The sequence below is a fragment of the Holdemania filiformis genome (assembly GCF_003459085.1).
Taxonomy (GTDB): domain Bacteria; phylum Bacillota_I; class Bacilli_A; order Erysipelotrichales; family Erysipelotrichaceae; genus Holdemania; species Holdemania filiformis.
Window position 1 is genome coordinate 408 of sequence record NZ_QRUP01000030.1, and the last position, 44,978, is coordinate 45,385.

Sequence of the window (44,978 nt, forward strand, 5' to 3'; positions counted from 1 at the left end):
GTTTCATATTCAGGAGCCTCCTAATATTAATATTGCGGAAAATCAGGAAAAGCTCCCTAAAAGAATTGAAATTTGTAAAAATACTTTTTTGAGTTAATCTTTCTGAGTTCATTATAACTCAATACCGTTTTGTTTTCAATTTCCTCTTTATATCTTTTGTTCTTTTCATTTATTAAAATCTACAGCGTTTTTGAGTTATATTTTTTCCATATAATCTATTATCTAAAGCTAAAAACCAGACAAATCCATGATCTCGCAAAGGCGTTTCATGAACCTGTCTGGTTTTTTCTTTTTATCTTAAGTTCAAGCTATTCCTCGCCTTGATTCAGCGGCCGGAACAGTATAAACTCATTTCCTGTTTCATCCCTGACCTGTTTGGGACACAGCCCAAAAACAGACTGCGGCAGACCGCTGATCAGAAAATCCTCCGGCGTGCCCGTGAACACCCGCGTCCCCTGATCCAGGACACAGACCTGATCGGCCAGTTCGACGGCATCCGCCAGCTCGTGCAGAATCAGAACCACCGTTTTGCCTTCCGCCTTCATCCGGCGCAAAAGCGCATAGACAACACGGCGGTATTCCATGTCCAAACTGGCCGTTGGTTCGTCCAACAGCACTACCGGCGTATCCTGCGCCAGCAGCATCGCAAAGTAAGCCAGCTGGCGTTCCCCGCCGGAACAGTGACAGACTAAATCCTCCGCATGCGCCGCGATCTCGGCCTGTTCCATGGCCCGCTGCACTTTCTGTTCATCCGCAGCGCTCAGCTGTCCGCCCCATCCCAGATAGGGCTGACGGCCGTAACCCGTCAACGTGCGCACGGTAATCGGCGGCCGCGGCAACACCTGCGGCAGCAGTGCGATCCGGCGAGATCGTTCCTGCGGAGTCAGAGAGCGCAGCGGACAGCCATCCAGCGTCACCTGACCGCGCCAGCGGGTCTGCGTCATCGCCAAGCATCGCAAGAGCGACGTCTTACCGCTGCCGTTGCGCCCCAGCAGCGCCGTGATCTGACCGGCCTCCGCTTGAAAATCAACCTGCTTGAGAATGGTTTTAGATCCCAGCCGCAGGCTGATCTGCTGGGCCCTAAGCATAACGCCCCCGCCGCTGGAACAGGATGAACAGGAAGAACGGCGCGCCCAACAGCGCCATCAGAATTCCCGCCGGCAATTCCGCCGGGGAAAAGAGCGTTCGTCCCGCCAGATCCGACAGCACGACTAAGTTCGCGCCCAACAGCGCGGTCACCGGCACCAGAATCCGCAGGTCATGCCCCGCCAGCTTCCGCGCCAGATGCGGCACGATCAAGCCGACAAACCCCAGCAGCCCGGCATACGTAACCACCGCCGCGCACAGCGCGCTGGCCAGAATCAGACAGATCAGCCGCAGCGCTTTGACCCTTACGCCTAACGTGGCGGCCAGCTCATCACCCAGACACAACAGATTTAACTGCGGTGCTAATCCCCAGGCAAGACCCGTTCCCACCCCGATCATGATCGCGGGGAAAATTAGATCCGCCCCCTGAACACCGGAAAATCCGCCAATCGAAAACGCCGAATACGACGCCAGCGCGTCGGGAACCAGCTGTGAAAGAAAAGAGATCCCGGCGCTGAGCAGCGAGCTGACTGCGACCCCGGCCAGCAGCACCGTCGACTTGGACTGATGTCCGCCCGCGCCCACTGAAATTCCCAACACCAGAAACGTCGTGAACAACGCGCCCGCAAACGCCGCCAGCGGCAGAACCGCAAACGCCATCGGGAACAGGCAAAGCAGAACCATGACCGCAAAGCCCGCGCCGGAATTCACGCCGATGATATTCGGCGAACACAGATCGTTGCCCGTCGCGCTTTGAAGCAAAAGACCGGAGACCGCCAGCCCCGCGCCGGCCAGCACAGCCCCGGCAACCCGCGGCAGCCGCAGCTGCAGCACGATCAGCCGCACCGTCGGATCACCGCCGCCCGTAAAGACGGCGATCACCTCATTCAGCGGAAACCGGGCGCTGCCCAGCGCCAGTCCGCTCAGTCCCAGCACCGCTAAGAACAGAAAGAGAAACGGTATCAGAACCCGTTTCTTCTTGATCTTCATGAAAAGCTCTCCGGATACAACAGGCCGGCTAACACGCGGTAGGCTTCAGCCCAGCGGGCGTTGGGCTTGTAATGAAACAAGTCTTTGGACAAATAGGTGCAGCGGCCGTTTTTCACCGCTTCCAGATCACGCCAGCCGCTTTCCTCAAGCAGGCTGTCCATATAAGCCCGGGCCGCTTCCTCATTGCCCTGGGGAACGATCAGAATTACATCCGGCTGATTCAGCAGAATGCTTTCCAATGCCAGTCCCTCCGACAGTGCGCCGGCTTCATCCGCGATGTTGACCGCGCCCAGTTCCTCCAGCATACCGCCGACGAAGTGATCCTTCGCCGTTTTCGCCTTCGTCGCAGAATAGCCTGAGCCTGCCCGGATAAATAAGACCGAGACCGGTTCCTGGCCGGAGCGGGCCTGCTTCACTTCCGTCAGCAGCGTCTCGATCTCCTGCTGGACGTTAAGTCCGTAGGTCTGATAGGCTTCAGTATTCCCGGTGATCTGCGTGAATAATTTTAATAAGGAAAGATAATCCGCAAAGCTTTCCTCTTTTAAGGCCGCGCACGGAATCCCGTAGCCGCCTAACTGATCGCACAGCTCAGCCTGCGCACCCATATCCGCCGAAGCGATCACGAAGTCCGGCTGCCGGGCGATCAGCTGCTCCGCGTCGATCTTTAACCCGGCGCCATCGTCCACCAGCGGCGTCCCGGCGTTGACAAATCCGCGCTTCACGCTGTCGCCAACCGTTACCGCGACATCCCCGCCCGCCAGCTGCCACAGCTCGGCATACGAGGAAAACAACACCGCCGGGCGTTGAGGGGCCTGGGATAACGTGATTTCCCGATCCAGCGCATCGGTAAAGGTCAGCGGATAACTTGCGGCCGCCGCGTTTTCTTCCGGCCGCGGTGTCGCCGCCGGCGTGGTTTGACAGCCGGCCATCGCCGCCAGGATCATTAGTGCAGCCAGGACCTTGAACGCTTTGTTTTTCACTTTAAATTCAGACAAAAACATGTCCGGTTTTCTGCTCATCTTCAATCCTCCTGATTTCATCATTTCTCCGGCGCATCGCAGCCGGAAAAACGCAGTCCCTGCGGACTGCGGCAGTCCGCTCCCCGGATCCTTTTCAAATCCGGGAAGCCTGCCTGATCGTTGAAACGCAACGATCACGCTAACATTCGATCGTCAAGATTGAACGTCAGCCGACTCACGAAGATTATTTTAAAGCCCTCGCCCGACATTGCGGTATGGCAAATCTCAATTCGTAAGCGAAACGAGCGTTGCCGCCCGTCTCCTGATATTTTATTTTTTACACACTGGAGCTCGTTTCTTTCAGGAACGAGAGAAACAATTCCTGAAAGGCTGGACAGCGGCCCAGTTCCAGATCCGAGATCGTCACGGACAGCGCGGGATAAGCCGCCGCCCAGCCCCGGCTTTCCTGCCGGACTTCCTGAGCGTGATGACCCGCGCACAACATCAGAAAATTCAATTCAATCCGCCGCGCTCCGCTTTGATTCCATTTTTCCAGCAGCTCGCTTAAGCTTGGTCCGCCATGCAGCAGCGCGATCGACAGATCATCGCGGCCCGCCGATTTCAACTGTGCCTGCAGCGCGGCATAAGCCGAATTCTCTCCCTGCGCGCAGCCATGTCCCAACAGAACCCGGGTCAGCCCTGGCTCGGCAGGAAACAGTGCGTCCAGCGTCTGAGCGCAGGCCTGGCTTCTTGAGGGCAACAGCGGGGGAATCAGAATCAGCGGATCAAAATCGGCCCGCCGTTGTTCCACCTGGCTTCGCAGCTTATCCCACTCCGCGCCTTCCGCTAACAACAGACTGTTCACGACCACGCGCCGGCAGCCTTGTTCTGCAAGCTGGCTCAGCGCCTCGCCGACTAACGGCAGCGGTTTCCCCTGCGCTGCCAGATGCGCCTGAATCCGCGGACTGGTCAGCGCCAGCGTGTTAGGAAGCGGAGAAAATTGCTGAACCGCGGCCTGATGCACAGTGGCGAAGCAGCGGTCAAACCGCTGCGGATCAGCGGTTCCAAACGCCGCGCTTACCCAACCGTCAAGCATGACCAAACTAGCACTTCGCCCCGCCGACAACCGTCTTCTTCAGGATGCTGTCCTTGTCGATCGAACCGTTGAGCAGCTTGTCTTCCACATAATCGAAGCCTAAGCGCGCGATCGTATCGGCAAAGCGTTCGCCGGTAATCCCTTCATCGCGATAGAACAGGATCGCCCGTTCAACTAACGCCAGCACTTCTTCCTCGCTCGTGAAGATCCGCGACAGCGGTTTGCCTTCCGCGACCTTCTTGCCCCAGCGGCCGCCAATGTAAACTTTATAGCCGTAGGTGCTTTCTTCAATCGCCTTGAACGGACACTTGGATACGCATCGTCCGCAATGATTGCAAAGGTCAGCATCGATCTGAAGCTTGCCGTCGACCAGCTTCGCCGCTCCGATCGGACAGGTTTTTTCAATCTGACAGACCTGACAGCCGCGGCACTTCGCCATGTTGATCTCCGGGATCCGCTGGCCGACGATGCCTAAATCGTTCAGATTCGGCTTGACGCAGTTGTTCGGACAACCGCCGACCGCCAGCTTAAATTTATGCGGCAGCACGACATCATGATAGCCGATATAAAACAAATCGTGTAATTTCTGACTTAACTGGAACGTGTCGATCAAACCATACTGGCAGGTTGTGCCCTTGCAGGAAACGACCGGACGAACCTTCGATCCCGTGCCGCCGGTTTCCAGCCCGGCATCATTTAAGAACGTCATCAGCGCGTCCAGATTCGCGTAAGGAACACCCTGAACTTCTAACGTCAGGCGTGTTGTCATCGTGACTTCGCCGGTTCCAAACAGCTCAGCCGCTTCGGCGATCTTGCGCTGTTCCTCACTGGTGATCTTGCCGTTGCGGGTGATCACGCGGACGTTGAAGCAATCCGGATAACGCTTATCCTGTAAACAGCCCAGGCCCTTGACGCGCTTGATTTCATCCGGCGGAATCGCCGCCCCGGCAAACTGCACCTTCACTTCATTCATCGTGACGCCGCCTTCCAGGACGACCGTCTGGGTATAGCCGAAGTGACGCAGCCGGTTCTGAAGCAGATACGCGCGGCGGCCGCGGTTGCAGACCAGCAACAGTTTGGCATCGCGGTCAAGACCTTCGACCGGGCCGTTGACCTGAGCCAGATCCACCCATTTTGCGCCGGCGATCGTCGGCTTCGGCAGCACGTCGACAACCTGATAGTCCTTTGCGGCTCCGGCGGCATAGTCCGCCGGCGGCATCGACGTCATTGCACCGGACAGCTTGTTTTCCAAGACCAGGCAAGCCTGGACAAACGGATGAATCGCGGTGGAGAACGGCGGTGCGTAGGAATAGTCCAGACTGTTGAACGCTTCCAGCGTCAGGCCCGCGGCTATGCCGGTCACGGCGATGTCGACCATTTTATCGACGGCGCTGCCCAGCACCTGGATGCCCAGAAGCTGATGCGTCGAACGATCAGCGATCAATTTTGTCATAAAGAAGGAAGACCCTGGATAATAGTGAGCTTTATCATCGCTGGCGCAAACCACCGTGACCGGTTCATAGCCGGCTTCCCGGGCCTGCGCTTCCGTTAGACCGGTGCGTCCGGCGTTAAAGCCTTCGCCCAAGCGCACGACGCCGGTGCCCAGACAGCCGCCGTATGGCGTTTCCGTTCCAGTCATCGTGCAGGCTAAAGCCCGTGCGGTAATGTTGGCCGTCGATCCCATCGCCGACCACTGAGGCTGATGGGTCTGTTGGTTTCTCACCAGCGCGCAGTCGCCGGCGGCATAGACGTCAGGAATGTTGGTGCGCATCATTTCATCCACGACAATCACGCCCTTTTCCATGGCCAGACCGCTGCCGTCCAGGAACGTCGTCGCCGGCCGGATGCCGATCGCCAGCACGACCAGATCCGCACCGATCCGGCTGCCGCCGGCCAATACGCCGTCCGCCCGTTCCGTACCGGTGATCTCGCTTAACGGTGTTCCGGTCAGAACCCGGATGCCATTCTGGCGCAGACGCCGGCGGGCATATCCCGCCATTTCCGGATCAAAAATCTTCGGCAGAATCTGATCCGCCGCATCGATCACGGTGACTGCCAGCCCCTGAGCCTGTAAATTCTCCGCGATTTCCAAGCCGATGAAGCCCGCGCCCACCACGACGGCGCTGCGGCAATGCCGGTCCTGAACGTAAGCCCGCAAAGCGATCGCGTCATCCGGCGTCCGCATCGTAAAGACGCCCGGCAGCCGGATACCTTCCACCTGCGGAACAAACGGCGTCGCGCCGGTCGCGATGACCAGCTTATCATAGCTCTCCAGCCACGTCTGTCCCTGACACAGCGCCGTGACGGTTTTCGCCTGGAAATTGACGCTTGTCACTTCGCAGCGGGTCACGACCTCCACGCCCGTCAGTCCCGTATATTTTTCCGGGGTATTGACGATTAATTCCTCCCGGCTTTCAATCATCCCTCCGACATAATACGGAAGACCGCATCCAGCGTAGGAAATATCCGCACTCTGCGTCAGAATCTTTACTTCTGCACTGCGGTTTTGACGTTTGATCTTGGCTGCCGCTTTGGTCCCTGCCGCGACACCGCCGATAACTAATACTTTCATGTCCAGCTCCTCCTTCCGGGATCTGCGAATTTGTTAAATTGTTAACAGTCCCTTCGTTGTAAAATTATAGCATAGACGCTATAATAAAAGAAAATTGTTAATACTTATCTGTTGATTCATTTTTCTTATGAGGTGAACCCATGATTGATTATCGGATCCCAACCTTTTTAACACTCTACGAACTGATGAATTACCGCCGCACTGCCGAACAGCTGAAACTCAGCCAGCCTGCCGTCACCCAGCAGATCCATGCGCTGGAACGGGATTACGGCTGCCGGCTGTTCACTTATGACGGAAGCCGTTTGTACCGCACCCCGGAAGCGGAAAAACTGGCGCAGTATGCCCGTGTCGCCGTATATAACGACCAACGGATGCGCCAGGAACTGGCTGCTCCCAAAATTCTGACCCTCCGCCTCGGCGCGACCAAAACGATCGGCGAATTCATCATCGGCGAGGATCTCTGCCGCTTCCTCAAGCGGCCTGACCGCACCTTGGAAATCGTAGTGGAAAACACGCGCGAACTGCTTCACCGCCTGGAACAGGAGGAGCTGGACTTCGCGTTGGTGGAGGGCAGCTTCGATAAAAGTCGTTACGGCTACCGGCGTTTTCAATCCGCGCCGTTTGTCGGGCTGTGCCATTGCGATCATCCCTTCGCAGGCAAAAAAGTAACCGGCGAAGCTCTGGCTGATCAAAGCGTCATCCTGCGTGAAGCGGGATCCGGAACACGTGCGATCTTTGAGAAATCACTGCAGGAGAGCGGGTACTCGCTGGATAAGATCGGAAGGATCATCTGCGTCAATAATTTTGCCTTGATCGTGCGGATGGTGAGTGAAAACCTCGGTATTTCCTTCGCCTATTCCGCCGTTGCCGCAGGTCATCCCGAGCTGACGACCTTCCGGCTGGAAGGCCTGAGCGAACAGCGGGAGTTTAATTTTGTCTATTTAAAAGGAACGCAGGCCGGCCAGCTGATCGATGAAATTTTTCCGAATTCATCTTGCGGTCAACGTTCAAAGGAAAGAGGACGGTTATGAATTATCGAAAAATGAGCGAAGCGGATGCCCGGCTGATCGGACAGTGGCGTTATCCCGGCGAATACGCAATCTATGATGAACCCCGGTTTTCAGAAATTCCCGCCTGCCAGCGCGAGCATTTCATCAGCTTCTTTGAACAGGATCAGCTGATCGGATTTGTTAATTTACTGGAGGAAGAAACGGAGGTTTTTTTCGGGATCGGCGTTCATCCGCAGGCTTGTTCCCGCGGCGTCGGCACGGCGATCACCCGGGAAGCGATCGCGATTGCCAAACAACGCTGGCCGCACAAGCCTTTGTATCTGGAAGTCAGGATTTGGAATCAGCGGGCTGTGGCTTGTTATGAAAGGGCAGGCTTTGTGATTACCAAAAAAGTCCGGCTGACGACTCAGTTGGGACCTGGTCTTTTCTATCACATGGAAACCAATCTTTCGGATGAATCGATCAGGGATGCTGCCGCTAGATCATCAAAGTGATGAATCCTTAGCGCCCGTCTGCCTGTCTATAAGCGCTATTGCTTAATTCCTATTACGAAAATAGCCGGATGGCTGACAATGAGTCAGCTGTTTGGACTCTATGTTGAATAAAATCATTCACTTTGATTTCATGATCGTCAATTGGTCACTTTATAATGGAGTTTATTTTAAACCGATTATAGAAAAGAATATCGAAGGACAATTCGTAAATTATTAGTTATAAAAGAGAGAATTCAAAATTCATAATATCTTTCATTATAAGTTTCGGTTTCTTCACTAAATTCTCTTCCGAAAGAACACGTTAATTTTTAATATCGTTATCTTCTTAAAAAATAACACCGCGGACTCAGCGCTATAACAACTTCGCTAAGTCATTATTTCTGATATTTTCTCGGATTTATTCTCTTTTTCCACTTCCAGCTCCTGGTTCAAACGATGAACCATCCGGTAAGCTTTGGCGATTTGCTGAATCATCCGGTCTCTTAAATCCGCAGGATATACGATGAAAGCATCCTGACCGAAGCGGCTAAAATATTGATAGACTTGCTCAGGTGAACAATCAAAATAATAATTCGCGCCTGTTTCATCTTTAGCGATGTTGATCGCAACCGGACGATGAATGTACAGACTATGAAATTGTTTAATTCCGTTTTCTGTCAGATGAACGCAGATTTCCTGATCGGAGCGGATCGCGAACTGCGGTCCATATTGAACCATCTTCTCAAATAATTTCGCCTGGGATTCCTGAATTACCAACGAATCTTTTAAGATCATCACATGATCAATCCGGTTTATCCGGAAGGAGTATATTTTCCCATTGGCCACGCACAAAAGATAATTAAACAATTCTTCATGTGAACCGCTTATACAATAAGGAGAAGCGATATGTCTGTTATTATTCGGGGTTGTGAAATAAATCTTCCGTTTCGCTTGGATCGCCTGTTCAATCCGATCAAAACGTTCCTTGAAAATAATCCGTTCTCTTTTATCCTGCGAAAGATAAGCATAAGAAGCAAACATGTTGCGGAAGTAATTGGATACTGATTGTCCATGGAGATTATAATCCTGAATAAATTGAATTGTGCCTGCCGTTTCTTTTGTCGGCTTTAGCGACAAAGCAACGTCATTTTTGGAATTTAGAAGATGATAGGAGGACAACTGGATATAAGAAAGAATTTTATTGCTCAATTCCTCGGCCTGAACCGCAGATGCAGTTTTAAACGTTTCGTAAATATTTCTTTTTATATATTCATCGTACCGATTATTCTCATCCTGATAACGCTCAATATAATTGACAATCAACGTATTGATAAACGCATTTTTATTGAGCTCGCCGTTCTTCTTAAAAAACAGAAATTTTTCCATATCGTTTAATAAGATGGCATGAATAAAATCCGGAATATAAATTTTTATTTTTTCTTCCACCTGGATCACCTCCACTCCATTATACCTGAAAAGGGGTCATAGAATAGTAACAAATTCTATTATTTTAGAGATAATTTTTAATTTTCAGGGGTCTTCACAAAAAAGAATCTGAACATTTTTTTAAACTTTGATTCGGTTTAAGATAGAATCACAAGGAGGACAGAGAAATGAAAACAATCAAAGGAACCTACAATGAGGCTGTTGTTTATACGGATCAGCTGGACGCCAAGGCTGAGGAACAAATTGTTAAGATGTGCTGCCTCCCGTTTCTAAAAGATTCGAGAATTCGGGTGATGCCGGATGTACATGCCGGAGCTGGATGCACGATCGGCACGACAATGACGATCACCGACGCGGTTGTTCCAAACTTTGTCGGCGTCGATATCGGATGCGGCATGGAAGTCGCGAAAATTCATGAAAAAGAAATTGATTTTCCAGCATTGGACGCTTTAATCCGGAAAGAAATTCCATCCGGATTTGAGATTCGGAAAAGCGAGCACCCATTTAATGAAGAACTTGATTTAAACGAATTGAAATGTGTTCGCCAGATCCAGCTTGGCCGAGCAAAGCATTCACTTGGAACCTTAGGCGGAGGGAATCACTTCATTGAAGTGGATCAAGACCGGGAAGGAAATCTCTATTTCGTAATTCATTCCGGTTCCCGAATGCTGGGAAAAGAAGTAGCCGAATACTATCAAAACGAAGCCTTCCTCGCCAATCATCAAGCATCGCCTGTGAACATCCAGGCTTTGATCGCACAAATGAAAAAGGAAGGCCGGGAAACTGAAATCCAGACGGTGATCCAGGAACTGAAAAGCAAGCTTCATGGCGAGGAAGCAGAAAAACCTTTCGCCTATTGCGAAGGTCCGCTCCTGGATGATTATCTCCATGACATGGAAATCATTCAGCGATTCGCCGAGCTCAACCGCAAAGCCATGATGGACACGTTAATTGAGGGGCTCCACTTAACGATGACAGAATCGTTTACGACGATCCACAATTATATTGATCTTAAGCATCGAATTCTGCGGAAAGGCAGTGTTTCCGCACAAAAAGGCGAAAAACTGATTATTCCGCTCAATATGAAAGACGGCGCTTTAATCTGTATTGGCAAAGGCAATCCTCAATGGAATTATTCTGCCCCGCATGGCGCAGGCAGACTGCTTTCCCGCGGGCAGGCATCCCGCACGCTTACCCTCGAAGAATTTCAGCAAGTCATGGAAGGCATCTATTCGACGTCGGTCTCCGCTGCGACTTTGGATGAATCGCCGATGGCTTATAAACCAAAAGAAGAAATTATCCAAAATATTGCGGAAACTGTGGAAATCGTCAAGTGGATTCAACCTGTTTATAACTTTAAAGCCCAGGAACAAAAACCTGTCTGGAGAAAAAAGAAGGAGTGAAAGAAATGAAATTAGCGAACGCATTAAATGAAAGATCGGAAATACAGAATAGACTATCTGAATTACAAGTCAGATTGAACAATAACGCCAAGGTCCAGGAGGGTGAAACGCCTAATGAAGATCCCAAGGATCTTCTTAATGAATTCGACACGCTCACCGCCCGATTGGAAACTTTGATTTATAAAATCAATATGACGAACAGTTTAGTGGATATTCACGGCATTTCCCTCACTGAATTATTAGCCCGCCGGGATGTGTTAAAGCTGAAAATTGGAATGTTAAGAAATTTTTTAAACACCGCCAGCGCAAAACTTGAACGTTATTCACGCACAGAAATTAAGATTCTAAGCACGGTCAACGTTACCGCAATGCAAAAGGACCTGGACGCTTTAAGCAAAGAACTCAGAGAAACGGACGAAGCCATTCAGGAGGCGAACTGGACTAACGATTTGCGATGATCTTTCAGTGTGTAGTTTTATAGAGTGGATGTCATCTCTGCGATTGAGAATGAATCGCAATCGGCGTATGGCGGACACATACAGTGGGTTCAATTCCCACAGTTAAACGTTATGTCCCGCAACGATACAAGCGCATCGCAACAAAGCATACAGACAACCAGACATCAGCTGTAAAACGAGGGTCGGGATGAGGGAAGTAAAGATCATGAGATGAAAAGGAATAACCATCCAGAGATTCAAAATATCTCGCAGATTAAAAGTATAGATACAGGCTCCGAAAAAATTGTCCGCAGCCATAAAAAGAAGATACTTCAAAGGCATTGACCTGACTGTATCTTCTTTTATACGTTTATTCTTTTCTTTTTATCGGCTTGTTAACGATCAAATATTATCAATCCAGCATACAGGCAGGATATCCCCGCAATAAGACCCCGCCTGGGAATTCAAATGAATTAATCAGCGTTGTGTAATTTTTTTCATCGGCGCTCCTTTCCAATCCCTGCTGAACAAACGCCGGGACCAGAAATATTTCTACAGCGCGGAATTTATCCTCTTCTCTGGGCTTACCCTTCACTCAGACGCAAGGCTCGGCTTCCGGGCCAACTGCCAGCGCCATCGTTTTATTTAACAGATACGGACGCAGATACGCCACGGTCCCGCACATCGGCAAAACGTCCTCCGATAAGGTGATTCCCAGCTCTTGGATCAAATAAGCCCGGCGCCGCTGCATCCTCTGCCAAACCTCCGGATATTCCTCCCTGAGCGCTTGTTTCAGCTGTGCGTCCGCCAGAACGACCGTGCTTTCCGCGCTGACACCGCCATAGCCGGGAACTGAGGGAATGATATCGATCTGGAAGATCATGCCGCTGGCCAAGGTTTCCTGCGAGCCTTCATACACCGGCGAGGACATCCATTCTTCTTCCGCCGTTAAATGACCCGGACACAAGCTCCAGCCGTACTGTGCCCGCGGCAGGATGGACTCAACCGCCTGAAATAATTCTCCGCCCTTCATCCCGATTCGGATCGTTTCCAGCCAGTGAACATACGCTGCGAAATACGGCTTCACCACACGCGTCAGATAATCCCGGCAGGATTCCGACAATTCATCGCCATCGTGCACCGCATAGCCTGCCCGGCTGGACAACCCGCCGCGGTACCCGACGGTCAGCGAAATTGGATCGCCAACCTTCACCCGGTTGTCTGTCGGAAACATATTTCCCTGGATAAACCGCGGTCCGCTGGCTGCGATCGTCACGACGCTGGTGTGCTGTCCGTTGCGCACTAACGCGTCGCCCAGCTCCATCTCCGTCGTTCCGGCATCCAGCTTATTCATCGCCGCCAGAAGGCAATCGGAAGCCAGCGCCGCACCGAATTCATAATGCGCGATTTCATTGGCGTTGTTGGTTGTCCGCACGCCGTTCTCGCCAATAAACAAATCCGTTTCATTGCTTAACAAAGCCGGGTTTCCCACAATCTGTTCAATCGCCGCTAAAATGAAGGCAGGAATGTCAAACAGCTGGTTGTTCTTCTCCACCGGACTGGTAAACATTTTCCAACCTACGATCCCCGTTCGCCGATCCGGTCGGATTCCCGCTTCCGCCAACAATTCCGGCAATGTCTTATCCGAACGGTTTGGCTGATTCGGAAGTGAAAATAACGAGACATGCACAGCGGCGGCCGCAAATCGTGCCTTGGACGCTTTATTCAGATTTTCATTGCCCAGCACCAGCGTCATCGACCCGTCTTTATCCAAAACAAGCAGACCTTCTTCAAAGCGGGTGAAATAGCCGACGAGATATTCAAAGTTTGCGCCATGCTCGACGTCGCCGTAAAGGATCAGCTGTTCGATTCCGCGCTCTTTCATCTTTTCCAGCACCTTCGCTTTGCGTGCTTCCATTGTGGCCTGTGTTAACGCGACCGGCGAGGCCGGGGCGTCCGGTTCAGGCGCTTTTACAGTCCGGTATTCAACATTCATGGATTTCATATTCCGCTCCTTTAAATTTGATCGATCGGGAACATCGGCCGCTGGATTCGCTTGAATGGGATATGAGCCGTGTCCTGCAGCGTCGCGCCCGCGGTCAGCGACATGACGTAGAACGCCGCTTTTTCTTTTAATTCTGGGAAAATGTACCCCTGCTTCACTACGGTTACGTCATAATCCGTCCAGTCAACGCCAGCTTTTTCAAACTGAATGGCGTTGGCATACGACTGCCGGTGATTCGCGACGATGACGTCGATCGGCGTACCGACAATATTCACGACGACGCAGGCGCCAAACACCTTATGATGGGCAGTCGTGCCCAGGCTGACCAGGCGGATGATCTCGCCCTTGGATTTTACACAGACTTCCAGTTCAACCCCGGCGGATAACGCGTCATAACCGACGCCCAGCGTGATCCGGGTCCGCATTCCCGGTGCTAACGGATCCAGCTGCTTCCAGGCCTCCGGATCACAGATCGAAGCGAACAGGAAGCTTTTCTTCAGCCCTTTGACCGCCAGCACCTGCCGCAGAATAAATGTATTCCACCCCATCGCGCCGGAGGTGGTGTTATCCCCGGAATCGGTAATCACTACCGGCTTACCTGGATAATCCAGCGCCAGTTTCAGGGCCTCATCCGGCTGAGCGGTTCGCCCGGTATAGTGGAATTCATGCCGACGATCCCAGACATACGCCGCCAGCTGATCGGCAATCGTTTCCGCATAAGCCTGATCGGCTTCCGTCGCCGGAACGACGACAATGCCGCAGCCCGCGACGTCGGTATCGTGACGAATATAGCCGACATGCCAGGAACAACTCAAAATCCGTGGATCCTGTTCCAGCTGATCCATATAGCGGTTGATCGAAGACACCGGCTCATCTGCGGAAACCGACTGTTCTCCGCCCAGAATCAGCGGCAGCTTCCGATATACGGCATGGATGTTCTGACGGTGGTCGACCAGCTCGCAAATCAAGGCCGCCATCTTTCGCTTTGTCGCGCGTGCGTCAGTATGCGGACTTTCCCGATAGCTGCGGATCACGGTCGCGGCTTCGACATATTCCTGACACAAATTGCCATGCGGATCACAGGCAACGGTAATCGGGATATACGCCCCGACCCGCTCGCGGATTGCTTTTAGAATGTGATGATCGCCTGAGCCCAGACCTTCGACCTCGCTGGCGCCGTGAAGCATCAGATAAATCCCGTCGATCTCGTCCCGGTGTTCTTCCACCGCATTGATAAAACAGGCCTCAATGTAATCGAAGGTATGCCGCTTGATTACTCCGGACGATCCGGAAACGGCGTAAATCGAGGGAATAATCTCGATTCCGGCAGCTTCGAAGATGTCGCCGACCTGCATTTTTTCGATCAGCTCACCGCCGAAAGCGATGTCGTAGGCTGTGATTTCATTTTTGACAGGGACATTGGCGTTGGATTCCGTAATAAACTCTCCGATCAATACTTTTTTCTTCATCCGATTCATCCTTCCTCTTTTCTTTTTGTTTCTTTTCCTTAGCTTAAACGATCACCTTATCGTTCTTCCGCTATGGCTGACGTCCGATTTCGTTTTTTCAAAGCGAACCAGCTGGGTCTTCTCTCTGTTGCCTTCCTCGTTTTTCTCAAGCTACTGGATCGTGAAGATCGGATCCAGCGGATTGAGCTTGCCCGGCTGGGCCATAATCTCAATTTCGCTGTTCAGCGCGATTACGATCACGTCGGTTTCGCAGCCATGCTTCCGCATCAGCTTCCAATCCGCCAGGCACAACAAATCGCCCCGGCAGACATGATCGCCGACCTTGACCTTCGTTTCAAACGGCAGACCTTTCAGGGTAACCGTATCGATGCCGATGTGCAGCAGCAATTCATGCCCTGCGGCGGTTGTCAGGCCCAATGCGTGTCCGGTTTCAAAGACCATCGTCACTTCCCCGTCGACCGGGCTGACAACTTCCTTTTTCGCAAACAATTCCGGAGGTCTGACGGCAAACCCGTCGCCCAGCGCCCGGCTGGCAAACATCTCATCGTTGAGTTCTTCTAATCGCTTTCCCTTGCCCGCGACAGGGCTTCCAATCGTTTCTGTCATACGCAACCTCCCAAAAATAAAAACCAATTCGCAAACAGCACAAAACTGAATGCAAATTGGTTATGCTTGTTGATTCAACAATAACAGTCCAACTTTGAACTTATTGTAAGCGATCTCATTCAGAATGTCAATCCTTTGAGAACCGACGGTTTCACTTCCCTTTCTCTGGTTTTTCACCGCTTTTATCCCCTTTTATAAGGATTGAATTTTGCGGGTCAGTGAGGGGATTTCCCGATCCATTTTTCAGCTTGCATGCTGGCCCAGTTCGGTCGGATTAGGCCTGATCTGTTTTCCAGCGAATAATCAAAGCGATCGCATGGATCAGCGCGAACAGTCCCACGCCGCTCATCAAAATCAGATTCGTTGTCAACTCCGCCGGAGTCGGCGAACCCGTCGCCGTCACGATGCCCAGCACCAGGATGAAGACCAGGCTCAGCGCGATCAGACCGCAAAAGGTCGCAACCGAGTATTTCCGCGAAAGCGTGATGAAATAATTCTCTTTTTTCGGCCGCTGAAATGGTTCTACCGTCGCAAGCTGATTGAAAAAGCGTGCGGAGAAATAACCGGTCCAGACCAGATACACCGCCAGTCCTGCGAAGAACCCGTCGAAAGCGTTCATCCCCAGCAGCACCGTCGCTGCCAGGCCGATAAAGATGGAAATCATCGTCCGCTGGGTGTAGCGGTAAAAATCATGGATCTGACTTTTCGGGATCAGATAGCCGCGCCGGGAAAACAGCGGGGCATAAACGATCCGGTGCAGTTCGTCATGATAGATGAACATCCCGTTGATATCGGGGTATTCCGCCTGTGTTTTCCTCGTTTTCGTTCGGATTTTCGTTTTCATTCGTGCTTTCGTCATGGTGGCTTCCTCGCTCTCCTTCTTGGTCTGAACTTACATTTCGTCGATCGGATACATTGGCCGCTGAATCAGTTTAAATGGAATATGCCGGGTATCCTGCGGCGTCGCGCCATCAGTCAGCGACATCACATAGCCCTGTGCTCCCTGCTTGAAATCCGGGAAAATATAACCTTGTTTCAGAACGGTGATCGCGTAATCCTTCCAGTCGATACCAAAAGCCTCAAATAAATTTTCATTCGTGACGCGGGCGGTCTGATCCGTAACGATCACATCGATCGGGGTATTCTCGATATGCACCAGGATGCCTTCGCCGCGCGTTCCGATGACCACCTCGCCATGCGCGATCGTGATCGACGCCCGGCTTCGGGTTTTCAGCGTCAGCGTGACCGGAGCGGACAGGTCGTCATAGCCTGTGCCCAGGGACAGCGTGACAACCGCCCCCAGCCCCGCCTCAGCCAGCTGCTTAAACGCCTGCGGATCACAGATCGAGGCGAATAAAACCGTTTTCTTCAAATCCGGAACAGCTAAGAACTGGCGCAGCACAAACGTGTTCCAGCCCGTCGCTCCGGAGGTGGTGTTGTCGCCGGAATCGGTGATCACAAACGGCTTGCCCGCAAACGCCAGCGCCATTTCCAGCGCTTGGTCCGGCTGGGCCGTCACCCCGGTATAATGAAATTCATGCCGCCGCTGCCAGACGTAGGCCGCCAGCTGATCGGCGATCGTTTCCGCGTAGGCCTGATCCGCACCGGTCTGCGGAACGACGACGATGCCGCAGCCGGCTTCCGGACAGTCGTGGCGCAGATACCCGACATGCCAGGACACGCTGCGGATTCGCGGATCCTGTTCCAGCTCATCCATATAGCGATTGATCGAGAGCACCGGCTCATCCGCCGACACCGACTGTTCGCCGCCTAAAATCAACGGCAGCTTGCGGTAGACGGCATGGATTGGCTGACGCTCCTGTAGCAAGTCGCAAAGCATCTTTGCCACCAAGCGGCGCGTCGGCATCGCGTCGGTATGCGGACTCTCGCGGTAGCTGCGCAGAATCTGCAGCGAATGAACATAGGTTTCCGTCAGATTCCCATGCGGATCACAGGACACCGCGATCGGCAGATAGGGTCCGATCAGCCGGCGGATTTCCTGGACAATGTGATGATCACCGCTGCCGATTTCCTCCACCCAGCTCGCTCCGTGCAGATGCAGATAAATCCCGTCGATCTCATGGAGATGCTCGCGCACGCTCTGTAAAAGCATCGATTCGATCAACAAAAACGTTTCCTTATCGACGACGCTGGCGGCGTTGGCGTTGGCATACACGCCCGGAATGATCTCGAACCCGTTGTTTTCAAACACTTCACGGATCTCCATGACGTCGATACACGCTTCACCGACAGCCAGATCGTACTGTTGAATTAAAGTCTTGAAAGGAGCCTTGGCGTTGGACTCCGTTGTAAAACTGCCGACCAGAACTTTCATTCCTGTTCCTCCTTTTTCATTTTTTCATCCCCGGTCAAAATGCCAGCTCGATCAGCTTCATCAATAGAACCAGCGTCACCGTGGACAACAGCGTCGAAGTCAACACGACTGCCGAGGCGAACGTTTCATCGCCGCGGTACTTCTTCGCGAAGCTGGCACAGGAGCTGCCCACCGGCATGCCCATTAACAGCGTGATCACGGCCGTCGTCTGGAAATCCAGCCGCAGCGCCAGACAAACACCCAGCGCGGCCAGCGGAATCACAAGCAGACGAATCAATGTAATTTGCGCGACATTTTTGATCATCGGCGCGGTCAGCTTCACGCGCTGGGCGAGCAGACTGCCGACCAGAATCAGCGAAAACGGCGCAAGACAGCCGCCGATCTTCTGCAGCGCCGTTAAAATCGGCGCGGGCAGCGACAGGTTGAAATAAATCATCACGAGTCCCAGCGCCATGACGTCGATGATTTTATTGGTCGCCACCGAGCGCAGGACAGCCTGCGGTGTCCGTTTCAGCGAAGGATTAAAAATACTCTCGCCCGCGCTGAACGCCAGAATCCGGGTCGGGATCATAAAGACGTTGCAGCACATCACCCCGACGGCGCCGAACAACGATTCGATTACCGGCGTACCGATCAGGCCGCCGTTGCTGACAAGATAGCCGTAATGAGCGACGCAGGCCTGCCCCGGCGTAAACCGCCGCGATCCTCCTGTCTTGCTGGCAAGGCTCAAAAACACTTCCAGTCCGACCGCCAGGATTAAAATCGTACCCAGCGAAAGCAACAGATCCATCGACATCCCGCTTAAGAAAGATGTAAACACGCTGGCGGGAAGCAGGACGTTGATCGTCAGATTTGAGATAAACAGCTGCGCATGCTCATCGATCAGGCCGGTCTTCGATAACAGGAAACCGACAATCAGATACGTCACGATCGTGAGCTGCGTATTGATTAAAATCGTTGTCATAATCCCCCTTGCTTTCCAGCATTCACCCGCGGCGTCCCCCGGCGGCCAGACAGGCAGATCTCCGGTGAATACTGCGTTCTTTAATCCATATCGTCAAGCGGAAACATCGGCCGGCGCACAAGCTTAAACGGAATATGCCGGGTATCCTGCGGTGTCGCGCCGTCAGTCAGCGACATCACATACCCCTGCGCCGCAGCCTTGAGTTCCGGAAAAATATATCCCTGCTTGACGACCACGATATCGTATTGCGTCCAGTCCGCGATCCCCGCGTGTTCATACTGAACCGTTTTGAAATAGCTGAGCTTGTGGTTGGCGATGATGATGTCGATCGGATGGTTCCTCAGCCGCACCAGCACGCAGTCGCCGGCTTTCGCCGCAATCCCATCTTCGCCCGTGGCAAACGACAGCGTCCGCACAACCTGGCCTTTTGCGATCAGCTCGACGTCCAGCGTCACTGCCTGCGACAAGGCATCCGCATTCATTCCCAACGGGATTGTCTTCCGTGTTCCCAACGCCTGATTGAATAACGCCCGGACACAATTCGGATCGACAATCGAGGCAAACAGCACACGTTTATTCAAGGATTCAATGTTCAGAAACTGACGCAGCACAAACGTATTCCAGCCGGTTGCCCCGGAGGTCGTATTATCGCCGGAATCGGTGATCACAAATGGTTTGCCCGCAAACGCCAGCGCCATTTCCAGCGCTTGATCTGGCGGAGCTGTCACCCCGGTATAATGAAATTCATGCCGGCGCTGCCAGACAAACTGCGCCAATTTTCCGCAGGCTTGTTCGGCATACGCCTGATCCGCCGCTGTCCGAGGCACAACGACTACGCCGCAGCCGGCTTCCGGACAATCGTGGCGCAGGTAGCCGACATGCCACGAAGCGCTCATGATCCGCGGATCCTGCTCCAATTCGTCCATGTAGGCGTTGATCGAACGCACCGGCTCATCCGCCGAAACGCTCTGTTCCCCACCCAGGATTAGCGGCAGCTTGCGGTAAGCCGGATGAAGGGTCTGGCGCTCGCGCACCAGTGCGCATAAGAGCGTCAATGTTTTCTGCCAGGTGGCGATCATGTCGGTGTGCGGCGATTGGCGATAGCTGCGCAGAATCTGCATGGAATCGACATAGTCCTGATTCAGGTTGCCATGCGGATCGCAGGACACCGCGATCGGCAGATACGGGCCGGTCAGTCTGCGGACTTCCTTCAGGATGTGGAAATCGCCGCTGCCGATCCCTTCAACATAGCTGGCCCCATGCAGATGCAGATAAATCCCGTCGATCTCACTGAGATGCTTCCTGACGGCGCTCAACAAACTGTTTTCGATCGCCTGAAACGCGGCAGCTTCGATGATCCCGTTCGGCGAGGATTTCGCGTACACCGACGGAATCATCTCGGCGCCTTCCCGTGCCAGCGTTTCCTCCAGCTGCATCCGCTGGGCGATCGCTTCGCCGAAAACCAGATCATAGCTGGATAAATCCGTCATGCAGGGGATATGCTCATTCACTTCGGTTGCGAAAAAACCGATTAAGATTTTCATAAAAGACCTCCTTACAGCGCGTCGATCGGAAACATCGGCCGTTGAATTAATTTGAATGGAATATGCCGGGTATCCTGCGGCGTCGCCCCGTCCGTCAGCGCCATCACATAGCCTTGGGCTGCAGCTTTAAGTTCCGGGAAGATGTAGCCTTGCTTGACGACGGTAACCGCAAAGCGGGTCCAGTCGGCAATCCCTGCCTGTTCAAATTGAACCGCATGGCAATACGCCTGGCGATGATCAGTGACGATCACCGTAACGGGACGATCTGTCAGTTTCAGGCTGACGCAGCGGCCCATGACCGTAAATTCAGCCTGCCCCAGCGCCGCGACGCGAATCACATCGCCCTGGGCTTTGACCTCAGCGGTGAAGGAAACCGGCGCAGAGAGTTCGTCCGCGCCCATCCCCAACTGCACCTGTACGATTTCGCCCACAGCCTTTTTCTGCAGCACGGCGCATGTTTTCGGGTCGCAGATTCCGGCAAACAGCACGCTTTTTTCCAATTTTGGAAGGCTCAGAACCTGCCGCAGTAAAAATGTGTTCCAACCGGTCGCTCCGGAGGTCGTGTTGTCGCCGGAGTCGGTGATCACAAACGGTTTGCCTTCAAAATCCAGCGCCATGCGCAAAGCGGCGTCCGGCTCCGCGGTCAAGCCGGTGTAATGGAATTCATGCCGGCGCTGCCAGACGTATTCTGCCAGCTGATCGGCGATCGTTTCCGCATATTCCTGATCGGCTTCCGTCTGTGGAACGACGACCACGCCGCATCCCGCTTCCGGACAATCATGGCGCAGATAACCGACATGCCAGGATGCGCTGCGGATTCGCGGATCCTGTTCCAGCTCATCCAGATATCGGTTGATCGAGCGCACTGGCTCATCCGCGGACACCGACTGCTCGCCGCCTAAAATCAACGGCAGCTTGCGGTAAGCGGGATGGATAGGCTGCCGGTCATAAAGAAGCTCGCATAACATCGAGGCCACCCGGCGGTAAGTCTGTACCATGTCGGTGTGCGGCGACTCGCGGAAGCTGCGCAGAATCTGCAGCGAATGCACATAGGCTTCCGTCAGATTGCCATGCGGATCACAGGATACCGCGATTGGCAGATACGGCCCGGTCAGCTCGCGGATTTTCTGAATGATGTGAAAATCACCGCTGCCCAGCTCCTCGACATAGCTGGCTCCATGCAGCCACAGATAGAGACCGTCGATTTCATGAAGATGCTTTTTTACCGCGTCCAGAAACAGATTTTCAATCGTCAGAAACGTTTCCTTTTCAATCACGCCGGAAGGACCGCCGCCGGCATAAACCGCCGGAATGATCTCGATGCCGGCCTGTTCAAATACATCCCGCACCTTCATCCGTTCGATCACCTCGTCGCCGAAAGCCAGTTCATAATTCGACAGGTTGTTTTTCATCGGTATATGCGCGTTGGCTTCCGTCGTAAAATGCCCGATCAAGACTTTCATAATTCACCTCATGTCTTCTAATTTAAGAGTCCCGCCGGATCTTCCCCCAAGATAGCGGCAGACCCGGCGGATGTTTATCCTCTCCTTTTCAAAAGGGGAATGGAAGTTAACCGCTCAGATCTCGTCGATCGGATACATCGGCCGCAGAATCTGCTTATAAGTCAGCCGGCGCGTATCCTGCAGCGTCGCCCCGTCGGTCAGCGACATCACATAGAATTGAGCGGCCGCTTTGAGTTCCGGGAAGATATAGCCCTGCTTGACGACGATCACGTCATAATCGTCAAAATTCAGCCCGGCGTCAGTAAACTGATGGATTTCGCAGATCGCGTAGCGGGTCGTAGCAATCATGATGGTGATCGGTTTATCCTTAACGGCGACGCTGATCGTTTCGCCATAGACGGCACCGGGAATGTTGTGCATCATAAATCCAGTGATCGGCCCTTTTGCTTTAACGACGACATCCAGCGCCACGGCTTGAGACAGCGCGTCGTAGTCCATCCCCAGGCGGATCGACGCGGCTTCGCCGACAGCGAGCTTCTGAAGCTGATGGAAGGTCTTCGGATCGCAGATCGTAGCGAACAGCACTGACTTCTTCAAGTCTTTTTCCGCCAGCACCTGCCGTAGCACAAACGTGTTCCAGCCGGTCGCTCCGGAGGTTGTATTATCGCCGGAATCGGTGATCACAACCGGTTTGCCTTCAAAGTCCAGCGCCATCCGCAGCGCGGTTTCCGGCTCCGCCGTCAGGCCGGTGTAGTGGAATTCATGCCGGCGCTGCCAAACGTACTCCGCCAGCTGATCGGCAATCGTTTCCGCATATTCCTGATCGGCTTCGGTCTGCGGAACAACGACGATGCCGCAGCCGGCTTCCGGGCAGTCATGGCGCAGATAACCGACATGCCAGGAAGCGCTCATGATCCGCGGATCCTGTTCCAGCTCATCCATATAGCGGTTGATCGAGAGCACCGGCTCGTCCGTGGAGACCGACTGCTCGCCGCCTAAAATCAACGGCAGCTTGCGGTAAACGGCATGAATGTTCTGCCGCGAACGGATCAAGTTGATCAACATTTTGGACACGATGCGCAGCGTTTCGTTGGCGTCAGTATGCGGCGACTGGCGGTAACTGCGCAGGATCTGCAGGGCTTCAACGTATTCCTGCGTCAGATTGCCATGCGGATCGCAGGCCACCGCGATCGGCAGATACGGGCCGGTCAGCTTGCGGACCTCCTGGATGATGTGATGATCACCGCTGCCGAGGCCCTCGACTTTACTGGCGCCATGAAGCATCAGGAAAATCCCGTCGATCTCATGAAGATGTTTTCGGACTTCATTCAGCAGCGACGTTTCAATATAATCAAAGGTTTCGCGTGTGATCAGTCCCCCGCTGGCGCCGTTGGCGTAAATCGTCGGAATCATCTCAGCGTTTTCCGCTTCGTACACCTCGCTTACGTCCAGATTCTGAATGCACTGGTCGTCAAAGGCAATCACATAGTTGTCAATCCGGCAGAGCTGAGGGATATTCTCGTTGGTTTCGGAAACAAATTCACCGACTAAAATTTTCATAAAGGACTCCTTTTCCATTATTGTGACAGATTCAGAAAGAGCGGCAGGAATGAAATTCACCGCCGCCTTTCTCATTCGCTAAATTTCATCGATCGGATACATCGGCCGCTGAATCAATTTAAACGGAATATGTTTTGTGTCCTGCGGCGTTGCGCCGTCGGTCAGCGACATCACATAAAACTGCGCTTCAGCTTTGAAATCCGGGAAGATATAGCCCTGCTTCAAAACCGTGACATCATACTGACGCCAATCCAGCCCCAGATGTTCCAGCTGGTGCTTGTTGATCACGGCGTAGGACAGATTGCTGATCAGCACGTCGATCGGTGTGCCTTCGATATGCACAAGGGCACACTCCGTCATTTCCCGTTCATAGACACCGTTGGTAAATTTGCAAATTTGATTGAACTGACGAAGGGTGACGTTCAGGCTCACGCTTTCCGACAACGCATCCCGGCCGGTTCCCAATTCGATCGCGACAGTCTGGCCGACGGCCTGTTCTTTCAGCCGGGCAAACGCCTGGGGGTCGACGATCGGAGCGAACAGGAATGTTTTCTTCAAATCCGGCAGCGCCAGACATTGTCTGAGGATCGACGTGTTCCAGCCCGCAGCCCCGGAGGTCATGTTATCGCCGGAATCGGTGATCACAGCCGGTTTGCCTTCAAAGTCCAGCGCCATCCGCAGCGCGGCTTCCGGCTCCGCCGTCAGACCGGTGTAGTGGAATTCATGCCGGCGGTGCCAGACATACTCCGCCAGCTGGTCGGCAACCGTTTCCGTATACGCCTGATCGGCTTCGGTCTGCGGTACAACAACGATGCCGCAGCCGGCTTCCGGGCAGTCATGACGCAAATAGCCGACATGCCAGGAGGCGCTTAAGATCCGCGGATCCTGTTCCAGCTCATCCAGATAGCGGTTAATCGAAAGCACCGGCTCATCCGCCGACACCGACTGTTCGCCGCCTAAAATTAACGGCAGCTTGCGGTAAACCGCATGGATAGACTGGCGGTTCTGGATGAACTGACACAACATTCCTGATACTTTCCGGTAGGTGTCGACACTGTCGGTATGCGGCGACTGACGGAAACTGCGCAGAATCTGAATTGCTTCCACATACTCCCGCGTCAGATTGCCATGCGGATCACACGAAACCGCAATCGGCAGATAGGGACCGGTCAGCGCGCGGATCGCTTTCAACAGATGATGATCGCCGCTGCCGATTTCTTCGACATAACTGGCCCCGTGCAGATGCAGATAAATACCGTCCAGCTCATGCAGATGTTTCCGGATCGCTGTCAAAAAGCTGTTTTCAATCGCCTCAAATGCGTCTTTTTCCACAATCCCGGTCGCGCCGGCGTTGGCATACACCGCGGACAGGATCTCAGCTCCGGCTTGATCGAAAATCTCTTTGATATACAGTTTTTCGACCGCCTGATCCCCAAAAGCCAGATCAAACGTGCTCAAATCACTTTTTACCGGCATGTTCGCGTTGCATTCTGCATTGAACAATCCGACGAATACTTTCATGCATTTTCCTCCTTTTCTCACCTTATCCGGCGATCGCTTTTTTACTTTCCGAACGCTTGATCAAAATTGAGGTGGCAATGAAGCAGGCGGCCACGGTCACTGCCGCCGTAATCGCGGCGTACCATACCATCTGCAGACTTCCGGTTTCCGGATTGATAAACGACAGGAAGGTCAGGAAACCTGGGCAGGAAGCGGAGATGTATGTTCTTAAACCGAACAGTGCGCCGACGAATCCGCCGATCACCGTGCCGATCGCATGACCCATCAGCGCTTCCTTGAAGGAAATCAGGGAACCGTAGAAGGCCGGCTCAGTCACACCGCACAGAGCGGTAATGGCCGTGGATACGATCATGCCGCGCTTGACTTTATCCTTGCGGACAACCGCGGAATACGCGATCGCCAGCGCGACGGCGCCGACGCCGATGTTGGAAATGAAGTTCTGCGGCGCGGTGATGTTGTTGTAGCCCAGCGTCGCTAACAGCTCGATGCCCAGCGGCGATAATGCTTTGTCAACACCGAACATGACGAAGTACGGACATAACGCACACAGAATCGGCAGCGCGAAGACGCCCAGCGTATCCATTAAGAAGGTGACGAAATAACCGATGTAGGTGCTTAACCAGGTGCCTAACGGGCCGAGCCATAAGAAGGTAACCGGAACGACGATCAGCATTGTGACCACCGGTTTGACGAAGTAAATGACGGCATTCGGGATGATTTTCTTCAGATATTTATCGAGGAAGTAAATCAGCGTCGTACCTAAAATAACCGGGATGATCGTTGAGCCGTAGCTGACCTGTTCGATCGGAATGCCTAAGAAATCTGTGACGACGCCGCTCTGATACCGCGAGCAGACCAGACAGCCGCCCAGGAACATTCCCAGAATCGGCTGCAATTTCAATTTCTGCGCATAGGAATAGCCGATGTAAATCGGCAGGAATTCAAAACCGGCGTTGAAGAAGCAGGTTAACAGCTGAGCCGTGCCGCTGGAAACATCCAGCCCGAAGTAGTTGACGCAGAGCGTGCGGATGGCCAGCACCATACCGCCGACGACCAGGGCCGGCATAATCGGCATGAAGATCGGCGGGAAGAAATCGGCGATCAAATCAAGAATCGACTTTTTCTCCTTTGGAACATTGACGGCATTTTCATTCATGCCTTCCTTCCATCCGGAAACCTCTAAGAAATCGTAGTATGCATCCGGGACCTGGGGACCGATAATAATCTGAAGCTGATTAGCTTTCTTAACAATCCCCGCACATTCCGGGAGCGCCTTAATCGCGGCTTCGTTGATTTTACTGCCGTCCGCATAACTGATCCGTAATCTTGTGGCACAATGGGCAACGAACGTAATGTTGTCCAATCCCCCGACGTTTTCTAAAACCTTTTGAGAAAATTCAGCATATTTTCCCATCTCTAAATCCTCCTTTAGATTTATTTCATAACACGAATAAGGCGCGCTCTTATTCTGTTGATGACCTTGGCTGCGCGGCTAGGAACAAAGCCGATTGACGTGCAGAATCAGATAAAGCATTTCGTTTTCATCGAGCTTGGACTGAATGTTTTCTTCCAGAAACCGGGCGATTTCATCCACGCATTGATAGGTGTCGGGATATTCCTCCAACAGCTTCGCGTAGATCCGGCGGTTATCATCCGTCGTCTTTTGACCTTCCTTCAAACGCCTTAACAAATAGATCATGTGCGTTGCGAAGCGGGAATAGTTAAACGAATCGCGGTTGATCTCCAGCTTAAAATGTTTTTCAATGATCGCGGTGATCTGGCTGATCAGCGGTGAGAAGTTCACGTCTTCATCATTGCCGGCAGGCTTCACTTCGGAATTGACGATATTCATGACGAAGCCGCCCAGCTCCGACGGCGGGAGCTTGATATGTAATTCTTCCTCGATCCTTTTCATCGCGTAGTTGGAAATTTCCACTTCCCGCGGATATAAGTATTTGAAATCGGTATAGCCTTTGAAATCGAAGATCATATTCTGACCGACGCGTTCAATTGTGAATTCGATATGATCAGCCAGCGTGAATACGAAATTCTTGGAAAATTTTTTCGTCAGATGTTTCTTCGCGTAAGCTACGATCTGTTCCGACAGCTTGAGGATATTCTCCGGCATCTCGCCCATCTGTTCGATCGTATTCCGGTCGACGCCGCTGTAGATTTTTTCAACCTGCGACTTATCGGTTACATACCGCGGAATGGCGCCAAAGCCGATGCCCCGGCCGGCGACCACGACGACCTCGCCGTCTTCTTTCCGGGCTAACGCGTAGTTGTTATTGATTTTTCTGATAATTTTCATCTTCATTTACCCTTTTCTGTCATCCTCGAATTGGGGTTGACCCCGCAGTTGGTTTGCCTTGTCGTGATCGTTGAAGCGTAAATTGCATTTCAATTCCGGGCCATTTTCATGGCTTTTGGATGAGGTGAATTTCTGGCGGAACAACAAAAAAACTCTTCCTCGGCACACACAAAATAATCGCTTATTTTAGGTTATGCCTCGAAAGAGTGACAGTCCCAATATTTACTTGTTGAACATATTCTAGCAGAGGATGTAAGCGTTGTCAATGACCAACGGAAATTTTAATTTCATGCCGGATTTCCCTTTAAGACCGCAACATGTACCCTTTTCCCTTCACTTTACGGTATTCCCGGAAACAGCGAAGCATCAGTCAAACTTTCCACCACGATAGGTATCCGAATCCGCTATATTTCGAATGTCAGAATTATTGAACACATCGTCTGTTGCTTCCTCCTAGGCATTCAAACAATGCTGTCTGGCGGTGGTCATTGTTGAAAGTGATACTTGTTTTCTGTCAGTCTTGTCACATCCTTTTTAATTTTTAATATTCATCCTCAAGTAAAAAATCCGCCAAATGCACAATTTTAACACCGTTGATATTTCCGGCAGCCAGTTCGTCCAGCGTTACCACATATTTTGGGTAGTGGTCTTTAATTTCAAGGAGATTGGCAACCTCCCGATCAGATTCCTCCGGCAGTCTGCGGCACACCTGAACGTAAATCCGTTCATCACGACGTACCGCTACGAAATTGATCTCTTTTGTTTCATTTTTGCCAATATAAACATCGTAGCCTTTTCGCCGTAGTTCAAAGTAAACGATGTTTTCGAGCATGGCTGCAATAGACTTGGGGTTAAAGCCCATGATGCAGTATTTGAGAGAAGAATCGGCAAGATAAAACTTCACCTGCGTTTTCAGTACAGATTTTCCTTGTAAATCGTATCTCTGGCAGCGATAAATTACAAAAGCCTTTTCCAGCCAATTCAGATAGTTGTAAACCGCTTCAACAGACAGGGAACGACCTTCGCTTTTCAGAAACTTCACGATTGCATTCGCAGAAAAGGTTTTTCCTACATTTTCAACAATAAAGCGAACAACACGGTTGAACAAATCAAAATTCGCTATATTGTGCCGTTTTGTAATATCGCTTGTTATGACAGAGTTATAAATGCCCTCTACGATCTGATAAGCAGCACGCTCGTCAAAGCTGCTGAGTGCAACAATGGGGAAACCACCCAACCGGATATATTCATTCAAAAGTTCTCTCGTTGAAAGACCGCTTTGTTTTTTAAACTCCAAGTACTCTGCAAAAGACAAGGTATAAACCGGAATAGAAATATATCGCCCAGTCAGATAAGTTGAAATTTCGCTGGACATCAATTTCGAATTGGAGCCGGTTACATAAATATCGGTGTCGGTATTTTCAAGCAGACTGTTCACCGCTTTTTCCCAACCGTCGATTTCCTGCACTTCATCAAGAAGAAGGTAATATCGACCGCCGCTATTCATCTGCGTCTTGATGCCTTCATACATATTTTTATCCGTCATACCGTCGTCAAAATCCTCCGAGGTATAACACATGCTGATAATGTGATCTGCGGCAACGCCGTTTTTCTGCAGGTCATCCCGCAGCATTTCTAAAATAGTGGATTTTCCGCAGCGTCGGATGCCGGCCAGTATTTTTACAAGCGGTACATCACGGTAGGTTTTCAGCAGTTTCATATACTGCGATCTTATAATCATCATCTCGCCCCCTGTTTATCACGAATAGTATAGCCAAAAAACTATGTTTCAGTAAATAGTTTTTACTGAAAATCCGTAAAAATTTTAATAAAATTCGAACTTTTTGATCTTAAAACGAATTTATTTTCAATTAAGCTTCCGTAGCCAAAAAAAACCGGAAATCCTGACAAGACTTCCGGTCGTTCATAGATTGGTGTTCCCGAGGCGATTCGAACGCCCGACACCCGCCTTAGGAGGGCGGTGCTCTATCCAGCTGAGCTACGGAAACAGGACATGGCATTCGACGCTAACGACTCCTTATCCTCAGCGCTAATGCATGTCTTATTATAGCGGACTCCCCTCCGCTTTTCCAGTCCTATTTTAAACCTTCACTGCTTCCTGACCTAAAAATGAAGCAGAATTTCCCCTGCTTCGCTTGTTCCTATTTTACAGACCTTTGACCTTTTCAGCAATCTCGCTGACACAATCCGACGTGAATGGATCCTTCAATCCGCTGCTGGTCAGAGCATCGCGGTATTTGAAATTCGTTGTGAACTGGGTGATCTGGTTATAGGTGGACAACGCCTGATTCCGATCATCCAGACTCTGCGCCCAGATTTCCAGAGCGGAAATCGCCGAGGTCGCATAGCTGACATAATAGAACGGCGTTTCAAAATGGTGATGGATTTCTACCCATTCATAATACAGTTCACTGCCGGTAAACTGATAGAAAATCTCAGAATGCAGTTCGTTGACTTCTTCCAGCGTCAGATCCGGATTCGCGAAAACGGCCTGCTGGAATTCATCTTCCGCACAGCCCTGCAGAATGTTGCTGATTATGCTGTAAATCGAATAGATCTTCTGGCCTTCCGCCTGATCCGCACCGAAGAACTGATCATAATACGGCTGCATCAACAGTTCCAGCGCCTGCGAGTGAATTTCCGCAGCATCCAGATTGTTGTTATCATTCCACTTCAACTCCGGCATCAGATAGAAGTTGTAGTAATGCCCGAATTCATGGATAACCGTGTCCGGCTGACGATAATCCGAGGAATTGATAAACATGAACGGCGCGGAATATTCATTAAGAATCGTCGTATAGCCGGCGTGCATTTTATTCGGTTCCGCACTGAAATCATACAGTTTATTGCTCTGCATATAATCCAGAGCTTCGCTCATCTTGCTTGGAAATTCTTTCTGCAGCGCCGTTTTCAGGATCGGCAGCGCCGCTTCCAGATCGCCGTCGCCCGCCTGCATGCCGTTGATCGCATTCACCAGTTCATCATAATGATTGTTAATCATCTGACCAAACGCCGGCAGCATTTCCGTTCTGACTTTCTCGCTGAAATTGTGCGCGTCTTCCGGCGTATAATCGCGGCCTAAGACATCATAGGCATAATCCGTATAGTTATCATAGCCCAACTTTTCAGCGATCTGAATACGCAGGTCGCGCAGCTGCAGATAGATGCCGCCCAGTTCCGCGTTCTTCTTTTCATAAATCTCGTTGTATGCCTGAATTCCCTCATCCGTGGTCAGGTCCAGATCGTCGATTGTAACGGTCTGACCATTCAGCTCCGTGGTGTATTCAGAAGCCAGCAGCTTTGTGTACTGCGTGACCAGATCGTTTTCCTGTTCGCTCAGTTCTTCAATCTCCGGCGAATTCAGCTTGGAATTGATCTCATATCGTTCGATAAACTCTTCGCCCCAGGCTGCTTTTGCGGCTTCCTGATAGCTGGATTCCAGAATCATGCCGGTCAGCTCGTTCATCCTGTTGTCCAGACGCGTATAATAGTTATCCAGCGTTGTCATTTCTTCTTCATAGAAGGCATCGGTTGTATCAAGGTTGTAGTGAATCGTAGCCAAGGAATCCATCGTATCTAAATGCCGGATATCCTCCAGAATCTCATCATACAAGGCCAGCAGTTCGCTCTCCTTGTCCGCTTCCGCGGCCATCGCCTGACAATCGGCGATCTTCTGATCCAATCCCTCCAGATCCGGCCGGGCATACTCCATGTCGCCAAACGGATGCGGCTGATGCTCGACCGAAACGGCTTCCACCCACGGTGTCGGCGTTGCGGAAGGCGCCGGCGTAGATCCGCAGCCGCTGAGCAGCAGGCTGAAGGCCGCCAACAGCGCAAGCATAAACCTGCTCATCGAAAATTTTTCTTTCTTCATATTTCCCTTTCTACCTCCCTGCCGTTATCGGCAACGAGAATAAGTATCTTCATTATAATATGAAAAGAGGAATTCTGCACTCGAATTCCCCTTTAGTCTGTTCTGGTTTTGAATTACATGTGATACATGCGGTCGAAATACTGCACTAACAGACGATCGTTGTATTCCGGGCCGCCGTCGATGTTCTGAGATTTGAAGACTGGCGGAACGATGCCTTCTTCCAGCAGCATCTGCGCTGTGCGGTAGACACAGGCCTGAATCAGAATCGCCGTGGTGATCGCGGACATGCCGCAGATCCGGGTGTCCAGGCCTTCAACGTCGATCGAAGCGTCCCCATCCATGACGCAGTTGTCGATGACGACATCCGCCAGCTGCCACAGGTTCTTGCCGCAGGAATGCTTTGGCGTCAGGTTTTTCGAGGCTTCCAGCGAAGTGATCGCAACGACCTTCGCGCCCTTTTCATGCGCGGCCAGAGCGATTTCTACCGGCAGCGGATTGCGTCCGGAATTGGAAATCAGAACGACGACGTCATTAGGACGAACGTCAACTTTCTTCATGAAGGAAGTGCCGACGCCTTCGATTCCTTCATAAGCGCCGCTGGCTGGTTCTTTGATCTGCTTGGTCGGGATAAATCCGCCGGCTCTGAAGCACAGCTCGCTGGCCCCGGCTTGAGAATGTCCGGATCCGAATGCCTGCAGCATACCGCCGTTTTTCAGCGCATCCGCAAACAGCCGGGCTGTTTTTTCCACATTTTCTTCCTGTGTGGTTTTCAGTTTCTGAATAAGACCCTCGACGACATCGTAAACCTTGTTCTCCATCTTTCTTCCTCCTTGGGTATTTTATCCAAACAATTCGCGGTTTTATTTGGATTATTTACCCATAGATTACTGCATTCCGCTGGATCTGTCAAGCATTCCAGTTGTTTTTTGATTAACTTATTTGTAGTTATTGTTTTATTTCTGTATAATTAAATCATAAGACTAGAGGGGGAACGCCCATGTTTAAAGCTAAATTAAAAGCTGTTTATCAGGATTTAACACAATCCGAGAAACTCGTCGCTGATTACATCCTTGACCATATCGATGAAATCCGGACGATTACGTCCCATCAGCTGGCCGTCAATACGCATATCGGTCAGTCCACGATCATCCGCTTCTCGCAGAAGCTCGGCTACAACAGCTTCCGGGAACTGTTGGCGGATCTGTCGGCGATCCCGCGGCAGGATCTGGTACGGGAAGAAATTCAGGTCAACGAATCGATGAACGATACCAACCGCAAAATCATCGCGCAGTATCACGATATCATCGAGGTGACGTTTGAGAACAACAAAGAGGAAACGATCCAGCAGGCGTGTGAAATGCTGACAAGCGCGAAAAAGATTATTTTGTTCGGCATCGGAAGTTCTAACTTATTCTGCGAATATCTTGCCAATCAGCTGGTCAAGATGGGATTGTTATGCGTGACGAGCCAGACGCCGCACACGATCTACTCGCTGATCGATCAGTCGAAAAAGGATACCGTCCTGTTTCTGATCTCGGAATCCGGGGAAACCCGCGAGGTTATCAAGGCCGCTTCGATCGCCAAGGAACATGACATGCCGATCATCGCGATGACGCGGATGTCGAAGAACACGCTGCACAGCTTCGCGGATCTGATCTTAAAGACCGTTTCTTTTGAAACCGAAACCCGCCTGAACGTCACAACGATGCGCTGTTCCCAGCTGTATCTGATCGACGCGCTGTATCTGAATATCATGAAGAGTAATTTCAATAAGTTCAGCAAGATGATTGAACGGGCGGAGCTGCTTTCTGACCGCAAGCTATAATTCAACGATACACGTTCCGGCTTTCCGGCGCTTGCCTCCACAACAAATACAGAGAAATTGAAAACAGCGGTTTCTGAGGATTGCCTCAGACCGCTGCTTTTATTATGACTTCTTCAGGCTCATTCGAACTTCAGTGATTTCACCGCTGCTTCGATCTCAGCTTCATGTGCGGCATACGTTTCGCTGCTCATGATGACGACCGCGAACAACTGAGGAAGCTCTGCATCCTCCCCGCCAAAGATATAATACTCCATTCGTTCCCCGTCAGTCTCACGGAGGCAGCGGACCCCGGTCAGGCCGCTGGCGGTTTGATACGGCGTCGTTTCAAACATCGTTTCATCGACGGAAAAAGGTGAATACAGGGCAGCCATCACGGCGAACATCTGATTTTCTTCCGTATCGAACGGATAACGGACGCCGACCGTGGGACTGCCTTCTCGTTCCTCATCGCCTTCATAGCCGAGCAGCTCTATTCTTTCCCAGGTTTTTGGAACTTCCAGCGTAAATTTTACGCCGCTGTCCTCGAAGGTGTAAACCGTCAATTCCTCTTTGACTTCCCCCTCTGCTTCCGGTGTCGATGCAGGCACCTCCGGCTTTTTCTGCCCACAGCCGCCTAGTGTCAGTACCAGACTCAGGCCGAGCAGTCCGATTGCGATTTTTTTCAAAGGATTAACCTCGCTTTCTATTCACCGTTTTTATCCCGGATTGATAGTTCCATTCTAGCACAATCCTGCTTGATTGATACCGGGCTCTTCTTTAAGCTCTATCAAGGAACCAAGCTGGAAACGCCGATTTCTTAGAGGAAAGAACCGGCAGCCTTCTTTACCAGTCCATAAAAAAGGCCGGTCAGAAACGTGTCTTGACCGACCAGTTATCCAGCTCCTCAAGCTGGACTGTGCCGTTGCCTGCTTTTTTCCCGTTGATCCAGCGCACCAGCAGCTCCGCCCGCTGCCCGTCGCTGACGCGGATCAGGATCGCCCCCTGCTGCGTAGATACGCTCACGGTATGCATTCCTTTGTAGCCCGGTCGGGTTTTCTCCCACGGATTATCGTTGTGGTAGGCCTGCAGCACCTCGTCATACCGGCAGCATGTCAGCTTATCCAGACTGGCCGATAAGATCTCCTGTTCACTGAAGAACGTCGTATCGATGCAGCGGTACGGTTCATGAAGCGGATGCGCCTGCAGGAACGTCCGGATTTTCTGACGCTGCCTGAGCCAGAAAGCCATCGCGGCCAGCCAGCTGAAAACAGAAATTCCTGCCAAGATGAGCCAGAAGCTGTTTTGCGTCACCAGCGCCACAACGAAGAAGAAACAGACCAGAAACGCCGTCATACCGATATAAAAGCGGCAGCGGTCAAGATTTGCGGAATCAAACACCTGAAATACAGTCATGCTTATCCGTCTCCTTCCTGATCTTATTGTACTTCTTTTTCTTATTTAAAGAAAGGATAATTTACTCCGATTCGTCAATTTTGCATTCTTTCGCTGTTTTATCCTCCCGGAAACCTTTCAGCACCGGCTGACGCAGGGAACCGGCCGATGTTTTGTCCATATACTTGACGGTACAGACCAGCTTCGGTTTCAGCCAGACGGCATGTTCATGATTCTTCGGCGTTTCCGGAAACGGACATATTGCTGTGACCGGGAGCTTCTTTTTCAACAAGGCTTCGCTGACGCCCAGCGTGACATGTCCTTTATACACAAGCGTTTTTCCCTGGTATTGCCCCAGCACCAGACTTAACACATTGCGTTCTTTCTGAATGTAGCCGCAGACCGCGAAATCCTCATCCTTCAGATTTTTGATCTTGATCCAGGAGCTTGTCCGCCTGCCGCATTGATACAGACTGTTTTTCTCTTTGGCGACGATTCCTTCGAGGTTTTGCCGCTGTGTCCAGGCATACAGCTTTTCCCCTTCATACAGATAAACCCGCGAACAAACGGCGGTTTCACTTTCCTTAAAACCTTTTAGTTTCTCCTTGCGTTTGACTAACGGCAGTCCGGTCAGGTCTTTTCCGTTATACTCCAGGATATCGAAGACGATGAACGTCGCCAGATCGCTTTCCTGCGCCAGATGGATACGGAAGGCGCTGCGCAGCATTTCCCTGCGCTGCAGCGCGTAGAAGTCCGGCTTGCCGTCATGGAAGACGACAATCTCCCCGTCCAGGACCGCGGGTTTCGGCAGACAACGATGCAGGGTCAGCAGTTCGGGAAACTGATCGTTCAACAGTTTATCGCGCTTGTTGATCAATTCCGTATGATCCGAACAATAGGCCAGGCAGCGGGTGCCGTCCCATTTGATTTCATACAGATAGTCCTCGCTGTCAAACGCTTCCTCGCTGCGGCCGATCAACATCGGAGCATAGCCGTGCTGATCAAACAGATCGCTCATGATAAGCTTTTCCCGGTCCGTTTACGCGTCGTCCTGACCTTGGCCGTACCGGCAGTGGTCTGCTTCAGGCTCTGGCTCAGAGCTTCCATCAGATCCACAGCCTGAACGCTCTGTTTTTCCTTCACCTTCACGATTTCCTGACCATGGATTTTCCGTTCGATCAAATTGCGCAGCCGTTCCTGATACTCGTCGTGATAATCCGCAATGTCAAACGGACCGCTGAGCTGATCGATCAGCTGCTTCGCCATCGTAACTTCCGACTTGGCCAGCTTGCTTGCGGTTTTGGCCGGCGCCGTGACGATCTCATCCTCAAAATACAGCGAGGTTACGCGCATCCCATCCTCCACCGCCCGGATCAGCAGCAGCGCTTCCTTAGTTCCCAGCACCGTACGGGCCACCGCCGCTTTCTTAGTTGCAAGCATCGCTTCCCGCAGCAGATCAAACGCCTTCTGTCCTTGCTTATCCGGCTGGGCATAATAGTTTTTCTCAAAGTAAATCGGATCCACTTCCGCCTCTTTGACAAATTTTAAAATTTGGATCGTCTTGTCCTTCTCTGTCTGGATTTTTTCTAAATCCTCGCCGCTGATGATGACATATTTATCTTTTTCATATTCATAGCCTTTGACAATTTCATCCTGTTTGATTTCCTTATTGCAGGAAGGACAGAATTTTTTATAGCGGATTCGTTCACCGGTTTTCTTACACAGCTGATTAAAGCTCAGATCATGCTCCCGCACTGCTACCTGCAGCTGAATCGGAATATGCACCAGACCAAACGATATCGCGCCCTTATGCGCGCTCGGCATCGCGATCACCCCATTTCAGGGATAGTATGGATGGTTTAAGATTAAATCATTACGCGGATCGTTGGCAGAGCTTCCAATTCCTAACCGATGCTGAAGGGGAGGCGAAAACATAAAAACAGTACGGTGTTTTCACTCTTTTCCCGCATCCAATCCTGATTTTCATCAAAACAGCGGCCCTTTTTGCAGGACCGCCGCTTCGTTGCTTTGTTTCTCATTTAACTCAACCATCTCAGCGGATGCTTCACATGTCTTAACTTACGCTGATAATCCGCAGAAAAGATTTCGCTTAAAACGATGAACTTTATTCTTCCAGAATCCGATAGAAGCCTTCAATGGCGACGTAATTCCCGGTTTTCTCCATCACCAGACAATAACGCTGTTTTCCAGCGGCGAGCTGCGTGCAGTCCGGATCCTCGGTGTCTACCTCGATCAACGCCGCCGATTCCTTCCCCGCCATGGCGATCTCCAGGACTTCCGCCGACTTGATTTTCACGCTTTCCCACAAATCGAAGCCGGTTTCACTGCACGGCGTGGTTCTTGGAAAAAGCGACAGGAGATCAAAGTAATCTGTTTCTGTCAGCGCAGTCACAAAGGCTTCGATGAGTTCTGATTCTCCGCCCAACATCACAGAAGCCTGGTTCTTGCATTCCGGCTTTTCCCGCAGCGTGTCGATCTTTAACCCGTCAGACTCCGCCAGTGTGATCCAATATTGTGAATACAACAGCTGATCGCAATCCAGCCAGGTTAAATCAAGTTTGACAATGCCGTCGGCTTGATAATGAATCGCATATTCCTGAATTTTCGGCATCGCCGGTATAAATTCAACCTGATCTTCTTCCCGGGCTAATAAGGTATTAACCAAATCGGCGTCGCGGTCGTTGATCGATTTGACCAGCTGCTCGATCAGGTGGATCAACGCCGGTTCATCAGGATAGGGAATTTCATCCGTCACCGTCAACGAACAACCCGCGGCCGGATCCGAAATGGAAATCCGTTCCAACTGATTTTCATCTTCAAGATTCACTTCTAAATCATCAAAAACAAAGGTTGGACGGGATTGGGCTGATGGAGTCGCGGTCGGCTCAGCTTCCTTGATTTCAGGCGTCCGCTCCAGCTCCGGCGTCGGTGTTGGTTTTATTTCCTTATTTTCATTCGATCTTACCCAACCGGGAATGACTGTGACGATGACAATTATTCCTACTAACCCCAAACCGGCCGCAATCATTTTCTTATTCATTTTCTTCTCCTCTGAGGATTCACACTTTCCTTTCGATAACGGCCTGTTTTATCTCTGTTGCGATGACCACGCTTTAGGATTTTCTCAGGTTCGTATTTGCTTCCTTATTTTGTAACTTTGCTTGTTTTCAGCCGTCAATCTCTTTATACTTTAATTATAGTGGAACTACCGGATCTTTCCAGTTAGAATCAAAGAAAGAACACCGAAGAGGAGGCTTTTTATGAAAAGCGTTAAAGCTTATTTTCAGTATCTGTTGTTTGTCGATCGGCGGCAGCCGGTGATCACCCTGGGCGACCGGGATTATACCGGCAGCGATGCGCTGCTGGACGAACGGATCAAAACGCGCCGGCAGCTGTATGCCTTTCGTTTGTTTTATCTGGTTGTTGTCGTCAGTCTGATGATTTATGTTTTCCACCTTTCGTCCTTTGCCGCCATACTCTCGTTAATCCCGGCAGATCTGATTTTCCTGGTTTTTAAAATGCCGGCTGATTTTCTTGATCAGCTGGTTCCCGCGGACGCTGCGGATTCCTCGCAGACATCCATGCCTAAGCTGAATTAATCCTGCAGATATTTCTTATCTCAACCCGCTAAGGAGTTCAGTCCGGCAGCATTCTAAAGAAAGGTAAAATGTGCTGATTCCCATGGGGAAAGAGCACTTTTTTCTGATCCTCCGCAAACAAGTGATATTCTCACATGAAAACAGGGCCGCAATCAGCGGCCCAGCGTGTTTTCGATCTTTTCAGCGATCGCTTCTTTTTTATCGTTAATCGCCTTCTTTGTACGGTTGCGGGTCTGATCCACCCAGGCGCGGAATTCATTGGAGAATTCCGGATTGACCTGATAAGGGAAAGCCTTGTTCAGACGGGAACGGATTTTAAACGTCCGCTTCGGCATCAGATCGATCCGGCTGACCATCTTATCAATGATCGCCGACAGCTGTTCATCAGCGTCCGTCGAATCCATCACTGCCTGAATCCGCTCGTAAAACGGCACGTCCTCGCCTACCTGACCGACGTTCTTCATCACTTCACGCAGCTCCTGCATACACTTTTCCAGCTCGACAAATTCTTTGTTTCGCCGCAGCAGCGCATGCACGGTTTTGAACACATCAGTGGAGAAATAGATCAGCAGCGCGGCATTGATCACCCACAGCAGCGACAACGGAATCCGCTGGACGGCGCTGAGGATCGGCGGGTGAATGACGTAGACCACAAACAGGCACATCAGGCCGAACAGCGTCGAATTCAACAGGCAGATCCGGCCGTTGAGATTAAAACGATACCGGGAATAATCCCACCACCGGGTATGAAACATTTTCTCCATCACATAACTGGTCAGATATTCCAAAGCGCTGGTAATCACAACACCCCAGAGAAAAACCATGCCGAACGAATCAGCCACCGGTTCCAGCAGCGTCAGTACAAAAACGCCGCCAAAGCCGTAAATCGGGCAGTAAGGGCCGGCTAAAAAGCCGCGGTTAATCCATTTCCGCTGCCCGATAGAACAATAAATACACTCGCAGACCCAGCCTAAAAAGCTGTAAATAAAAAACAAGATTATCGCTTGTGCCGGAGTTTCGATCATAATACCCCTCCTGTTTCGTGATTATTCTACGCCGTTCGTCTGATTTTCAGTCGCTTTCCAGTTCGATTTCTACAAAGTCCAGGCTTATGCCTGTACCTCATTATACACGCTGCGGCTTTTCCTCACAACTGCCGGTTTTCTTACAATCTTGACATTGTGTCCAAAATCGGGTTTAATAAAAGACAGGGAATGATTTCTCCCCTGGCAATCCGCCTAAACCGCTGTTTCAGCTGATGACTTCTATGTGTTTTTCGCATAGGTCGTCAGCTTTTTTTGTGGATTATCGCTGGAAAGCAGGAGAAATCAAAGGAGGAGAAGGACATGTTGACCAGTCTTGCATTGTTGTTTTTAGTGGGAATTTTGTTCAGCCAGATCCTGGAGCAGCTGCGGCTGCCAGGGTTACTGGGAATGATTTTAACCGGAATTTTATTAGGCCCGTATGGCTTAAACTGGTTATCTGACAGCTTGATGAATATAGCGGCGGAGCTGCGGCAGCTGGCGTTGGTGCTGATTCTTCTGCGCGCCGGACTGGCGCTGGATTTGAACGATTTAAAACGGGTGGGCCGGCCGGCGATCCTGCTTTGCTTTGTCCCGGCCGCGGTGGAAATTCTCGGTTATGTTCTGCTGGGGCCAAGACTGCTGGGGTTATCCGTGGTGGAATGCGCGGTCATGGGTGCGGTGATCGCGGCGGTTTCCCCGGCGGTGATCGTGCCGCGGATGTTGAAGCTGATGGAGGAAAAGCGCGGAACGGATCAATCCATTCCGCAGATGATCATGGCCGGCGCTTCGGCCGACGACGTGTTTGTCATCGTGTTGTTTTCCAGCTTTCTGACTTTGGCGCAAGGGGGAAAGATGACGGCCGCCTCGCTGCTTCCCGTCCCGGTTTCCATCATCACAGGCGTGCTGACCGGGGCCTTGATCGGGCTGATGCTGTGCTGGTTTTTCCGCAGCGTGCATCTGCGCGATTCCATCAAGGTGTTAATCCTGATGAGCGCGGCATTTCTGTTATTGGAAGCGGAAACGCAGCTGAAAGCGATCCTTCCGTTTTCCGGATTATTGGCGGTGATGGCGATGGGGATCGCGATTTACAGCCGGTATCTCGTTTTAGCCCAACGGCTGTCGCAGAAGTTTTCACGGCTGTGGGTCGGCGCAGAAATGATGTTGTTTGTGCTGGTCGGCGCGGTCGTCAATCCTGCCTATCTGTTCAAGGCGGGCGGGCCGCTGATGCTTTTGATCTTGACGGCGCTGCTCTGCCGGATGGCGGCCGTGGCGGTCTGTCTGATCAAAACTCCGTTAACCCGGAAAGAACGGCTTTTCTGCATGATCGCCTATTCTCCGAAAGCGACCGTCCAGGCTGCGATCGGCGCGGTTCCGCTGAGCCTGGGCTTGGCCTGCGGCGAGCTTGTCTTAAGCGCGGCGGTGATGGCAATTCTGATCACAGCGCCGTTGGGCGCGCTGGGGATCGATCTGACTTACCGGCAATGGCTGAAAAAAGCAGAGCCGTTGCCCGCTGAGGCAGAATCTTGAATTGATATCGAAGACGAACGAAGAATGTTCGTCTTTTTTGTGTGTAAAATTTTTTACAGAGGAACTTTGTATTCTTGAAATTCAGCTCGTTGAGCGGAATCCGGAATCTGGTTTTTCCTCTTCATCGCGCTTATCCCGGCACGTTCAAATTCATTGTTTTCCGGCATTTTCACGGAAAATTCAAAGAGCACTCCCGATCGCATTGAACGCGATGATTTCACAGAAGCGCCTGGTTGGGCATGTTTCTTTCCTTTCTGATTTTATCGGTCTTTTTTCTGATGTCAGCGGTTTCATTCTGCGCTTGCATGCGCTGGAAGATTATGCCACAATTATCTTATAGGGAGGATGAAACATCATGAATGAACAGGAAATCCGTGAACAGATCTGCGACGTTTGTCACAAAATGTGGCAGCAGGGCTGGGTTGCGGCCAACGACGGCAATGTGTCCGTCAAGATCGGCGAGGATCTGTATTTAGCGACGCCGACCGGCATCTCCAAGAGCTTTATCACACCGGAAAAGCTGATTAAAATCAATGGTAAAGGCGAGGTGCTGGAAGCATTAGAAGGCTACCGGCCGAGCAGCGAAATCAAGATGCACCTGCGCTGTTATCAGGAACGTGAGGATGTCGGCGCTGTGGTTCACGCGCATCCGGCCACCGCGACCGGGTTTGCCTGCGCGCATGTGCCGATGGATGATTACGCGATGATTGAATCGGTCATTGCGATCGGCTCGGTTCCGATCGCGCCGTACGGTACACCCTCGACGGATGAAGTTCCGGAAGGCATCGCGCCGTTTTTGAAGGAACACGACGTCATCTTATTGGAAAACCATGGCGCGCTGACGGTCGGCTGCGATCTGATCACCGCATATTACCGCATGGAGACGCTGGAGCTGACAGCCAAAATCATGTTGAACGCCCGGCTGTTAGGCGGGGTCAAGGACATTTCGCGGGAAAACATCGACCGGCTGGTCACGATGCGCGACACGACGTATCACGTCACCGGAAAACATCCGGGCTATAAGAAATATTCCGGGAAATAGCGATGGAACCGTGCGTACTTGCGATTGACTTAGGCGCCAGCAGCGGCCGTGTGATCGCCGCGCTGAGTGATGGAAAGACGCTGCGTTGTCATGAGATCCACCGGTTTGCCAACGAGCCGGTGGCCTGCTGCGGTTCGCTGTACTGGGACGTCTTATTCTTGTTTAATCAAATCAAAAAAGGCATTGCCCTTGCCGCACAGCGCTACGAGGTAAAATCACTGGCAATCGACACCTGGGGTGTGGATTTCGGCCTGCTGGATAAAAGCGGCAGGCTGATTGAAAATCCAGTCTGTTACCGCGATGAGCGGACCCGCGGAATCCTGGATGTGTTAAGTGAAACCATTTCGATGCCGGAGCTGTTTGCCCAGACCGGCAACACGCCGGATGAAATCAACACGCTGATGCAGCTGGCAGCCTTGAAAAACCAGCGGCCGGAAGTGCTGGAACGGGCGCATCGGCTGTTGTTCATGCCGGATCTGATCGGGTATTTCCTGACGGGAAAGCAGGCGTGCGAGTTCACGATCGCCTCGACCTCACAATGTCTCAATCCGGAGCGTACCGGCATTCATACAAAGCTGCTTGAGCGGTTAGGACTGCGGCCGGATTTATTTGCGACGCTGCGCTATCCGGGCGAGGTATTGGGAACGTTAAAACCGGAAATTGCCGCGGAGTGCGGCTGCGGAGAGATCGACGTCCTGTTGTGCGGAGCGCACGATACGGCCAGTGCGATCTACGCGCTGCCGACGGAGGAAGACCATCCGTTATTCTTAAGCTGCGGGACCTGGGCGATCACGGGTCAGATTCTCGATCAGCCGGTGATTACCGAAGCCAGCGCCCGGCTGGGCGTTTCCAACGAAGGCAGCCCCGGCGGCAAGACCCGGCTGGTGCGCAACCTGACCGGGCTGTGGATCATCCAGCAATGCAAGGCCGAGCTGGAACGCCAGGGAACGATCCTGACCTACGATGAAATTGAAGCGATGATGGACCCAGCTCAGAGCTACGGCGGCCTGATCGATACCCAGGCTCCGACCTTCCGCGAGTTCGGCCAGACGATTGAACGGATTCACAGCTATCTGAAAGCGACCGGCCAGCCGCTGCCGCAGACGCATGGCGAGCTGTTCTGGTGCGTTTACCAGAGCCTGGCCGCGCAGATGAAGCTGGCGTTCGACGAGCTGGAAGCCCTGACAGGACAGCCTTCAGACACGCTGTATATGGTTGGAGGCGGCTGTCAGTCCGCCACGCTGCGCCAGAAGATCGCCGACGCTACCGGAAAGCGCGTCATTGCCGGACCGGTCGAGGCCACGGCGCTGGGCAACATCGCCGTGCAGCTGATTGCGGAAGGTTTGGCAACGGATCATGCGCAGATCACCGCGCTGATTCAGAACAGTGAGAAAATCATGACGGCTGTTCCGCAGACCTCCATGACTTCCCAAATCGTCCGACTGAAACAATTGAAAACTCAGGCGTTGGATTACGAAGTTGCCTGATCAGAACTACCTATTAAAATAGGAAATAAGAAAACAGAAAAAGGAGAACAAACAGAGATGGAATTAAGCAAATGCAAGATTGGAATCCGTCCGACCATTGACGGCCGCTGGGGCGGCATCCGCGAAGGTCTCGAAGAACAGACGATGGGCATGGCCAAAGCCGCTAAAGCTTTGATTGAAGCCAACCTGACGTATTCCGACGGCACGCCGGTGCAGGTCGTGATCGCTGACTCAACGATCGGCGGCGGCCGGGAAGCGGCGCTGTGCGCGGATAAGTTCGGCCGTGAAAACGTCTGCGGCACCCTGTCCGTTACGCCGTGCTGGTGCTACGGTTCAGAAACAATGGACCTCGATCCGACAACCGTCAAGGCCGTCTGGGGCTTCAATGGCACCGAACGGCCGGGCGCGGTGTATCTGGCGGCGGTCATGGCGGCCCATGCCCAGAAGGGACTGCCGGCCTTCTCCATTTATGGTCATGACGTGCAGGATGCCGACGACCGTTCGATTCCGGCCGACGTTCAGGAAAAGATTCTGCGCTTCGCCCGCTGCGCCATTGCGGTCGGCGAAATGCGCAACAAAGCTTATGTCAACATCGGTGCGATTGCGATGGGCATCATGGGCAGCTGCTGCGACCCGGATTTCTTCCAGAAGTATTTAGGCATCCGTGCGGAATGGGTGGATATGTCCGAAATCATCCGCCGCGTCAATCTGGAAATCTACGATCATGAAGAATACGAACGGGCTTACGCCTGGGTTAAGGCCAACTGTCCGGAAGGCTTCGATAAGAACGCCAAGCCGTACAGCGCCGAGGATAAGGAAAAGCAGTGGCAGTTCGTCACGAAGATGACAATGATCATCCGCGACATCATGCTGGGCAACGACAAGCTGAACGCCATCGGCCGGCATGAGGAAGCGATCGGCCGCAACGCGATCGCGGGCGGCTTCCAGGGCCAGCGCATGTGGACCGACTACATGCCGAACGGCGACTTTGCCGAAGCGATTACCAATTCCTCGTTCAACTGGAATGGTAAGAAAGAACCACTGGTACTGGCTACCGAAAACGATACGCTCAACGGCGTCGCAATGTTGTTTGAAAAGCTGCTGAACCACCGCGCTTCCATCTTCGCAGACGTACGCACCTACTGGAGTCCGGAAGCGGTTGAACGGGTTGTCGGACGCAAACCGGAAGGCCGGGCGGCCAACGGCTTTATCCATCTGATCAACTCCGGTGCGGCGGCGCTGGACGCCACCGGCTGCGCGAAAGATGAAAACGGCCAGGGCGTCATGAAAACCTGGTGGGAAATGACCGACGCGGACATCGACGCGTGTCTGAAAGCGACCGACTGGTGTCCGGCGGATCTCGGCTACTTCCGCGGCGGCGGCTTCTCCTCCCATTTCCGCACCCACGCGGAAATGCCGGTCACGATGGTCCGGATGAATCTGGTTCAGGGCATCGGCCCGGTCATGCAGATCGCCGAGGGCTGGACGGTCGTTCTGGACGATGAAATGCACAAGATTCTCGATCAGCGCACCGATCCGACGTGGCCGACAACCTGGTTCGTTCCGCGCTTAGACGAAGCCAATCCGGCGTTTAAGGACGTTTATTCCGTCATGGCCAACTGGGGCGCCAACCACGGCACCTTCACTTATGGTCATATCGGCAAGGATCTGATCACACTGGCAAGCATGCTGCGGATTCCGGTTTCGATGCACAATCTGAGCGACGACGATCTGTTCCGTCCACACAGCTGGGCGGCTTTCGGAACAAAGGATCTGGAAGGCGCTGACTACCGAGCCTGCGCGGCTTACGGTCCGCTGTATAAATAACTACAACCTTTCTTATATCCAATAACGTTCAAAGACAATTAAAGATACAACTAAATAAAGGGGCTGTGACAAATCAGGAAAATAAGAAGAAGCGATAAGCTCACAGCCA

At 52.0% G+C, this 44,978-nt stretch carries 37 protein-coding genes, 1 tRNA gene and 1 riboswitch; of the genes, 10 read left to right on the forward strand and 28 right to left on the reverse strand.

Annotated elements, in window-relative coordinates; genetic code table 11:
* Nucleotides 1-308: 308 nt before the first annotated feature.
* The 5 genes from DWY25_RS16470 to DWY25_RS16490 form a co-directional block, all read right to left on the reverse strand.
* Nucleotides 309-1,088, reverse strand: a complete 780-nt coding sequence (locus DWY25_RS16470; RefSeq protein WP_117896151.1) for an ABC transporter ATP-binding protein — start codon at nt 1,086-1,088, stop codon at nt 309-311.
* Nucleotides 1,081-2,076 carry a FecCD family ABC transporter permease gene (locus tag DWY25_RS16475; RefSeq protein ID WP_117896152.1) on the reverse strand — a complete coding sequence of 332 codons (996 nt, stop codon included), beginning with the start codon at nt 2,074-2,076 and terminating at the stop codon, nt 1,081-1,083. The genes DWY25_RS16470 and DWY25_RS16475 overlap by 8 nt, the downstream gene beginning before the upstream one ends.
* Entirely contained in the window at nt 2,073-3,095 is a 1,023-nt protein-coding gene (locus DWY25_RS16480; protein WP_181981884.1) for an ABC transporter substrate-binding protein, read from the reverse strand. The genes DWY25_RS16475 and DWY25_RS16480 overlap by 4 nt, the downstream gene beginning before the upstream one ends.
* Before the next feature lie 277 nt (nt 3,096-3,372).
* Nucleotides 3,373-4,131, reverse strand: coding sequence for a sirohydrochlorin cobaltochelatase (locus tag DWY25_RS16485; protein WP_117896154.1), 759 nt, complete (start codon nt 4,129-4,131; stop codon nt 3,373-3,375).
* Nucleotides 4,132-4,138: 7 nt separating this feature from the next.
* Nucleotides 4,139-6,703, reverse strand: coding sequence for an FAD-dependent oxidoreductase (locus DWY25_RS16490; protein WP_117896155.1), 2,565 nt, complete (start codon nt 6,701-6,703; stop codon nt 4,139-4,141).
* A gap of 140 nt (nt 6,704-6,843) precedes the next feature.
* On the opposite strand from DWY25_RS16490, the gene DWY25_RS16495 reads away from it, so the two are divergent.
* Nucleotides 6,844-7,734, forward strand: coding sequence for a LysR family transcriptional regulator (locus DWY25_RS16495; protein ID WP_117896156.1), 891 nt, complete (start codon nt 6,844-6,846; stop codon nt 7,732-7,734).
* Nucleotides 7,731-8,207: a GNAT family N-acetyltransferase gene (locus tag DWY25_RS16500; protein ID WP_117896157.1), complete on the forward strand. Its 477-nt coding sequence runs from the start codon at nt 7,731-7,733 to the stop codon at nt 8,205-8,207. Before DWY25_RS16495 ends, DWY25_RS16500 begins: the two co-directional genes overlap by 4 nt.
* Before the next feature lie 366 nt (nt 8,208-8,573).
* On the opposite strand, the gene DWY25_RS16505 is transcribed toward DWY25_RS16500, so the two are convergent.
* Nucleotides 8,574-9,632 (reverse strand): WYL domain-containing protein, encoded by a 1,059-nt coding sequence (locus DWY25_RS16505; RefSeq protein WP_117896158.1) that lies wholly within the window; start codon nt 9,630-9,632, stop codon nt 8,574-8,576.
* A gap of 167 nt (nt 9,633-9,799) precedes the next feature.
* Between DWY25_RS16505 and DWY25_RS16510 the strand changes: the two genes are divergently transcribed.
* Complete coding sequence (locus DWY25_RS16510; RefSeq protein WP_117896159.1) at nt 9,800-11,035, forward strand: RtcB family protein; 1,236 nt, start codon at nt 9,800-9,802, stop codon at nt 11,033-11,035.
* Nucleotides 11,036-11,040: 5 nt separating this feature from the next.
* Nucleotides 11,041-11,493, forward strand: a complete 453-nt coding sequence (locus DWY25_RS16515; protein WP_117896160.1) for a DIP1984 family protein — start codon at nt 11,041-11,043, stop codon at nt 11,491-11,493.
* A gap of 574 nt (nt 11,494-12,067) precedes the next feature.
* Here the strand turns inward: DWY25_RS16515 and DWY25_RS16525 are convergent.
* From DWY25_RS16525 to DWY25_RS16600, 16 genes are all read right to left on the reverse strand, one after another.
* Complete coding sequence (locus DWY25_RS16525) at nt 12,068-13,477, reverse strand: M24 family metallopeptidase (protein ID WP_117896162.1); 1,410 nt, start codon at nt 13,475-13,477, stop codon at nt 12,068-12,070.
* An 11-nt stretch (nt 13,478-13,488) separates the two neighbouring features.
* The gene (locus tag DWY25_RS16530; protein WP_338067141.1) at nt 13,489-14,946 is read right to left on the reverse strand and encodes a M81 family metallopeptidase; all 1,458 of its coding nucleotides are present in this window, start codon (nt 14,944-14,946) and stop codon (nt 13,489-13,491) included.
* Between the two features lie 150 nt (nt 14,947-15,096).
* The gene (locus DWY25_RS16535; protein ID WP_117896164.1) at nt 15,097-15,552 is read right to left on the reverse strand and encodes a PTS sugar transporter subunit IIA; all 456 of its coding nucleotides are present in this window, start codon (nt 15,550-15,552) and stop codon (nt 15,097-15,099) included.
* Nucleotides 15,553-15,826: 274 nt separating this feature from the next.
* A complete protein-coding gene (locus tag DWY25_RS16540) occupies nt 15,827-16,411 on the reverse strand; it encodes a hypothetical protein (RefSeq protein ID WP_117896165.1) in 585 nt (194 codons plus the stop codon).
* Between the two features lie 33 nt (nt 16,412-16,444).
* Entirely contained in the window at nt 16,445-17,887 is a 1,443-nt protein-coding gene (locus DWY25_RS16545) for a M81 family metallopeptidase (RefSeq protein ID WP_117896166.1), read from the reverse strand.
* Nucleotides 17,888-17,921: 34 nt separating this feature from the next.
* Nucleotides 17,922-18,851: an AEC family transporter gene (locus tag DWY25_RS16550; protein ID WP_117896167.1), complete on the reverse strand. Its 930-nt coding sequence runs from the start codon at nt 18,849-18,851 to the stop codon at nt 17,922-17,924.
* Nucleotides 18,852-18,931: 80 nt separating this feature from the next.
* Nucleotides 18,932-20,395, reverse strand: a complete 1,464-nt coding sequence (locus DWY25_RS16555; protein ID WP_117896168.1) for a M81 family metallopeptidase — start codon at nt 20,393-20,395, stop codon at nt 18,932-18,934.
* Nucleotides 20,396-20,406: 11 nt separating this feature from the next.
* The gene (locus DWY25_RS16560; protein WP_117896169.1) at nt 20,407-21,858 is read right to left on the reverse strand and encodes a M81 family metallopeptidase; all 1,452 of its coding nucleotides are present in this window, start codon (nt 21,856-21,858) and stop codon (nt 20,407-20,409) included.
* Between the two features lie 114 nt (nt 21,859-21,972).
* Nucleotides 21,973-23,418, reverse strand: coding sequence for a M81 family metallopeptidase (locus DWY25_RS16565; RefSeq protein WP_117896170.1), 1,446 nt, complete (start codon nt 23,416-23,418; stop codon nt 21,973-21,975).
* Nucleotides 23,419-23,496: 78 nt separating this feature from the next.
* Complete coding sequence (locus DWY25_RS16570) at nt 23,497-24,939, reverse strand: M81 family metallopeptidase (protein WP_117896171.1); 1,443 nt, start codon at nt 24,937-24,939, stop codon at nt 23,497-23,499.
* A 22-nt stretch (nt 24,940-24,961) separates the two neighbouring features.
* Entirely contained in the window at nt 24,962-26,353 is a 1,392-nt protein-coding gene (locus tag DWY25_RS16575) for a PTS transporter subunit EIIC (protein ID WP_117896172.1), read from the reverse strand.
* A gap of 78 nt (nt 26,354-26,431) precedes the next feature.
* Nucleotides 26,432-27,250: a PRD domain-containing protein gene (locus DWY25_RS16580; protein ID WP_181981885.1), complete on the reverse strand. Its 819-nt coding sequence runs from the start codon at nt 27,248-27,250 to the stop codon at nt 26,432-26,434.
* A 541-nt stretch (nt 27,251-27,791) separates the two neighbouring features.
* Nucleotides 27,792-28,991 carry an ATP-binding protein gene (locus tag DWY25_RS16585; protein WP_117896174.1) on the reverse strand — a complete coding sequence of 400 codons (1,200 nt, stop codon included), beginning with the start codon at nt 28,989-28,991 and terminating at the stop codon, nt 27,792-27,794.
* A gap of 191 nt (nt 28,992-29,182) precedes the next feature.
* A tRNA-Arg gene (locus DWY25_RS16590) sits at nt 29,183-29,259 on the reverse strand.
* Between the two features lie 158 nt (nt 29,260-29,417).
* On the reverse strand, nt 29,418-31,145 hold the full coding sequence (locus DWY25_RS16595) for a gluzincin family metallopeptidase (RefSeq protein WP_220412973.1): 1,728 nt from the start codon (nt 31,143-31,145) through the stop codon (nt 29,418-29,420).
* 113 nt (nt 31,146-31,258) lie between these two features.
* Nucleotides 31,259-31,963: a sugar isomerase domain-containing protein gene (locus DWY25_RS16600; RefSeq protein ID WP_117896175.1), complete on the reverse strand. Its 705-nt coding sequence runs from the start codon at nt 31,961-31,963 to the stop codon at nt 31,259-31,261.
* Nucleotides 31,964-32,142: 179 nt separating this feature from the next.
* Between DWY25_RS16600 and DWY25_RS16605 the strand changes: the two genes are divergently transcribed.
* Nucleotides 32,143-32,970, forward strand: coding sequence for a MurR/RpiR family transcriptional regulator (locus tag DWY25_RS16605; RefSeq protein WP_117896176.1), 828 nt, complete (start codon nt 32,143-32,145; stop codon nt 32,968-32,970).
* Nucleotides 32,971-33,089: 119 nt separating this feature from the next.
* Here DWY25_RS16605 and DWY25_RS16610 read toward each other — a convergent pair whose 3' ends face one another.
* The 5 genes from DWY25_RS16610 to DWY25_RS16630 all read right to left on the reverse strand — a co-directional run bounded on the left by DWY25_RS16610 (nt 33,090) and on the right by DWY25_RS16630 (nt 37,402).
* Nucleotides 33,090-33,635 (reverse strand): hypothetical protein, encoded by a 546-nt coding sequence (locus tag DWY25_RS16610; RefSeq protein ID WP_117896177.1) that lies wholly within the window; start codon nt 33,633-33,635, stop codon nt 33,090-33,092.
* 181 nt (nt 33,636-33,816) lie between these two features.
* Nucleotides 33,817-34,362, reverse strand: a complete 546-nt coding sequence (locus DWY25_RS16615) for a hypothetical protein (RefSeq protein ID WP_117896178.1) — start codon at nt 34,360-34,362, stop codon at nt 33,817-33,819.
* A gap of 61 nt (nt 34,363-34,423) precedes the next feature.
* A complete protein-coding gene (ligD, locus tag DWY25_RS16620; RefSeq protein WP_117896179.1) occupies nt 34,424-35,359 on the reverse strand; it encodes a non-homologous end-joining DNA ligase in 936 nt (311 codons plus the stop codon).
* Nucleotides 35,356-36,165: a non-homologous end joining protein Ku gene (gene ku / locus DWY25_RS16625; protein WP_117896180.1), complete on the reverse strand. Its 810-nt coding sequence runs from the start codon at nt 36,163-36,165 to the stop codon at nt 35,356-35,358. The genes ligD and ku overlap by 4 nt, the downstream gene beginning before the upstream one ends.
* A gap of 301 nt (nt 36,166-36,466) precedes the next feature.
* Entirely contained in the window at nt 36,467-37,402 is a 936-nt protein-coding gene (locus DWY25_RS16630; protein ID WP_117896181.1) for a hypothetical protein, read from the reverse strand.
* Between the two features lie 220 nt (nt 37,403-37,622).
* On the opposite strand from DWY25_RS16630, the gene DWY25_RS16635 reads away from it, so the two are divergent.
* Nucleotides 37,623-37,961 carry a hypothetical protein gene (locus tag DWY25_RS16635; RefSeq protein WP_117896182.1) on the forward strand — a complete coding sequence of 113 codons (339 nt, stop codon included), beginning with the start codon at nt 37,623-37,625 and terminating at the stop codon, nt 37,959-37,961.
* 152 nt (nt 37,962-38,113) lie between these two features.
* On the opposite strand, the gene DWY25_RS16640 is transcribed toward DWY25_RS16635, so the two are convergent.
* Nucleotides 38,114-38,986: a putative ABC transporter permease gene (locus DWY25_RS16640; protein WP_117896183.1), complete on the reverse strand. Its 873-nt coding sequence runs from the start codon at nt 38,984-38,986 to the stop codon at nt 38,114-38,116.
* Nucleotides 38,987-39,162: 176 nt separating this feature from the next.
* Nucleotides 39,163-39,236: riboswitch (Fluoride riboswitch) on the forward strand.
* 71 nt (nt 39,237-39,307) lie between these two features.
* Between DWY25_RS16640 and DWY25_RS16645 the strand changes: the two genes are divergently transcribed.
* From DWY25_RS16645 to DWY25_RS16665, 4 genes are all read left to right on the forward strand, one after another.
* Entirely contained in the window at nt 39,308-40,513 is a 1,206-nt protein-coding gene (locus DWY25_RS16645; protein WP_181981886.1) for a cation:proton antiporter, read from the forward strand.
* Nucleotides 40,514-40,868: 355 nt separating this feature from the next.
* Nucleotides 40,869-41,555, forward strand: a complete 687-nt coding sequence (locus DWY25_RS16655) for a class II aldolase/adducin family protein (RefSeq protein ID WP_006059654.1) — start codon at nt 40,869-40,871, stop codon at nt 41,553-41,555.
* 2 nt (nt 41,556-41,557) lie between these two features.
* Nucleotides 41,558-43,042: a rhamnulokinase gene (locus DWY25_RS16660; RefSeq protein ID WP_117896186.1), complete on the forward strand. Its 1,485-nt coding sequence runs from the start codon at nt 41,558-41,560 to the stop codon at nt 43,040-43,042.
* A gap of 57 nt (nt 43,043-43,099) precedes the next feature.
* Nucleotides 43,100-44,869, forward strand: coding sequence for an L-fucose isomerase (locus DWY25_RS16665; protein ID WP_117896187.1), 1,770 nt, complete (start codon nt 43,100-43,102; stop codon nt 44,867-44,869).
* Nucleotides 44,870-44,978 lie beyond the last annotated feature (109 nt).

Excerpts from the sequence above, each read along its gene's own strand:
- DWY25_RS16655 (WP_006059654.1), top strand. The coding sequence starts at position 40,869 with ATGAATGAACAGGAAATCCGTGAACAGATCTGCGACGTTTGTCACAAA.
- DWY25_RS16485 (WP_117896154.1), bottom strand. The coding sequence starts at position 4,131 with ATGCTTGACGGTTGGGTAAGCGCGGCGTTTGGAACCGCTGATCCGCAG.
- DWY25_RS16595 (WP_220412973.1), bottom strand. The coding sequence starts at position 31,145 with ATGAAGAAAGAAAAATTTTCGATGAGCAGGTTTATGCTTGCGCTGTTG.
- DWY25_RS16530 (WP_338067141.1), bottom strand. The coding sequence starts at position 14,946 with ATGAAGAAAAAAGTATTGATCGGAGAGTTTATTACGGAATCCAACGCC.
- DWY25_RS16640 (WP_117896183.1), bottom strand. The coding sequence starts at position 38,986 with ATGATCGAAACTCCGGCACAAGCGATAATCTTGTTTTTTATTTACAGC.
- DWY25_RS16565 (WP_117896170.1), bottom strand. The coding sequence starts at position 23,418 with ATGAAAATTTTAGTCGGTGAATTTGTTTCCGAAACCAACGAGAATATC.
- ku (WP_117896180.1), bottom strand. The coding sequence starts at position 36,165 with ATGCCGAGCGCGCATAAGGGCGCGATATCGTTTGGTCTGGTGCATATT.
- DWY25_RS16495 (WP_117896156.1), top strand. The coding sequence starts at position 6,844 with ATGATTGATTATCGGATCCCAACCTTTTTAACACTCTACGAACTGATG.
- DWY25_RS16575 (WP_117896172.1), bottom strand. The coding sequence starts at position 26,353 with ATGGGAAAATATGCTGAATTTTCTCAAAAGGTTTTAGAAAACGTCGGG.
- DWY25_RS16600 (WP_117896175.1), bottom strand. The coding sequence starts at position 31,963 with ATGGAGAACAAGGTTTACGATGTCGTCGAGGGTCTTATTCAGAAACTG.
- DWY25_RS16635 (WP_117896182.1), top strand. The coding sequence starts at position 37,623 with ATGAAAAGCGTTAAAGCTTATTTTCAGTATCTGTTGTTTGTCGATCGG.
- DWY25_RS16665 (WP_117896187.1), top strand. The coding sequence starts at position 43,100 with ATGGAATTAAGCAAATGCAAGATTGGAATCCGTCCGACCATTGACGGC.
- DWY25_RS16500 (WP_117896157.1), top strand. The coding sequence starts at position 7,731 with ATGAATTATCGAAAAATGAGCGAAGCGGATGCCCGGCTGATCGGACAG.
- DWY25_RS16560 (WP_117896169.1), bottom strand. The coding sequence starts at position 21,858 with ATGAAAGTCTTGATCGGGCATTTTACGACGGAAGCCAACGCGCATATA.
- DWY25_RS16470 (WP_117896151.1), bottom strand. The coding sequence starts at position 1,088 with ATGCTTAGGGCCCAGCAGATCAGCCTGCGGCTGGGATCTAAAACCATT.
- DWY25_RS16585 (WP_117896174.1), bottom strand. The coding sequence starts at position 28,991 with ATGATTATAAGATCGCAGTATATGAAACTGCTGAAAACCTACCGTGAT.
- DWY25_RS16490 (WP_117896155.1), bottom strand. The coding sequence starts at position 6,703 with ATGAAAGTATTAGTTATCGGCGGTGTCGCGGCAGGGACCAAAGCGGCA.
- DWY25_RS16555 (WP_117896168.1), bottom strand. The coding sequence starts at position 20,395 with ATGAAAATCTTAATCGGTTTTTTCGCAACCGAAGTGAATGAGCATATC.
- DWY25_RS16515 (WP_117896160.1), top strand. The coding sequence starts at position 11,041 with ATGAAATTAGCGAACGCATTAAATGAAAGATCGGAAATACAGAATAGA.
- DWY25_RS16535 (WP_117896164.1), bottom strand. The coding sequence starts at position 15,552 with ATGACAGAAACGATTGGAAGCCCTGTCGCGGGCAAGGGAAAGCGATTA.
- DWY25_RS16525 (WP_117896162.1), bottom strand. The coding sequence starts at position 13,477 with ATGAAATCCATGAATGTTGAATACCGGACTGTAAAAGCGCCTGAACCG.
- ligD (WP_117896179.1), bottom strand. The coding sequence starts at position 35,359 with ATGAGCGATCTGTTTGATCAGCACGGCTATGCTCCGATGTTGATCGGC.
- DWY25_RS16510 (WP_117896159.1), top strand. The coding sequence starts at position 9,800 with ATGAAAACAATCAAAGGAACCTACAATGAGGCTGTTGTTTATACGGAT.
- DWY25_RS16480 (WP_181981884.1), bottom strand. The coding sequence starts at position 3,095 with ATGAGCAGAAAACCGGACATGTTTTTGTCTGAATTTAAAGTGAAAAAC.
- DWY25_RS16580 (WP_181981885.1), bottom strand. The coding sequence starts at position 27,250 with ATGAAAATTATCAGAAAAATCAATAACAACTACGCGTTAGCCCGGAAA.
- DWY25_RS16550 (WP_117896167.1), bottom strand. The coding sequence starts at position 18,851 with ATGACAACGATTTTAATCAATACGCAGCTCACGATCGTGACGTATCTG.
- DWY25_RS16630 (WP_117896181.1), bottom strand. The coding sequence starts at position 37,402 with ATGAATAAGAAAATGATTGCGGCCGGTTTGGGGTTAGTAGGAATAATT.
- DWY25_RS16660 (WP_117896186.1), top strand. The coding sequence starts at position 41,558 with ATGGAACCGTGCGTACTTGCGATTGACTTAGGCGCCAGCAGCGGCCGT.
- DWY25_RS16615 (WP_117896178.1), bottom strand. The coding sequence starts at position 34,362 with ATGACTGTATTTCAGGTGTTTGATTCCGCAAATCTTGACCGCTGCCGC.
- DWY25_RS16605 (WP_117896176.1), top strand. The coding sequence starts at position 32,143 with ATGTTTAAAGCTAAATTAAAAGCTGTTTATCAGGATTTAACACAATCC.
- DWY25_RS16645 (WP_181981886.1), top strand. The coding sequence starts at position 39,308 with ATGTTGACCAGTCTTGCATTGTTGTTTTTAGTGGGAATTTTGTTCAGC.
- DWY25_RS16570 (WP_117896171.1), bottom strand. The coding sequence starts at position 24,939 with ATGAAAGTATTCGTCGGATTGTTCAATGCAGAATGCAACGCGAACATG.
- DWY25_RS16540 (WP_117896165.1), bottom strand. The coding sequence starts at position 16,411 with ATGACGAAAGCACGAATGAAAACGAAAATCCGAACGAAAACGAGGAAA.
- DWY25_RS16475 (WP_117896152.1), bottom strand. The coding sequence starts at position 2,076 with ATGAAGATCAAGAAGAAACGGGTTCTGATACCGTTTCTCTTTCTGTTC.
- DWY25_RS16545 (WP_117896166.1), bottom strand. The coding sequence starts at position 17,887 with ATGAAAGTTCTGGTCGGCAGTTTTACAACGGAGTCCAACGCCAAGGCT.